We start from the raw sequence: 57,671 nt of genomic DNA on the forward strand, positions 1-57,671 counted from the left end.
GTACGCGTGACCGTCGCCGCCTGTGACGTGGCCGACCGCGAGGCGCTGGCCGCGCTGCTCGCCGAGCACCCGGTGAACGCCGTCGTCCACACGGCCGGCACCGCCGAGGCGGGCATGCTCGCCGAGACGAGCCTCGGTGACTTCACGACGACGGTCGCCGCGAAGGCCCTCGGGGCCGCGCACCTCCATGAACTGCTCGGCGATCAGGAGTTGGACGCCTTCGTCCTGTTCTCTTCCATCTCCGGTGTGTGGGGAGGCGGCGGGCAGGCGGCGTACTCGGCTGCGAACGCCTTCCTCGACGGTCTGGCGCAGCACCGGCGGGCCCGGGGCCTCGCCGCGACCGCGATCGCCTGGGGCCCGTGGGCCGGGGGCGGCATGGTCGCCGACGCCGGGGACGAGGAGCGGCTGCGGCAGCGCGGCCTGACCGCGCTGCGGCCGGACCGGGCGATCTCCGCGCTGCAGGGTGCGCTGAGCGGCGGGGACGGCACGGTCACCGTGGTGGACGTGGACTGGGAGCGGTTCGCCGTCCCGTTCACCGTCAGCAGGCCGAGTGCGCTGCTGAGCGACCTGCCCGAGGTCAGGGACGCCCTCGCGAAGCAGCCCGCCGAGCAGGCCGCGGAGCCGTCCGCGCTGAAGGAGAAGCTGTCCACGCTGTCCGAGGACGAACGGCGACGCCTGCTCGTGGACACGGTGTGCGCGCACGCGGCGGCCGTACTCGGCCACAGCGGTGCCGTGGCGGTGGAACCGGACCTGGCGTTCCGGGACCTCGGCTTCGACTCCCTGACCGCAGTGGAGCTCCGCAACCTGCTCACCGCCGACACCGGCCTGACCCTGCCGGCCACGCTGGTCTTCGACCATCCGACGCCCGAGGCGATCGCCCGTCACCTGGCGAGCGAACTCGCCGGCGAGACGGGCCCGGACGAGGTGTCGGTCTTCAGCCAGCTCGACCGGCTGGAGTCGGTGATCTCGACGGCCGTCTCCGCCGAGGAACCGGTCCCCTCAGGGGTGCGCAGGCGGCTGCAGGAACTGCTGTCGCTGGTGAACTCCGCCGGCGAGCAGACCGCGGAATCGGCCCGTGCGCAGCGGCGACTCCGGGACGCGACGATCGACGACATCTTCGATCTGATCGATCAAGATCTAGAAATTTCCTAGTTCTTGGCGCCCTAACTTTGACGACAGCCGAGGACGGATGAGGCGGATGAGCAGCAACGAAGACAGGCTTCTCGAGTATCTCAAGCGCGTCACCGGAGACCTTCGCCAGGTCCGGGAGCGCCTTCGCGAGGTCGAGGAGAAGGACCAGGAACCCATCGCGATCGTCGGCATGGCGTGCCGGTATCCGGGCGGGGTGCGTTCGCCGGAGGACCTGTGGCGGCTGGTGGTCTCCGGCGGTGACGCGGTCGGTGACTTCCCGGCGGACCGGGGCTGGGACGTGGAGGGCATCTACGATCCCGACCCGGATGCGTCCGGCAAGACGTACACGCGCCGTGGTGGGTTCCTGTACGAGGTGGGGGAGTTCGACCCGGGGTTCTTCGGGATCAGTCCGCGTGAGGCCGTGGCGATGGATCCGCAGCAGCGCCTGCTGCTGGAGACCACGTGGGAGACGTTCGAGCGGGCCGGTATCGACGCGGAGTCGGTGCGCGGCAGCCGCACCGGAGTCTTCGTCGGCTCCGGCTACCAGGACTACGTCAACCTCCTGGTCGGGGTGGGCGGCGAGTCCGACGGACACCTCGGGACCGGTAACTCCGCGAGCGTCATGTCCGGCCGCATCGCCTACACCTTCGGCCTGGAGGGCCCGGCGGTCACGGTCGACACGGCGTGCTCGTCGTCGCTGGTGGCGCTGCACTGGGCGGCCCAGGCCCTGCGCAACGGCGAGTGCTCCATGGCGCTGGCCGGCGGCGTTCAGGTGATGACCACGCCCACCCCGTTCGTGGAGTTCAGCCGACAGCGCGGGCTGGCGCCCGACGGACGGTGCAAGGCGTTCGGCGCCGGCGCGGACGGCACCGGCTGGGCCGAGGGCATCGGCATGCTCCTGGTGGAACGGCTCTCCGACGCCCGCCGCCACGGGCACCGGGTGCTGGCCCTCGTGCGGGGCAGCGCGGTGAACCAGGACGGCGCGTCCAACGGCCTCACCGCGCCGAACGGTCCGGCGCAGCAGCGGGTCATCCGCCAGGCCCTGGCCTCGGCCGGGCTGTCTCCCGCCCAGATCGACGTCGTGGAGGCCCACGGCACGGGGACGAGGCTGGGTGATCCGATCGAGGCGCAGGCGCTGCTCGCCACGTACGGGCGGGAACGGCGCGAAGGGCAGCCGCTGTGGCTCGGCTCCCTGAAGTCCAACATCGGCCACACGCAGGCGGCCGCGGGTGTCGGCGGCATCATCAAGATGGTCATGGCCATGCGCCACGGCGTCCTCCCGCGGACCCTGCACGCGGACGAGCCGACACCGCACGTGGACTGGTCGGCCGGCGACGTCCGCCTGCTGACCGAGGCCGTGGACTGGCCGGAGACCGGTCACCCGCGCCGGGCCGCCGTGTCGTCCTTCGGCGTCAGCGGAACCAACGCCCACACCATCGTCGAACAGGCCCCGCCGGCCCAGGACGAGGAACCCGCAGGGGCTCCCGCCGACGGCCCCCTCGCGTGGGTGCTCTCCGCCAGGAGCGACACGGCGCTGCGGGCCCAGGCCGCCCGGCTGCTGCCCCTCGCACGGGGCGGGGCCCGGCCGCACGACGTCGGGCTGTCGCTGGCCACGACCCGCGCGGCCATGCGTCACCGGGCCGCGGTCGTGGGGGAGACCCGTGCGGAACTCCTCCTCGGACTGGAGGACCTGGCCGCCGGCACTCCTTCGTCCGGTGTGCTGCTCGGGCACCCGACCGGTGGCAGGACCGGCTTCCTCTTCTCCGGGCAGGGCTCGCAGCGCATCGGCATGGGGCGCGAACTGTACGCGGCGTTCCCCGTCTTCGCCGCGGCCTACGACGAGGTGTGCGCGCGTCTGGACGCCCCGGTCGACGTCGACGCCGAGACCCTGCACCGGACCGGGTGCACCCAGCCTGCGCTCTTCGCGGTCGAGGTGGCCCTGTTCCGCCTCCTCGAATCCTTAGGCGTGCGGCCCGACTTCGTCGTGGGCCACTCCGTGGGCGAGATCGCCGCCGCGCACGTGGCCGGTGCGCTGTCCCTCGCCGACGCGGCGAAGCTGGTGTCCGCCCGCGCCGCGCTGATGCAGGGGCTGCCCGCCGGCGGCGCGATGGTCGCCGTGCAGGCCACCGAGGAGGAAGTCCTGCCCCTGCTCACCGACCGGGTGAGCGTCGCCGCGGTCAACGGTCCCTCGTCGGTGGTGGTCTCCGGTGACGAGACGGCGGTCCTGGCGATCGCCGCGGCCTTCGCCGGGCAGGGCCGCAAGACGTCCCGCCTGAAGGTCAGCCACGCGTTCCACTCGCCGCTGATGGATCCGATGCTGGAGCGGTTCGCCGAGGTCGTCCGCGGCCTCGCCTTCGAGAAGCCGCAGTTGCCCGTCGTCTCCAACCTCACGGGCCGGCTCGTCGAGGCCTACACCCCCGAGTACTGGGTCCGGCACGTCCGTGAGGCCGTCCGCTTCGCCGACGGCGTCCGGACCCTGCACGACCTGGGCGTGCGGACCTTCGTGGAGATCGGCCCGGGCGGTGTCCTGAGCGGCATGGCGCAGGACTGCCTGGACGAGGCCGTCACCGTGCCCGTCCTGCGCGCCGACCGCCCCGAACGGCAGGCCCTCGTGACGGCCCTGGCCCACCTGCACACGCACGGCGTGCCGGTGGACTGGAGCGTCTTCTTCGCCGGAGCGCGCACGACCGACCTGCCGACCTACGCCTTCCAGCACGAGCGGTACTGGGTGGACGCGCCGGAGACCGCCCCCGCGGTGGACCCGGTGGACGCGGAGTTCTGGGAGACCGTGGAGCGCGAGGACCTGCAGGCCCTCGCCGAGACCCTGGACATCGGGGCGGAGGACGCGTTCAGCGACGTACTGCCGAGGCTGTCGTCGTGGCGGCGGCAGCGCAAGGAGCAGTCCGCCGTCGACCATTGGTGCTACCGCGAGTCGTGGAAGCGCCTGGGCGATCCGGCTCCGGCCGGCAGCGGCGGCACCTGGCTGTTGGCCGTGCCGGAGGAGGAGAACGACCGGATCGCCGCGGTCCGCACCGCCCTCACCGCTCGCGGGGCCACTCTCAAGACGCTGGTCGTCGGCTCGGCGAGCGACCGCGCCGGACTGGCCGGGGACCTGGCCGGGACGGGGCCGGTCGACGGCGTGCTGTCCCTGCCGGTCACCGACGACCCCGTGCTGTCCACCCTGCTGCTCGTCCAGGCCCTGGGCGACGCCGGCGTCGACGCCCCGCTGTGGTGCCTCACCTCGGGCGCTGTGGCCGTGAGCGGCTCCGACGCCGTACGCGACGCCCGGCACGCCCAGGTCTGGGGCCTCGGCCGCACCGTCGCCCTGGAGCTGCCCCGGCGCTGGGGCGGCCTGATCGACCTGCCGGAGACCGTCGACGACCAGGTCGCCGCACACCTGGCCGACGTGCTGGGACAGGCACTGAGCGGCCGGTGGGAGGAGGACCAGCTCGCCGTCCGCGCCTCGGGCGTCTTCGCCCGGCGGCTCGGCCACGCACCGGCACGGGCCGCCACCCGCCGCTGGCAGCCCCGCGGCACCGTCCTCGTCACCGGTGGCACGGGCGCGCTGGGCGGCCATGTCGCCCGCTGGCTGGCGCGCGGCGGCGCCGAACACCTCGTCCTCACCAGCCGCCGGGGCGCTGACGCCCCGGGCGCCGCCGCCCTGCGGGACGAACTGGAGGACCTCGGCGCCCGCGTCACGCTCGCCGCCTGCGACGTGGCCGACCGCGACGCCGTGGCGGCCCTGCTCGCCGAGCACACCTTCACCGCCGTCGTGCACGCCGCCGGGGTCCCCGACGCCGGCATGGTGGACGCCACCACCCCGGCCGCCTTCGCCGCCGCGCTCGCCGCCAAGGCCGGCGGCGCGGCGCACCTGGACGAACTGCTCGGCGACCAGGAGCTCGACGCCTTCGTCCTCTTCTCCTCCATCTCCGGCGTCTGGGGGAGCGGAGGCCAGGCCGCCTACGCCGCCGGCAACGCCTTCCTCGACGCTGTGGCCCGGCGGCGCCGCGACCGCGGCCTCACCGCGACCGCCGTCTCCTGGGGCCCCTGGGCCGACGGCGGCATGGTCGAGGACGGTGACGACGAGGAGCGGCTGCGCCGCCGCGGCCTGCACGCGATGACCCCCGCATCGGCGATCACCTCCCTGCAGCGCGCGCTCGACCGCGACGAGACCCTGCTGACCGTGGCCGACGTGGACTGGACCCGCTTCATCGTGCCGTTCACCCTCGGCCGGCCCAGCCCGCTGCTCGGCGACCTCCCCGAGGTGCGCGCTGCGCTCGCTCAGGACGCCCCCGACGCGGGCCGCGGCTCCGGGGCGCTCGCCGAGAGCCTGGCCGGGCTGTCGCACGAAGACCGGGCACGCACCCTCGTGGACCTGGTGCGCACGCACGCCGCCGCCGTCCTCGGCCACCGCACGGCGGGCGCCGTCGAGGCCGACCGGCCCTTCCGGGACCTCGGCTTCGACTCCCTGACCGCGGTGGAACTGCGCAACCGGATCAACGAGGCCACGGGCCTCGCCCTGCCCACGACGCTGGTCTTCGACCACCCCACGGCCACCGGCCTCGCCGCCCACCTGCTCGCCGAACTCACCGGCGGCCAGGACGCGGTGGCCACGGCCGCGGCGGCCGCCGCGGTGCTGGACGAGCTGGACGAGCCGATCGCCATCATCGCGATGGCCTGCCGCTACCCCGGCGGCGTGCGCTCGCCCGAGGACCTGTGGGAGCTGGTCGCCTCCGGCCGCGACGCGATCTCCCGCTTCCCCGGCAACCGCGGCTGGGACGTCGAGGCGCTCTACCACCCCGACCCCGACCACCCCGGCACCACGTACACCACCCAGGGCGGATTCCTGCACGACGCCGACGAGTTCGACCCCGCGGTCTTCGGCATCAGCCCACGCGAGGCCGTCGCCATGGACCCGCAGCAGCGCCTGCTGCTGGAGACCACCTGGGAGGCCTTCGAGCGCGCCGGGATCGCCCCCGACGCGATGCGCTCCACGGCCACGGGCGTCTTCGTCGGCTCCGGCTACCAGGACTACACCGGCCGCCCGCTCAAGGTGCCCGACGGCGTCGAGGGCTACATCCCCAGCGGCAACGCGGCCAGCGTGATCTCCGGCCGGCTCTCCTACACCTTCGGCCTGCAGGGGCCGTCGGTCACCGTGGACACCGCGTGCTCGTCCTCGCTGACCGCCCTCCACCTCGCCGTACAGGCGCTGCGGGGCGGCGAGTGCTCCATGGCCCTGGCCGGCGGCGTGATGGTGATGGCCGGACCGTCCGCGTTCACGATGTCGAGCCGGCAGCGCGCGCTGTCCGCCGACGGCCGCTGCAAGGCGTTCTCCTCGTCCGCCGACGGCACCGGCTTCGCCGAGGGCGTGGGCCTGGTCCTGGTCGAGCGGCTGTCCGACGCCCGCCGCAACGGGCACGAGGTCCTGGCTGTCGTACGGGGCAGCGCGGTCAACCAGGACGGCGCCTCCAACGGCCTGACCGCGCCCAGCGGCAAGGCCCAGCAGCAGGTCATCCGGCAGGCGCTGGCCAACGCCCGGCTCGCCCCGGAGGAGGTGGACGCCGTGGAGGCCCACGGCACCGGAACCCGGCTCGGCGACCCGATCGAGGCACAGGCGCTGCTGGCCACCTACGGCCGGGAGCGGCCCGAAGGGCAGCCACTGTGGCTGGGCTCGCTGAAGTCCAACATCGGCCACACGCAGGCGGCCGCGGGCGTCGGCGGCGTCATCAAGATGGTGATGGCCATCCGCAACGGCATCCTGCCGCAGACGCTGCACGTCGACGAGCCGACCGCGGACGTCGACTGGGCCGCCGGGAACGTGCGCCTGCTCACCGAGCAGACCGCCTGGCCCGCCCAGGACAGGCCACGGCGTGCGGCCGTCTCCTCGTTCGGGATGAGCGGCACCAACGTGCACACCATCATCGAGCAGGCCCCGCGAACCGCGCCCGCCGCCGAGGGCGAGCAGACGCCCGCGGCGCAGGACGCGGCCGCCGCCCCGCCCCTGGAGACCGCCGCCGCGCCCCTGGACGTGTTCCCGTGGGCGCTGTCCGCGAAGACCGCCCGGTCCCTGCGCGAGCAGGCCGGCCGGCTGCTGCACCACCTCGACCGCACCGAAGGGCTCTCCCTGCCCGATGTCGGCCGCGCCCTCGTCACCACGCGGACGCAGCTGGAACAGCGCGCCGTGGTCGTCGGCCGTGACCGGCACGAGCTGCGGGCCGGGCTCGCGGCGCTCGCCGACGGCAGACCCGCGGACACCGTGGTCCAGGGCACCGCGGCGGCCTCCGGCAAGGTCGCCTTCGTCTTCCCCGGTCACGGCTCGCAGTGGACGGAGATGGCCCGCGAACTGCTGGACACCTCCCCGGTCTTCGCCGAGCAGGCGAAGGCCTGCGCCGAGGCGTTCGCCCCCTACGTCGGCTGGCCGCTGCTCGACGTCCTGCGCGCCGAGCCGGGCGCGCCGGGCATGACCGAGGTGGAGGTCGCCCAACCCGCGCTGTTCACGGTGATGGTGTCCCTGGCCGCCCTGTGGCGGTCCTACGGTGTGACGCCCGCCGCCGTCGTCGGCCACTCGCAGGGCGAGGTCGCCGCCGCGTACGTCGCGGGCGCGCTGACGCTGGACGACGCGGCCCGGGTCGTGGCGCTGCGCAGCCGTTCGCTGACCAGGCTCATCGGCAAGGGCGCGATGCTCGCGGTCGCCATGCCCGCCGACCTGGCCCGGGCGAGGCTGGAGAAGTACGGGGACCGGCTGTCCGTCGCCGCCGTGAACGGGCCCGCCGCCCTGACCGTCTCCGGAGAGCCCGACGCGGTCGACGAACTCCTGGCGGAACTCGAAGCCGAGGGCGTGCGGGTGCGCAAGGTCCGCGGCGCCACCGGCGCCGGGCACTCCGCCCAGGTGGAGAGCCTGCGCCCCGAACTGCTCGAGCTGCTCGCCCCGGTCGCGCCGGGCCCGGCGGACATCCCCTTCCACTCCACGGTGACCGGCACCGTGCTGGACACCACCGCCCTGGACGCCGAGTACTGGTACCGCAACGCCCGGCACACGGTGGAGTTCGAGCGGACCGTACGGACGCTGCTGGCGGACGGGCACGGGGTGTTCGTCGAGTGCAGCCCGCACCCGCTGCTGGCCGACGCGGTGCAGGAGATCGCGGAGGAGGCCGGTGCCGGCGCCGTGACCGGCGGCTCGCTGCGCAGGGGACAGGGCGGCATGGACCGCTTCCTGCGCTCCGTGTCCGAACTGCACGTGAGCGGCGTACGCGTGGACCTGACGGTCCCCTTCGCCGGGCGTCCGGTACGGCGCGTGGACCTGCCGACGTACGCGTTCCAGCGGCGGCGGTACTGGCTGGAGAGCGCCGACCCGGTGCCTGCGGGCGCCGATCCGGTCGAGGCCGGGTTCTGGGAGCTGGTGGAGAACTCCGACCTGTCCGGGCTCGCCGAGGAACTCGGGGCGGACGACGCCGCCCTCGTCGGCCCGGCGCTGCCGGTGCTGTCCGCGTGGCGTCGGCGCGGCCGCGAGAGGTCCACGGTGGACGGCTGGCGCTACCGCGTCTCCTTCCGGCGGCTGACCGACGACCCGAACCCCGGCCTGGACGGCCTGTGGCTCGCCGTCCTCCCCGCCGGGCTGGCGGACGGACAGTGGCCGCCCTGCGTCGTCGGCGTGCTCGGCGCCCACGGTGCCAAGGTGCGCGTGGTGGAACTCCCCGTGGGCTGCGACCGCGCGCAGGCCGCGCGCCTGCTCGCCGAGGAACTCGGCGGCGAACAGCCCGCCGGTGTCCTCTCCCTGCTCGGTCTCGCCCCCGGCAGCCACCCGGCCCACCCGACGTTGTCCGCGAGTCTCGCCACGACCGTCACCCTGCTGCAGGCGCTGGGGGACGTGGACGTGCAGGCACCGCTGTGGTGTGCGACCCGCGGAGCCGTGTCCACCGGGTCCGGCGACCCGCTGCGCGACGCCGGTCAGGCACAGCTGTGGGGCCTGGGCATCGTCGCCGCACTGGAACTGCCCCGGCGCTGGGGCGGTCTGGTCGACCTGCCCGAGAAGCTGGACGAACACGCGCTGCGCCGCCTGGCCGGAGTGCTGGCCCAGCACGACGAGGACCAACTCGCCGTACGTGCCGACGGCGTGTACGGCCGGCGCATGGTCCGGGCACGGCCCGCCGACGGGAAGCCCGCCACACCGTGGCGGCCTCGCGGCACCGTCCTGGTCACCGGCGGAACCGGCGGCGTGGGCCGGCACCTCGCCCGTTGGCTGGCCCGCGCGGGCGCGCAGCACCTGGTGCTCACCAGCAGGAGCGGGCCCGACGCCCCCGGCGCGCGGGAACTGCACGCGGAGCTGACCGCCCTGGGCGCCGAAGTGACCGTCGCCGCCTGCGACATCGCCGACCGCGACGCGCTCGCCCGACTGCTCGCCGGCATCGAGTCCCGGCACCCGCTCACCGCGGTGCTGCACGCCGCCGGCACGGCACGGTCGTCCCTGCTGGCCGACGCCGGTCTCGACGAGTTCGCCGAAGCCGCGGCCGCCAAGGTGACCGGCGCCGTCCACCTCGACGAACTGCTCGACGGCCGTGAGCTGGACGCGTTCGTCCTCTTCGCCTCGGGTGCCGGCGTCTGGGGCAGCGGCGGGCAGGCCTCGTACGCCTGTGCCAACGCCTTCCTCGACGCCCTGGCACTGCGGCGGCGGGCCCGCGGCCTGACCGCGACCTCCCTCGCCTGGGGCGGCTGGGCGGGCGGCGGCATGGTCGACGACGCGGTCCAGGAGCGCGGCGAGAAGCGGGGTCTCGGCTTCATGGCCCCCGAGCTCGCGATCCGCGCCCTGCACCAGGCCGTCGACCACGACGAGGCGACCCTCACCGTCGCCCCGATCGACTGGGAGAAGTTCCTGCCCGCCTTCACCGTGGGACGGCCCAGCCCGCTGCTGGCCGACCTGCCCGACGTACAGCGCCTCCTGGAGGCCGAGCGGGCCGAGCAGGCCGCCGGCGAGGAGAGCGGCGCCGGAGCTGCGCTGGCCATCGAGCTCGCCCAACTCGCCCCGGCCGAGCGGGAGGAACGGCTGCTGGAGCACATCCGCTCCCAGAGCGCCGTGGTCCTCGGACACGCGTCGGCCGAGGAGGTGCTGCCCACCGCGCACTTCCTGGAGCTCGGCTTCGACTCGCTCACCGCGATCGACCTGCGCCGGCGCCTGTCGGCGGCGACCGGTCTGCGCCTGCCCGCCGGACTGGCCTTCGACCATCCCACGCCCGCCAGGCTCGCCAAGTACCTGCTGACGCGCCTTCAGGACGCCGGCCGCGGCACGCCGGAGGAGCGGCCCGCCGACATGCTGGTGCAGCTCTACCGGCACGCGAGTGAGAACGGGACCGCCGCCGAGGCAATGGGGATGCTGATGGAGGCCGCCCGCTTCCGGCCGTCGTTCGAGCGGCCCGAGGACCTGGCCCGGCGGCCCGCCCCCGTGCGGTTGTCGCAAGGCGACCGCCCCTACGCGCTGATGTGCTTCTCGCCGTACGTCGTACCGGCCGGGGCGCACCAGTACGCGCGGTTCGCCGCACCCTTCCGCGACCGGCTGGACCTGTGGGCGCTGGTCAACCCCGGTTACGAGAAGGACGAGCCGGTCCCGTCGGAACCGGACGCCGTGCTCCGGCTGCACGCGCGGACCGTACGGGAGTGCGCCGGCGGAAAGCCGGTCGTCCTGCTCGGCTACTCCTCGGGCGGCTGGATCGCCCACGGCGTGGCGGCACACCTGGAGGCCATGGGGGAGCAGCCGGCGGCCGTGGTGATGGTCGACAGCTTCAGCCGGCAGGTCCCCTTCGACCACCAGGTGCTCAACGCGATGGCCCAGGCGCAGTCGCAGCGCCTGGACTTCATGAGGTCCGGCGGTGAGCAGCTGACCGCGATGGGCCGCTACATGCGCCTGTTCGACGACTGGGCCGCGCCGGAGATCGCCGCGCCGACCCTGCTCGTACGGGCGAGTGAGCCCATGCTGTCCGGCGCCGCGGACGGCGACGGGCGCGGGGCACCGCCCGAGCACGTGGACACGATCGTCGAAGTGGCCGGAAACCACTACTCGATGCTGGAGGACCACGCCGGCACCACCGCCGCGGCCGTGGACTCCTGGCTGGCGGACGTCGTCACCGACCCAGCCGGCACCCCCACACCCGAGGACGCGGCCACCCCGTGACGGGCACCACCGCACCCGAGGACACGACCACCGCGTGACCCGCCCCGCGGCCCCGAGCACGCGAGCACCGCGTGACCGGGCCCACCGCACCCCGGTGCGGGACCACGGCCCGACCGGCCCTGCCGCATCCGAGAACGCGACGACCGCACGACCGGCCCGCGACCACCGCGAGCACCCCGGACACGGACAGAACAGAAGTGGGAGACACCCATCATGACGAAGGCTCTCTACGAGATCGGCGAGACCCCGCCGCTCGGCGAGGTACCGGCGCGGATGTACGCCTCGGTGATCCGCCAGGACCGCTTCGGCGAGCCGAAGCAGGCGTTCCGCACCGAGGTCGTCGACACGCCCCCGGTGGGCCGGGGGCAGGTGCTGGTCTACGTGATGGCCGCCGGCATCAACTACAACAACGTGTGGTCCTCGCTGGGCAAGCCGGTCGACGTCATCGGGATGCGGCAGCGCCAGGGCCAGCCGGAGGACTTCCACATCGGAGGCTCGGAAGCCTCCGGCGTGGTGTGGGCCGTCGGTGAAGGCGTCCGCAACGTCAAGGTGGGTGACCACGTGCTGCTCACCAGCGGCCAGTGGGACGAGACCGCCGAGGACATCCGGCTGGGCAGGGACCCGCTGGTCTCGGAGAGCATCAAGGCCTGGGGGTACGAGACCAACTACGGCTCCTTCGCGCAGTTCTGCCGCGTCGACGAGTACCAGTGCCACCCCAAGCCCGCCCATCTGTCGTGGGAGGAGTCGGCGGCCTTCCTGCTCACCGGGCCCACCGCCTACCGGCAGCTGTTCGGCTGGCAGGGCAACACGGTCCGCCCCGGCGACCCCGTGCTGATCTGGGGCGGCGCGGGCGGCCTCGGCTCGATGGCCATCCAGCTCGTCAGGCTGGCCGGCGGCATCCCGATCGCCGTGGTCTCCAGCGAGGACCGCTCCGCGTACTGCCGCCGCCTCGGGGCGGCGGGCACCGTCAACCGCCACGACTTCGACCACTGGGGCCGGCTGCCCGATGTCGGGGACGCCGAGGCGTCGGCGCGGTTCCTGCGCGGCGCTCGCGGGGTCGGCAAGAAGATCTGGGAGATCCTCGGCGAGCGCAGGTCCCCGCGGATCGTGCTGGAGCACAGCGGCCAGGACACCCTGCCGACCTCCATGTACCTGTGCGACAACGCCGGCATGGTGGTGATCTGCGGGGGCACCTCCGGCTACAACGGAGACGTCGACCTGCGCCACCTGTGGATGCGCTCCAAGCGCCTCCAGGGCTCGCACTACGCCGACGCCCGCCAGTGCCGCGAGGTCATCGACCTCGTCGGCGCAGGCATGCTCGACCCCTGCCTGTCCGCCTGCGACGGCTTCCAGGACATCGGGCGCATGCACCAGATGATGCACGACAACGTGCACCCCTCCGGGAACATGGCCGTCCTCGTGAACGCGCCCCGGCGCGGCGAGACCTCGCTCGAACTCGCCGCCGCCTGACCGTCCCCGGCATACGAACCCCCCACCCACCAGCACAAGGAGAGTCATGCCCGAGCCCACCGCCGCCGCGCCCGCCGTCCCCAAGGCCCGCAGCTGCCCGTTCCTGCCGCCGGACGGCATCGCCGGCATCCGGGCGGCCGCCCCGGTGACCCGTGCCACCTTCACCAGCGGCCACGAGGCGTGGCTGGTGACCGGCTACGAGGAGGTGCGCGCCCTGCTGCGCGACCCCTCGTTCAGCGTCCAGGTACCCCACGCACTGCACACCCAGGACGGCGTCGTCACCCAGAAGCCCGGCCGCGGCAGCCTGCTGTGGCAGGACGAGCCGGAGCACACCGCGGACCGCAAGCTGCTCGCCAAGGAGTTCACCGTCCGGCGCATGCAGGCGCTCCGGCCGAACATTCAGCGCATCGTCGACGAGCACCTCGACGCCATCGAGGCGCAAGGCGGCCCGGTCGACCTGGTGAAGACCTTCGCCAACCCGGTGCCGTCCATGGTGATCTCCGACCTGTTCGGCGTCCCCGTCGAGCGGCGTGCGGAGTTCCAGGAGATCGCCGAGGCGATGATGCGGGTCGACCAGGACGCCGCCGCCACCGAGGCCGCCGGCATGCGCCTGGGCGGGCTGCTCTACCAGCTCGTCCAGGAGCGCCGGGCCGCCCCCGGGGACGACCTGATCTCGGCGCTGATCACCACCGAGGATCCCGACGGCGTCGTCGACGACATGTTCCTCATGAACGCGGCCGGCACCCTGCTGATCGCGGCGCACGACACCACCGCCTGCATGATCGGCCTCGGTGCGGCGCTGCTCCTGGACCGCCCCGACCAGCTGGCCCTGCTGCGCGAGGACCCGTCGCTGGTCGGCAACGCGGTCGAGGAACTGCTGCGCTACCTCACCATCGGCCAGTTCGGCGGCGAGCGCGTCGCCACCCGGGACGTGGAGCTCGGTGGTGTGCGCATCGCCGGGGGCGAGCAGGTCGTCGCGCACGTCCTCGCAGCCGACTTCGACCCCGCCTTCGTGGAGGAGCCGGAGCGCTTCGACATCACCCGCCGCCCCGCCCCGCACCTGGCCTTCGGCTTCGGCGCACACCAGTGCATCGGCCAGCAACTCGCCCGGATCGAGCTGCAGATCGTCTTCGAGACCCTGTTCCGCCGCTTCCCGACCCTGCGCCTGGCCAAGCCCGTGTCGGAGCTCCGCTTCCGCGACGACATGGTCTTCTACGGCGTCCACGAGCTGCCCGTCACCTGGTGACCTCCGCACCACGGCCCACTCCCGCAAGGAGATCGGCGCCCGGGGCGGCCAACATTGCTGCACGCGCACGGAGTTGCGCTGCCCCGGGCGCGTGGCTGCCAGGCACCGAGACTCCGTGTGCCGGTCCTCGGACCACCGCGACTCTCCCGCGGCCGCGACCCTCGGGCCGACCGGCCCCCGCCGCCCGCCGCCGGGGCGCCCCGCCGACGCACTGAGACCTCTTCCCCCAGCCGTCCACGTATCGACGCACGTCCGCACTGCCCCTTGTTCGAAAGGCACCACATGACCGAGACCGACATCCGCCTCACCGGAACGCCGGCCCCGTCCTTCCCCCGGGACAGGACCTGCCCGTACCAGCCGCCGAAGGCCTACACGGAATGGCGCGGCGAGAGCCCGCTGACGCGGGTCACGCTGTTCGACGGCCGGCCGGCGTGGCTGATCACCGGGCATGCCGAGGGACGGGCGCTGCTCGTCGATCCCCGGCTGTCCTCCGACTGGGGTCATCCGGTCTTCCCGGTCGTCGTCCGGCGCACGGAGGACCGCGGCGGGCTCGCGTTCCCGCTGATCGGCGTCGACGACCCCCTGCACGCCCGGCAGCGGCGCATGCTGATCCCCAGCTTCGGCGTCAAGCGCATGAACGCCATCCGCCCCAGGCTGCAGAGCCTGGTCGACCGGCTCCTGGACGACATGCTGGCGAAGGGGCCGGTCGCGGACCTGGTGTCGGCCTTCGCCCTGCCCGTGCCCTCCGTGGCGATCTGCGAGCTCCTCGGCGTTCCGTACGGCGACCACGACTTCTTCGAGGAGTGCTCCCGCAACTTCGTGGGCGCCGCGACGTCGGCGGAGGCCGACGCGGCCTTCGCCGAGCTGTACACGTATCTGCACGGCCTGGTCGCCAGGAAGCAGGCCGAACCCGGCGACGGTCTGCTGGACGAGCTGATCGCACGCCAGTTGGAGGAGGGCGACCTGGACCACGACGAGGTGGTCATGATCGCGTTCGTCCTGCTGGTGGCCGGCCACGAGACCACCGTCAACGCGATCGCCCTCGGAGCCCTCACGCTCATCCAGCACCCCGAGCAGATCGACGTGCTGCTGCGCGACCCTGCCGCGATCCCGGGAGTGGTCGAGGAGCTGCTGCGGTTCACCTCCGTCTCCGACTACCTGGTCAGGATGGCCAAGGAAGACATCGATGTCGGCGGCGAGACCATCAAGGCCGGTGACGCGGTGCTGGTCTCCATCACGCTGATGAACCGCGACGCCAAGGCGTACGAGAACCCTGACGTGTTCGACGCCCGGCGCAACGCGCGGCACCACGTCGGCTTCGGGCACGGCATCCACCAGTGCCTGGGGCAGAACCTCGCACGCGCCGAGCTCGAGATCGCCCTCGGTACCCTCTTCGCCCGCATCCCGGGCCTCCGGCTGGCCGTACCCCTGGACGAGGTGCCCATCAAGGCCGGTCACGACGCCCAGGGCCCGATCGAGCTCCCCGTCACCTGGTGAGGATCCGGGCGGAGGGAACGGAAGGAAGGGAGGCGGGTCACGCCATGCGCATCACCATCGACCGTGACCGGTGCATCGGCTCCGGCCAGTGCGTCATGACCGCACCCGGCGTCTTCACGCAGGACGACGACGCGCTGGTCGCCCTGGTTCCGGGACACGAGGACGGGGCGGGGGACCCGCGCGTGCACGACGTCCCCACGGCCTGTCCGGTACAGGCGGTCGCGATCTCCGAGGACTGACCGGCATCGGCCGTGAGGCACGGGGTCCGACGGGGCGGAGCGTGGGTCCACCGCGTTCATCGGCCGGAGCCGGGCCCGTCCCGGCCCGCGAGCGCCTCGTCGGCACCGACGCCCAGCAGTTCGTGGAGCAGCGGGGTGGCGGGCAGCGCCGGGTTGAGGTACACGCGTTCACGACGTTGCTCGACAGCGGCCAGCAGCATCCGGAAGGTGGCCTTCGCCTCCTCGGTCCGTCCGATGTGACGCTGGGCCTGGCCCAGCAGGCCCAGATGGAGCGGGTGGCGCAGGTACGTCCTGGACCGGCCCAGTTCGGCCAGTGAGGTGTGCATGAGGGCGAGGCCGTCGTCGTGATCTCCCGCGTGGGCCAGGCCCCACCCCTTGACGACGCCCAGCATCGCCTTCCAGTAGAGAAGTCCGTGTTCGCCCGCGACGCGGACGCCCTCGTCGCTCGAGGCGAGTGCGGTGCCGGTGTCACCCTCCCAAGCGGCCACGACCCCGTCCACGTACAGCGCGAAGGAACGGTCGGACGGCCTGCTTTCGTACTCGGTGAGGCTCAGCAGCTCACGTCGGCGCACGTCGGCGGTCTGCCGGTGACCGAGGAGCCAGTGGGTGAAGGTGTCGTAGGAGCGGCAGGAGACGCGTGGATCGTGCTGGAAGGTACGCGCCAGCGCGTGGCCCTCGTTGGCGAAACGATCCGCCATGCCGACACCGCGCTCCAGTTCGGCCAGCGCCTGAGGCAGCATTCCGCGCACGTGCAGCACGATGCCTTCGCCGTACGCCGCACCGAGCGCCGCCACGGGCTCCCGGGTCTGCCGGGAGATGTCCCGCAGCAGGCCGGAGAACTGCCGCGAGGCGTCGTAGCGGCCGCTGACCAGGTTCGCCGCGCACAGCGCCCAGAGCACCGACGGGTCCTCGGGGGCGTGCGTGGCCGTGTTGAGGGCGCGGCCGCGCGTCAGCGCCGTCTCGGCCTCGGGGTGGCCGTAGCCGCGTGTGGTGGCGAGTACCTGGCCGAGTTGGATGTGCAGCTTCTGTTCCAGCCTCACCGTGGCGGCATCGTCCGGCGGCAGGAAGCCGACCAGGTGCACTGCGCGGCGCAGCCAGATCTCCACCTGCTCGTACGCCATGGACTGCTCGGCATGTTCCGCGGCGAGCAGCAGCCGGGGCAGCACCTCGGCGGCGGGCAGCGCACTCTTGGCGTGCCAGCTGTGATGTGCCACCCGCTCGATCTCCTCGTCCCCCACCTGCCCGCGCCTGCGTGCCCGCAGCGCCTCGGCGACCCTGGCGTGCAGGCGGTGGCGGTCCTCACGGGGGAGCTCGTCGACGAGCGTCTCCTGGACCAGGGCGTGGGCGAAGTGCAGCCGCCCCGGATGGTGCGGGTCCTCTCCGAGCAGGCCGGCGCGGATGGCCGACTCGAGACCCGCGATGACCGGTTCGTCGTGCGTAGCGGTGCGGTTCAAGAGGTCGGTGTCCACCTCGGCACCGATGACGGCGCACAATCGAAGCACCCGCAGGACCGGCTCGGGCAGGGCGGTGAACCGCTGGTGCAGCGCCTCGCGCACACCGGTGGGAATGTGAGCCAGGAGCGCGTCGACCGCGCCCGGGCGACGGAGCTTGCGCGCATCGCCCACGAGGGAGAGAAGCTGCATCACGAAGTACGGATTGCCCTCGCTGCGCCGGTGCAGCACCTCGATGACCTCCGGGGCCACACCGGCGCCCGCATGTGCCTCGACGAGGGCGCCGACGGCTTGCCGGGAGAGCCCGCAGAGCCGCAGCGTCTCGGTCCTGGGACCGCGGAGCACGTCGGAGACCATGCGGCGCAGCGTGGCGTCCGACTCGGCCTCGAACGCCCGGGCCGTGAGCACGATGCCGATCGGACGGCCCTGGCAGCGGGTGCTCAGCAGCCGGAGCAGGTCGAGGGAGGCGGTGTCCGCCCACTGCAGATCTTCCAGGAGCAGTACGAGCGGGTGTTGCCCGGCGAGGGCGAGCAGCACCTCGCAGACCGCGTCGTGCGCGAGGAAGCGGGCCTGACACCAGTCGGAGGCCCATCCCGGGCCTCCGGTCCGCGCCGCCGACCGCTCGGGCATCAGCGGGGCGAGCAGGGCGCCGTACGGTTCCGTCGCCTCGCGAAAGGCATCCGGCCGGGTGGCGGACAGCCGCCGCAGGATCTGGGTCCACAACCAGTAAGGGGGGACGCCTTCGCCGGGGAAGCAGTGGCTCCAGACCACCTCCAGCCCCGAGCCGTTCTCCTGCGCGTCCATGCTCTCCAGACGGGCCGCAAGCTCCAGCAGCAGGCGGGTCTTTCCGACGCCTGGGGGGCCGAGGACGCCGGCCACATGGCCGTGGCCCACGACCGCGCTCGCGGCGGCGGTCGTCAGGCGGTCGAGCTCCTGGCTGCGGCCGGTGAACGGCGAAGGGGCAGCCGCCCACCCCGACTCGGACTCCGGGGACCCGCCGGCACCCGGGGAGGCTGCCGGCTCGTGCTCCGGCCGCGGAGCAGGCCGCCACCGGGCCGTCCCGGCCTGCGTGCCGGCGGTGTCCGCCAGCCAGCCCGGCGGCCCCTCGGTGCGCGCCTGCGGGCGCGCGTCGGCCCCCGTGATCGGGCGTTCGAGAGTCGCGCCGGAGTCATCCGCCCGGTCGACGCCGTCGGTTGCCGCCGCCCGGCCGTGCCCCGGGGGCGTGACGGCTGTCCCACCTCCTTGGAAGCCCTCGAAGCCCTCGAAGCCCTCGAAGCCCCCGAAGCCCTCGAAGCCCTCGAAGCCTGCGGACTCCGGTACTCCGCCGTCACTGATCCCGTTCCTCACGAGCTGGACGTGTGACGCTCCGGTGGACTCACGCGGTGCGGGGGACGGCTGCGGCGAAGGGGCGCTCGCTCCCGGCTCCTGGCGCAGAATCGCGTTTCTGACCCGGCGTAGTTCGGCAGCGGTGTCCACACCGAACTCCTCGACCAGATGGCTGCGCGTCCGCTCGTACACCTCGAGCGCCTCGGCCTGCCGCCCGAGCCGGGACAGTGCCGTCATCAGGTGGCCGACCAGCCGCTCCCGGGTGGGATGACGGCGTGCTTCCCCGTCCAGATCGGCGGCGACCTCTTCGGCCGCGCCGAGAGCCAGCCGCGCCTCCGCGCAGGACTCCACGGCGGTGAGCCGGATCTGTTCGAGCCGGGTGCACTCGTCGCTGAGCGGCGGATGGCTGTCGAACTCCGCGTAGGGCGAGCCGTGCCACAGGCCCAGGGCCTCGGTGAGCCGGGCCTGCGCGGTGTGCGGATCGCGCTGCTCCAGCAGCCGCCGCCCGTCGGTGACCAGACGCTCGAAGCGGCAGGCGTCGACCTGGTCGGGATCGAGGTCGAGGACGTAACCGGGCGTCCGATGACGCAGCACCGAAAGTTGGCCCGTTCCCGCCACTGCGTGCAGGGCCCGGCGCAGATGGGAGACATGGCTCTGGAGCGTCGCCACGGCGTGACGGGGCGCTTCGTCACCCCACAGTTCCTCGACGAGCAGTTCGGTGGGCACCACGCGGCCCAGGCGGATGAGCAGCAGGGCGAGCAGGGTTCGCCGGCGCGGCGGCCCGAGCGGCAGATCTCGCCCGTCGTGCCGCGCCGACATGGGCCCCAGAACGCTCAATAAGAGCTCACGGCCGGTTCCCGTGGGTAACACGTTTGCGGTCGGAGGTGTGGGCATGGCGATCCCCATCGTTCTCGCGGATACGGCTGGCTGACGGACGGTTTCGAGCCAACTGGGTCGCACGCCGTCTTCCTGTGGATCTTGACACAGAGAAAGCGCCTTCCAGGCTGCGGGTCCATCGATTGGCAAGAAAGCGGCAGGTGTTCGGCAAGGATTTCGACAAGGGGTCCGGAAAACGATGGTGGGAGACGACAAGCGGCCGCCAGCAGCTCGACCAGGACCCCGCAAGGGTGGTGACGCAGGATGGCGGCGTCTGGAGATACTGCTGGTCCAGGGCCGATGGCGCCCCTGTCGGCGGCCTTCGCGGCCGTTCACCAGCCTCCGAATTGATTTCGCGCTCAAGTTTTCTGACAGGAGCCTTCTCTTGCTGAGTCCAGCACCTGCAGCTCCGGGCCTGTGCATGGCGAGCCTCGATAAAACCCTGACCATACAGCAGGCGAACCAGGAGTTCTTCCGGCAGTTCAGCGGCTCGTCCGAGGACATCTGCGGTCGCAATTTCCGTGACGTGGTTCACCCGAGCGTGCAGCAGCCGCTGGTGCGCCAATTCTCCAATTTGTTGGAAGGGAAGCACCAGCGCTTCGTCACGCCCGTCATTGCCGTGGGCCCTGGCGAGGAGTCCGCCTTCACCGTTCCCCTCACCGCGGTCGCGGTGCGCGGTGGCCTGCCCGACACGACGGCGATCCTGGTCATGATGCCCACGGCCGGGGACGCCGAGGGGACACGTGTGGTGCCCAAACGCAAGAAGATCCTCTCCGCGATGGACGCGCGCATCCTCGAAGGCATCGCCGCCGGCGTATCGACCATCCCCCTGGCGGGGAGCCTCTACCTCAGCCGACAGGGCGTCGAGTACCACGTGACCTGCCTGCTGCGGAAGCTGAAGGTGCCCAACCGCGCAGCGCTCGTCTCCCGCGCCTACTCCATGGGCGTGCTCAAGGTCGGCACCTGGCCGCCCGAGGTCGTGGACGACTTCGTGAAGTGAGCGGGCATGGAGCCCCGCGCCGGTGGCCGTGGCCGCGTTCACCCCGGCCGAACGCAGGACGGCGGCCGGACTCGCCGCTCATCGAGTGCCCGGCAAGCGTACGGCGCAACGGCTCGCATGACTGCGCGCGCCGCGGAGAAGCGCCTCGCCGGCACCGACACCGGCACCGGCCGAGGACTCCGCGGCGCCGGAGGGCCCGAACCGGCCGCGTCCCGCCTTACGCCGCCCGGCCCGGCGGACGCCTGAAGGCGCGTCAGCGGGCCGTACCGTGACGTCCTCTTTTCCGCGGACGGGGCGACCCCCGGGCCGGCTTCGGCGGGCCGGCCCGCCCGATCCGGATGTCCACGACGGCGTTTCTCGCGGTCTCCACCTGGTTCGTTCCGCCCGGGCCGTGCCCCTACGGCCGGCCTTCCCCTTTCATCCTTCCTCTCCCCGAAGTTCAGGAGACACAGCGTGATTGCACACCAGCCCCTGTCGCGCCGCCGCATGCTCGGCCTGGCGGCCTTGGGCGCCGCCGCACTCGCGGGGCAGACCACCATCACCGCCGCCCCCCGGGCGGCCGCTGCCACCGCAACCAGTGGTTCCGGCGGTACGTTCGTCCCCGCTGTGGTGGTCGGCACCGGTTACGGCGCGGCCGTCTCCGCCCTGCGCCTCGGCGAGGCAGGGGTCACCACCCTGATGCTGGAGATGGGCCAGTTGTGGAACCAGCCCGGCCCGGACGGCAACGTGTTCAGCGGGATGCTCAAGCCCGACAAACGCTCCAGCTGGTTCAAGACCCGCACCGAGGCCCCGCTCGGCTCCTTCCTGTGGCTCGACCTCGCCAACCGGGACATCGAGCCCTACGCGGGTGTACTGGACCGGGTCAACTTCGACCAGATGTCCGTCTACGTGGGACGCGGGGTCGGCGGCGGTTCGCTCGTCAACGGCGGCATGGCGGTCACGCCCCGGCGCTCGTACTTCGAGGAGGTGCTGCCCCAGGTCGGCGCCGACGAGATGTACACCAAGTACTTCCCGCGCGCGAACTCCACCCTGCGGGTCAACACCGTCGACCCGAGCTGGTTCGAGCAGACCGACTGGTACAAGTTCGCGCGTGTCTCGCGCGAGCAGGCCTCGAAGGCGGGTCTGAGCACCACCTTCGTGCCCAACGTCTACGACTGGGACTACATGCGCCGTGAGGCGGACGGTGCGGTGCCCAGGTCCGCGCTGGCCGCCGAGGTCATCTACGGAAACAATCACGGCAAGGTCTCACTCGACAAGAGTTACCTGGCGGCCGCCCTGGGCACCGGCAACGTCACCATCGAGACCTTGCACCAGGTCAAGGCGATCCGTCAGCAGAACGACGGCACGTACCTGCTGACCGTCGAGCAGAGGGACCCCGACGGCAAGCTGCTCGCGACCAAGGAGGTCTCCTGCCGCCACCTCTTCCTCGGCGCCGGCAGTCTCGGCTCGACCGAACTGCTGCTGCGCGCCCGGGAGACCGGCGCTCTTCCCCACCTCAGCTCCGAGGTCGGTGCGGGCTGGGGCCCCAACGGCAACATCATGACCGCGCGCGCCAACCACATGTGGAACCCGACGGGCAGCAAACAGTCGTCGATCCCCGCCCTCGGCATCGACGACTGGGACAATCCGGACGCCTCCGTCTTCGCCGAGATCGCCCCCATGCCGGCGGGGGTCGAGACCTGGGTCAGTCTTTACCTGGCCATCACCAAGAACCCGGAGCGCGGCACCTTCGTCTACGACGCCGCCAAGGACCGGGCGGACCTGCGCTGGACGCGGGAGCAGAACGCGCCCGCGGTCGCGGCGGCGAAGTCGCTGTTCGACCGCATCAACAAGGCCAACGGCACCATCTACCGGTACGACCTCTTCGGCAAGCAGATCAAGGCCTTCGCCGACGACTTCTGCTACCACCCGCTCGGCGGCTGCGTCCTCGGCAAGGCCACCGACAACTACGGACGTGTCGCCGGATACCGGAACCTCTACGTGACCGACGGCTCGCTCATCCCCGGCAGCATCGGCGTCAACCCGTTCGTGACCATCACGGCGCTGGCCGAACGGAACGTCGAGCGCATCATCAAGGAGGACGTCACAGGTTCCTGACGAGCTGTCGGCGGGGCCCGCTCGCGCCGCCCCGCCTCCTCCCTGCGAACGCCCCGCCACGGTGGGCGGTCCAGCCGAAACCGAGAAGGAACGATTCCGTGTACTCCCCGCTCACCAAGGACAACGGCCTGTGGATCCGCAGGTTCCACCCGCGCCCCGACAGCCGCGTCCGGCTGGTCTGCCTGCCTCACGCGGGCGGCTCCGCCAGCTTCTACTTCCCCGTGTCCCGGTCCATGCCCGGCACCGTCGACGTGTTGTGCGTGCAGTACCCCGGCCGCCAGGACCGCCGCAGCGAACCGCTCCTGGACTCCGTACCGGCGCTCGCCGACAAGGTCTACGAGGCCCTCCTGCCCTGGACCGACCGGCCCCTCGCCCTGTTCGGTCACAGCATGGGCGCCTCCCTCGCCTACGAGATCGCCCGACGGCTGGAGCGGGAGCGGGACATCGTGCCCGCCGCCCTCGTCGTCTCCGGCCGCCGTGCTCCCTCCGCGCACCGCGACGAGACCGTCCACCTGCGCGACGACGACGGCCTCGTCGCCGAGATGCGCGGCCTCAGCGGCACCAACCCCCAACTGCTGGGCGACGAGGAAGTCCTGCGCATGATCCTCCCGGCCATCCGGGCGGACTACCGCGCCGCCGAGACCTACACCTGGGAACCGGGGCCACCGCTGCGCTGCCCCGTGACCTGCCTCGTCGGCGACGAGGACCCGAAGGTCACCGTGGAGGAGGCCACCGCCTGGTCCGGGCACACCGACGGCCCCTTCACCCTGAAGGTCTTCCCCGGCGGTCACTTCTTCCTGGCCCAGCACCAGACGGAGATCGTCCGTCTCATGGCCTCCCGGCTGAAGGCGTCCGACCAGCCAGGCGGACCGGCCCGCTCCGTCGCACCGTGAGACCTCGCACGGCGCGGCGATCCGGCACCCGTGCACTGCCCCAGACCTGCGAGGCTCCTTCGAGCCCCGCGCCGCCGGAGCCGTAGGACCGGCTCCTGGTCACAACGCGGTGGTGGGGCTCGACGTCCCGCAACCACGGCACCGGCGCCCTGGTCGTCTCTGTCGCAACCCACAGCCTGACCAGACGATCCGCTAGATTGACGAACAGTGGGACAGGGGACGACTTGGGGGCGGGAGCGATGAATCGGTGGCCTCGGATGCTCCGCCTCTTGCGTACTCCTGCCGCGCGGATCTGCATCTCCGTGCTGATAGGTGCTGTGGCCGGGCTGGTTGTCTTCGGGGTCACCCGGCTGTCCGGACGGAATCTGTTCGTTGTCACCGGCGCCTTCGCCGGCGCGGTCAGTGTGCTGGCCTTTCAGGTGTACGGGCGTGCTGCCAGACTGACCGAGGTACGTGTGTCGGTGCCTCAGCTCAGCGAGTTGACCTTCGTGGTGAACAACGAGGCGAAACAGGTGGCTTGGCGGCTGTTCGTCGAGACCGTCACTCGGGTGTCGACCCAGCCGCTCGCCGATGACGAGGGGCTGCTGCGGGAAGCCCTGACCTCGCTGTACGGCCTGTTCGGCACCGTCCGGGAGGCATTGAAGTCCACGCGTCCCTCGGTCCAGGCCAGGGGCGAGCAGACGGTGGAGTATCTCGCCATCACCATGCTCAACCGTGAGCTGAGACCGTTCCTGTCCACCTGGCACCCCCGGCTGAAGGCATTCGAAGAAGACAGTCCCGACCGGCCCGAATCGGAGTGGCCGCAGAGTGCGGACTGCCGGGCGGAGCTCCGCGTCGTACAGGCCGATCTGCGGGGCTACGCCCTCGGTTTCGCACGGCTGGCAGGCGTCAAGAACGCCATGGTGTTGGTGGGCGGTGCTCCGCGGGGAGAATGACCCACAGGGGTGGGAGCGTCCGCAGCAGATCGGCGCCATGACCGCCGTACCCCGGCCATCCCCCGGAGCGTGGCAGGACCGGGACCACTCGTGTCACATCAATTCCCGCCAGCGGGCGGTGACTTTGGCGAAAGCCTCCCCATATTGCGCGATCACTGTCGAGCAGTCGCCGGAGAACGTCGGCAGGCTCATGAGCTGCGGGTAGACCTCATCCGCTGTCGGGCACTCCCACAAGGGCGGCTCCGATGCGGCAAGGGTTTCCGCCCACGGCAGCGCCAGGTCGCGGCCGATGCTCCTGGTCATTCGGAAGAGGGGAAGGCCGTGCAGAGGCGGAGAACCCGGCTTCTTGACCTGTACGCCCTCTGCACGCAACGCGGTCATGAACCGTGCGAGCGGAAGGCCGCCGAGTTCGTGCGCCGCGTAGCGGGGCTTGTATCCGTACCAGCCGCCTCGGGTCATGCCGGAGGCAGTGCGCGGTGGATGGACTCCCGGGACCGGGGCGAGGACCCCGCTGAGTGCCTCGAGATTCACTCGGCGGCGCTCATTTCGGTCGTCGAGGCGCTTCAGTTGCTCCAGAGCGATCGCGGCCGCGAGCGGATGCATCCGGTACTTGTGTCCGAAGCCCGTGTCCACGAATCGCCGCAGGGAGTCGTCGAGCACCTCGTCCTTGGCACGCCGCCCGAAGTGCCCGAGCATGAGGGCCCGTTCGTAGACCTCCCGTGACCGGGTGATGAGGATTCCCCCTTCTCCGGCAGCGAGCGCCTTGTGCCCTTCGAGGCTGAAGCAACCGACTGTGCCGAAGGTGCCGACCTTCCGCCCGTCCACGGTCGCCCCGTGGGCATGCGAACAGTCCTCGACCAAGGGGAGCCGGTGACGTGTGGACAGGGCCACCAGCGATGCCATGTCCGCCGGGTGCCCCCACATGTGCGTCACCACGATGGCTCGGGTACGCGGGCTGATGCGGGAGCGCACGGCGTCCGGGTCCACCGTGAGGCTGACCGGATCCAAGTCGGCGAAGACCGGTGTGGCGCCCACTTGGAGCAGAGGTGTCACGGTCGCGAGGAACGTGTACGTGGGCACGATGACCTCGTCGCCCGGGCCGAGGCCGAGCCCGAAATACGCTGCGTGCAGTGACGAAGTGCCCGAGTTGTGCGACAGCGCGAACGGTGGCATTCCATCCGTGGAGTGATAGGAGGCGAATGCGTCCTCGAAGTCGGCGACTATTCCGGAGCGGTCGTAGATCGACAAGACCCGGCTCTCCAAGAGACGGGTGACCGACGAGATCTCTTCGGGGCCTACATACGGCCAGTCCTGCTGCCAACGGGCCGTCACAGCCGGCGACCCGCCGTGCAGAGCCAACGAATCACCTGTCACGCTTCACCCCTTGACGTCCAAGTCCTTGATGAACTGGGCCCATGCCGAGAGTGCGGTGTTCTGACGGAGGTTGTCATCCCAGAACGGCGGGATGTCAAAAACCGCCCGTTCCGTTCGCAGCCGGATCCCAGGCGTCGCGGTGACCTCCCCGATCACGTGGAGTTCGGCGCCGTGCGCTGCGAACTCCGCCTGCGCCTGTGCCACGTGTCCTGGGCGCACCGTGAAGGCGTGCCGCATGGGCGAGTCGTAGCCGGGGTCGAGGGCGAGAAGAAACGGGTACGCGCCGAGCTGCTTGAGATCCGGGTCGACCCTGCCGAGGAGGGCACTGTTGCGCCGGACCGCCAAAGACACGGGCAGCTTGTCCGCGCTGATGGTGCAGCCCGCGTCGTTACGCGTCCCCACCGTGTACAGGAACTCCACCAGACCGTCGCTGAGATCCATGCCGGAGGTGAACTGGCCCCGCTCTGCCACCGCCGTGACCGCGGATGCGGCTCCGACCGGCATCGACTTGTAGGTTCGGAACTTCCGCTTGTCCTTGTCGTCGATCAAGTCCGTCAGGTCGTGCCGCCGCAGGAGGTATTCGAGCCAGCCGAGGCCCAGTTCACCGGTCACGACGATCCGGTCGCCGACTCGTGCACCCGACCTGCGGACGATCCCGTGCCTGGGGACCGTGCCCCAAGCACACCCGACGGTTGCCAGGTCTCCGTTGTGGAAGTTGCCACCTTCGTAGACCGCCCCCATATGTCGCAGCACGTCGTTGATGCCGTGACCAATGGCCTCGACATGCGCGGTGTCCGTCTCGGGAGGCGCGGCGAGGGCCAAAGAGAATCCCCGGCACCTGCCGCCCATGGCGATCACGTCGTTGCAGGTCGTTCCGGCGATCCAGCGACCGTAGAAGCGATAAGGATCCAAGGAAGTGTCGGCGTGGTGGATGAAGTACGGCTGGTCCAGCGAGTACACCAGGTAGGGCGCGTCAGGATACCCGGTGATGTCGACCAGGTCGATGACCACGGCATCCTCGAATTTCTCGGCCTTCGCCGTACTGGCCAAAGGCCCGAGGATCCGCTGGATGAAGTTCTTCTCTTGCAGTTCCGCGATATTCACCTGAAGTGTTCCATTTCTTTCTCCTCGCGATAGAGCTTCTCTAGCGTCTCAACAGTCGCGACGTGCCGTTCGAGTGACGCGACCGACTCCTTCCCGTTCATGAATTCTTTGAGAGATCGAGTGTCGTAGCCCTTGCCGAGGTGATGCACTGTCTCCGTGGCCTCGCCTCTGGCTGCGGTCACTTCCACGATCGACACGCCATGGCTGCCCCGCCTTCTCCGCAGACGGAGCCGTCCCTGCGTCCCCGTAACGCACAACTCCTCCCGTGGATTCGTCGCGTCGAGGCCGACATCCAGGTGGAGGGCGACATGCTCGGTCACGCATCGGATGAGTGCCTGGCTCTCGACCGCGTAGGACTCGTAGCGAAAACGGACGGCGGACGGTACAAGGTCGGCGAAATTGCTGTCCAGTAGCCATTGGAGCGTGTTGATCGTGTGGTAGCCCAGGTCCAGCAGCACGCCGCCGCCGGCCAGTAAGGGGCGGTTGCGCCAGCTGCTTCGAAAGGCAGGAGCCGGCGCGACCCAGTCCCGGTACTCGATGGCCAGGAGCCGGCCCAGCCGTCCCGACCTGATGACGTCTCGGGCTGCCAGGAGGTCCGGACGGTGCACTCGCTGCTCCGACGTCGCAAGCCGGCCCGCGCTGAGGCTCCGCAGCAGCACGGCCTCATCGGCTCGGCAGGCCAGCGGCTTCTCCAGGAAGGTCGGCAAGCCTTCCTCCAAGCACATTTTGGCCTGCTGGAAATGTAAGCCGCTCGGTGAGCATATGATCACAATGTCCGGGAGCGTGCGCCGCAAAAAGGAAACCGTCAACTGTCCGGAGGAAACCACAACCGCACCCGGACCGAGGTGCTGCGGCACTCTCTCGCGGCTACTGCTGTCGGGGTCGACCACGCCCACGAGGAGGGCTCCGCATTCCTGGAGAACCGGAAGGATCGCGGTGTGGAATCTGCGGCCGCAGCCGACCACGGCCACCCGCGGGGTGGAGGGGACACTCATGGACACCGGTTTCCTTTGATCTGACCACCATGGCGTACAGCCGTCAGGCAGGGGCGTACCACGCGGCGGACAGGACGTCCTCATGGCCCATTCCTCAGTGACGAGAGGCGCTTGGCGAACGTGAGCCACTGCGAGGGCCTGTCCTGGTATCGACGCGGCACGAATTTTTCGTCCGTATAATATGGCACCCGGCGTTGCGCCCCGTCCTGCTGTCGCATCAGAACTCCCCGGTCATCCCCCTGCTCACGGGTTACTACCGAACCGATACGAATTACTGTCCCATTACCGTGTACGTCTCGTTCCACCTGTGCGGCGACCTCGGCGAAGTCCTCATGCTCACAGGTGAAGACAGTCTCCCAGTCATGACCCGCGTTGAACAAGAAAAGCGCCGGTGGCACGTTGAGTATCTCGGCCAATATGGCCGCCTCGGCCGATATGGCCGCGTTGATCGCGGATTCTTCGAGGACGAACCCCACGCCGCTCTCCCGGCCCATGATCTCCAAGCAGGCCAGCACACCGTCGCTGGTGTCAATGGCGGCTTTCAGTTTCCCCGTCCTCGTCGCGCTGCTCATCACCTTGTCCGGGAGGTAGAGCAGGTCGTACTTGGCCTCGCTCCGGATGACCGCGCGCAGGCCCGGGAAGTCGCGCACGATGCCGGCCCGGTCCATCCGGAAGTACTCCACGAGTTCCTGTGCCCATCGGGTTCCGATGCGCCGGTAGCCGCCGCTCGGGTCCGAGGCCAGCGTGATGCCCAGCGCATGCCCCCGTCGCGCCGCGTTCCGGGTGAGCATCTTCGATGTGTCCACGCACCCAATGCCCACACAACCGACGGACTGCTCCGGGCGCTCCTTGACGTCACCGCCGATGACGGCCACCCCATAGCGTGTGGCTTCCTGTACGACCGCCTCCACCAGACGACGGACGTACCCAACGGTCGCGGAGCGCTTCAGGAAGAGGTTGAGCATGACACCGACGGGGGTGGCGCCCATCGACAACACGTCGGACAGCGACTGGACCACGCTGAAGCGGCCCACGTACTCCGGTGACCGGCCTGTCTCGGCGAGGGAGCCGGGGGCCGAGTCCGTCGTGTACACCAGGCCGTAGCCGTCCGGCATTCCCTCGCAAGAGATGACGGCCGCATCGTCACCGATGCCGACCGCCAGGGTGAAACGGCTGTCGATGCCCGAGCCGTGGGCCGCGACGTAGTCCCGGATCCACTTGTGCAGGTGGTACTCGCCGACCGCGATCAGAGGTGTTTCATCCGGTACAGCGGAGAATGGTTTGCGGCTCTTGTGCTCCAGTTCGAATCGAAGCTCCATTCCTTCGTTGTCCAGCTGGATCTCACGGTAGATCCGGTCGGCCTGTTCCAGATGAGTCCGATACAGCCGCCGGTTCTCGTCGCCGGGCTGGTGAGCGGAGCCGAAGTAGCCCCTGGCCAGGGCGGCGTGTGCGCGGGCGAGGGCCGGCCGCAGCCCACGTCGGTTGAAGATCTGTCGCCCGAGTTCGTAGCTCGAAAGAGCCTGGTCCATGTGTCCGAGGAGTTCGTACAAGCCCCCCAGCGACAGATGGGAGAGACCTGTGGTGTAACTGTGGCCATGGTCCTTGCGAATCCTCAGCGCCTTGCGGAGGTATTCCTCGGCCCGCAGCAGATCCTCGCGGCGGCTGGGAACATGACGGGTCCATGCACGCCCCAGCCAGTCGTAGATCGCTGCCAGCCGGATCGGGTTTTCGAATTCAGACAGCGCCTCGAGAGCGCCTCTGGCACGTTCCGTCGGAGAGTCGGCGTGAGACTGCTGACCGTCCCGCTCGTCGATGGTTGCGTCCACGTAGGTGAGGATCGCCGACAAGTAACGCACGGCACCCCGACCGCCCTGGTGGGAGGCGAGTAGTCGCTCGGCATCGCGCAGACAGGCGCGTGCCCGCGCGTGGTCCATGCGCGCCACGTGGAGCTGGGCCAGTTCCCGCAGGCAGTCGGCAAGGACCAAGTGACCGTTGCCGTCATCGTCCCTGGAGTCCGCGAGGTATTCGGTCAGCCCTATGGTGCGCTGAATCACCAGCTCGGCGGAGTCGAAGTCGCCGCGCTCCCGGAGCACGTTGCCGAGGACCCGCCCGGCCTGAACGTATCCGGGCAGGTCACCGGCGCTCTGGAGGCGCAGTTGCAGTTCCTTGATGTCCTGCTCGATGCTCGTCGACCTGCGGTCGCCCAACTCGTATTGGAGCGACGCCAGTTCCAGCCGCAGATGCAGCCGCAGGCACTCGGTCCGGGGTTGGGTCTCCTGCGGTGTAGCCAGCAGCTCGTCGTGGATCATCTCAACGGCCCTGCGCCACTCACCGCGAAATCTCAGGGCCAGAACATGGTGATGGACCGCCGTAAGGCGCAGCGGATCACCAGCGCTCAGTTCTCGCACCGCGATGTCGTACGCCTCTGCTGCCAGCGCCGCGACGTCCGGCGCGCAGCAGAACCGTTCGACGAAGACACTGACAGGGGTTCCTTCGTTGGCTCGGACGGCGTCGTCGATCAAGTGCTCCACGCGGGCGGACGGGGCAATGTCACCTCCGTGGTACGTCCGCTCCGCAGGCACGTCCGACAGGAGACTGCTGACCGGAAAGGATGGCGCATCGACCTCCGGGACGGGCGTGTCGTCCGCGATCGCGAGGTAGACGACGCGGTCGGAAGAGGCCTCGACCAGTTCGCGCCTGACGAGGCTGTAGGGCTCTGCCGCTGAGCGCGTCCACAGCAGGACACGGGGCAGGGCGTCGCCGGACGCGTCGGCGAGTTGCGCCTTCCGTCGCCAGTGCGGCATGGCTCTGAGGAGCTGTTCGGCGAGCGACCGGTCCTCGATGTCATACAGGAGAACAGCATGTCCATCGGGCAGAGCCGCGCCGGCCGGTGCAGCGGTGCGCGAGGCCTGCAACTGTTCGTCCTCGCGCAGCAGCAGTCTCACGGTCAGGCGCAGTGTCTCCTTCCAGTGGTCCTCATCGCCGCGCCAGCCGTCCACCTCCACACGGCGGTAGGCCGAGTAGGGCTTGGCACGCGTGCTGCGAGACGGGAGACCGGTGAACACGGCGACCACCTTCTTGCCGAAGGCCTCAGCGAGATCCAGTTCCCGCTGGGCCGCCCGGCTGCCGGCGAAGGCATCGGTGATCAGGGCCACCAATACGTCGCACTCTTGGACAGCCTTCGTCATCTCCACACGGGGAGAACTCGCCCCGAAGTCGTCCTCCATGGTGACGGCCATGCCTGTGCGACGGAGTTCTTCCGCGAACCACGTGGCCCGGCCCTTCGCTGCGTGCTCGAAACTGAGGAACACTCTGAGGCGCATCCTCGCCCCCTCCGCAAGGCACAGAGCCTCGTCAGTCGCAGTCACCGTTGATGCGAGCGTGCATATGCATGTCATGCCAACCGTCGCTGTGAAGAACCTTGCTGCGCTGCGTTCCTTCGAAGCGAAAGCCGGCCTTCTGGGCCACCCGGCAGGACGCTTCGTTCGCCGTGGAATGCGCAAGGGCCAGGCGGTGCAGGCCGATGTCCTCGAAGGCCCATCGGGTCAGCTCGCGCAATGCCGCGGTGGCGATGCCTCTGCCCCGGGCCTCTGGCAACACCCAGTACGTCACTTCGGCCTCTCCCGTACGCAGGTTCGCGGTCCGTAGACCTACCCGGCCGATCAGCTCCGCGTCATGGCGCCTGGTGACGGCCCAGTTCGCCCCAGTCTCCGAACGCCAGATCCGCTGGCGTGTCGCGATCCATTCACGAGCCTCGTGTACGGTCTCGACCGAGAAGATGTGCCAGTGTCGGATCGCGGGATCCCTGAACGCCTTCACCACGTCGGCCGCGTCGGACTCCCCCCATGGCCTGATCGTCAAATCGCCTGCATGCAACACCGGTTGAGGCAGACCCGCCAGCGTCCCGGGCGCAACGGCTCGAGGTACCAAAGAGACCATGTGCTCATCGTGACAGGCACAGGGAAGCGACACGAGCGAACGCCCGAAACACACCGTCGGCCCAGATCAGACTCTGGTCGGTGACTACGGCGACACCCTCGCGGTGACGCAGAGCGGACCGCTCGATGAGCGTGACGACCACGGCCCCGCCGCCGGCCCGGCCAGGTGCGCGCCGTGCCGCCGGCAAGCACCCGGCACTCGGCAGCGGGGTCGGCCCCGTCCCTCGAACAGGTGCGTACGATACGGAACCGCAGGTGACGACGCCTTCATGCTGTCAGACCGCGTCTGAGATCTACGGCCGCGTGGGGACCGGTCAGGTAGCTTGATCGACATGGAGCAGGGGCGCGTAGTCGAAGCATTTCGTCTCGAGGCCGGAGCTCTCGCTCGGGCGATGACCGCACTCTCCCAGGCTCAGTGGCGTCTGCCGACACGGTGTGTGCCGTGGACGGTGAGCGAGTTGCCGGCACACGTCCGCGTGGTGATCGCCTGGTTGCCCGACATGTCGGTCGCACCGGCGTCGAACCGTGCCGAAGTGTCGGCAGTGCAGTACTACCGACCTGACGACCGCTTCGCTCCGGACACGAACCCGGCCCGTGTCGCGCCGGCCCAGGATCATGCGGCCCAGCACATCAACGGGCCCGCGCTCGTCGCGGATTTCGAGACCACCTGGCGGGAGGCGGATCGCCTGTGCCGGGTCGAGCCGACCGGGCGCGTGGTCCGCACCCGGCAGGGGGACCCGATGTTCCTGTCGCAGTTCCTGCTGACGTGAGTGGGCGAAGGTGCCGTACACGGCCTGGACTTGGCCGACGCCCTGGGTTCGGGGTGCGGTGGTCTTCGCCGCCACCGTTGCCGTGCTCTCCGCATGTTCCAGTGACCCCATCCGGTACTACGGGCACTCCCCATCGGACCGGTGGATCAGCTGCCCGGGCGTGTGCGGGCGGCCCGCGCGGTCCCGCTGCCACCGGGCCATCTCCGGCGCATCCAGGACCGAGTCGGGTGCGCCTGGAGGTGGAGGCGGGCCGGCCGACGATGTGCCGGGAGCAGGTGTCCGCCACGCAGGCGACGTAGACCCTGAAGGCCAAGACCTGCTTTGCGGTGGAAGAGGCCGAATCCATCGCTCGCGCGGCCGGGAGCGCCGACCTTCTCGCCTTCACCCTCGCCATCAAGACCCTGGTCCTGCTCCTCATCCGCCCCTTCGGCGACGGTGCCGCCCTGGCGACCGCGGAGGAAGCCGTGGCCATGGTGAGTGGGAAGAGAGGGTGGTGGGCCGCCCTGGCCTGGTGCATGCTGGGCCATGCGGCACGGGTGGGCGGCGATCCGCACCGCGCTCGTGCGGCCATCATCACGGCCGGCGGCGGTCCGGAACTGCCCCACCTTCAGCCCTCCATCCGCCCGGCCCAACTGGGCAGCCTCGTCAACTCCGCCCTCGCGAGCGGTGACCTCGACGAGGCAGGCCGCTGGGCGGCACAGACCGCACGTGAGGCGGACCGTCTCGGGATCGGCGGCCAGCGTGCCGCCGCGCTCTGTGCCCAGGCGGCGCTGGCCGAACACCGGGCTGACCTCGAACTGGCCGTACGACTCTTCGAGGCCGCCACCGAGGAGTACGCCCGTCACGGCTTGCTTCTGGGAGGCATATTCCCTCCTGCGTACCGCTTCCCTGGTGCAGTGCCGGGGTGAACACGCGCGGGCGGCCGCGATGTGGGAGCGCGGCCGCCAGATCGCCGCCGACGGCCAGGCTCGTCTGCTGCTGGACCTGGCCGATCTGATCCCTCCCCAGGACCCGGCACAGGAGCAGGCCGTTCCGGCCGAGCTGGCGGAGCTCGCACCACGGGACTTCGAGGTGGCGGGGTTGGTGGCGGATGGCCTGAGCGACCAGGCCATCGCGACCAGGCTCTACCTCAGCCGCCGAACCGTCGAGACCCCTCTGTCCACCGTCTACCGCAAGGCCGGCCTGCCGGCGCGGGCGGCCCTGGCCGGCTTCATGGCCCTCAGCGGACGGGCCGCCGGCGCATGACCCACCACGGAGGCGCCGCAGTCGGACGACAGGCGGGCCGGCGCAGTCCCGCCCCACCGGCCGGCTGCCGCCGTCTCACACTGCGAGGACGGCTCCGCCCGCTGGCATGACCCGGGCCATGCTGGACTGCACAACCTCTCGTGAGGTCTCCCACGGCCTGTCGGCACGGGCGGGCGGCCGGCTGTGATGCATCGAGCCGCACCACGTAGCGACCGACCGGGCCTGGTGCAGGCATGTCGCGAGAGCATGCCGGAAGCCGCCGCAGTGGGGCCTGGGCGGAGCTTGTACACACCGATGCGCTGATGCTGCGCGGACCACGCCACGACGAGTGCACGAGGCGCGCTGTCCGCGCAGCCGAGGCCGTCTCACGGCGCGCATGCGCGGGCCGACCCGCACCCGGGCCCCCGGATGAGCGCGCTGAACCTTCCCGTGCCCCTGTCTCACCGGGCTGCGGCGGGCCACTGGGGTGATACACGGTGGCAAAGGCACGCCGTAGCGGCGCGGGTCCGGGGAACCGGCCACGAGTCCTCGTTCAATCGCGCCAGAGAACCGAATCGCCGCGCAGCAGTGGGTTTCCGGGAGCGGACCTGCGAGCCATGCCCGCTGCGTTCGAGGGAGATTGCCATGAGCGGTACGACGACCTTGCCGACACCGTCCGGTCCCTACCTGGACGCAGGGCTGCTGCCCGCCGACTTCTACGCCCACGAGGAACTGTTGTCGCAGAAGGAACGGGGGAAGATCGCATCCCTGCGTGGCTTCCTGCGCACCCAGGCCGCCCCGCTCGTCGACGACTACTGGGCCCGGGCCGAGTTCCCCTTCCAGCTGGTGGAGGGCTTAGGGAAGCTGGGCTTGATGGCATGGGCCGACCCCGACTCCCCGGAATCCAGGCCGAGCAACCTCTTCTCGGGCTTCACCGCGCTGGAGCTCGCACACTTCGACGCGTCCTTGGCGACGTTCTTCGGCGTGCACACAGGTCTGGCCATGGGCACCATCCTCGCCTGCGGCTCCGACGAACAGAAGCGGCGCTGGCTGCCGGCGATGAGCCGCTTCGAGAAGATCGGCGCCTTCGGGCTGACCGAGCCGCACGGCGGATCCGACGTGGCGGGCGGCCTGCGGACGACCGCCCGACGTGACGGCGACGGATGGGTCCTCGACGGAGCCAAGCGATGGATCGGCAACGCGACGTTCGCCGACCTGGTCGTCATCTGGGCCCGCGATGTCGAGACGCAGCATGTGCTGGGATTCGTCGTGGAGAAGGACACCCCCGGGTTCACCGCGACGAAGATCGAGAACAAGATGGCGCTGCGGATCGTGCAGAACGCCGACATCGTGCTCGACGGTTGCCGCGCTCCGGAGGCCAACCGGCTGCAGCACGCGAACTCCTTCAAGGACACCGCCAAGATCCTCCGTCAGACGCGCAGCGGCGTGGCGTGGCAGGCGGTGGGAGTGATGTTCGGCGCCTACGAGATCGCCCTCAGTTACGCGAAGGAGCGCGAGCAGTTCGGTCGCCCCATCGGAGGCTTCCAGCTCGTGCAGGACCTGCTGGTGAAGATGCTCGGCAACGCCACGGCCTGCTGCGGAATGGTGACGCGACTGGCCCAGTTGCAGGACGCCGGGGTATACCGGGACGAGCAGTCCGCGCTGGCGAAGGCCCACTGCACCGTACGGATGCGCGAGAACGTCGGGTGGGCGCGGGAGCTGATGGCCGGCAACGGGATCGTCCTCGACTACAAGATCGGCCGCTTCGTCGCCGACGCGGAGGCCATCTACTCGTACGAAGGCACACGGGAGATCCAGACTCTCATCGTCGGACGTGCCGTGACCGGCGGCCTGAGCGCCTTCGTGAGGTGACGACCATGAGCACCGAATCCGTCTTCACCGGCTTGAAGGTCCTCGACGCGTCGAGCTTCATCGCGGGACCGGCCGCGGCCACCGTGCTGTCCGACTTCGGAGCGGACGTCATCAAGATCGAGCCCCCCGGGAAGGGGGACCCCCAGCGTCGGCTCAGCTCCGTGCCGCCCAGCCCCCGGGCCGAGGCCAACTACAGCTGGCACCTCGCCAACCGCAACAAGCGCGGCATGGTGCTCGACCTGAAGTCTCCGGCGGCCACCGAGGTCCTCAAGCGGCTCGTCCAGTGGGCCGACGTGGTGATCACCAATTTCCCGCACGGCACGCGCGGGAAACTGCACCTCGGCTACGAGGAGGTCTCGGGCTGGAACCCGAGCGTCGTCTACGCCGACATCACGGGCTTCGGGGATGCCGGCCCCGACGCCGGACTGCCGGGCTTCGACCTGACCGCCGCCTGGTCACGCAGCGGGCTGCTGGCCTCCACCCGGGACGCGGGAGCGCCGCCGACGGTGCCGGTCTGGGGCAGCGGCGACTACATGTCGGCGATCGCGATCTACGCCGCGATCGTGACCGCCCTGTACCGCCGCGAGCGGACAGGACAAGGGGTCAGTGTCGGAACGTCGCTGCTCGCCACAGGAGTATGGGCGACGGGAACACTCGTGGCCGGCGCGCTCGCCGGCGGCACGCCGTTCGAGCTGCACGACCGGAAGGCACCGGCGAACCCGCTGATCAATCCCTACCGGACCGCGGACGACGAGTGGTTCATGCTGGTCGCCTCACCCCCGCACTGGCCGGGACTCACGCGGGCCATCGGGCATCCCGAGCTCCTCGAGGATCCCCGTTTCGCCGGCATCGAGGGCTTCGTCGAAAACGCCGCCGCGCTGACGGAACTGCTCGACACCGAGTTCCGCTCACGGCCGTTCGCCCACTGGAAGGACGCCCTGACCCGGGAACGCATCACCTACAGCCTCATCCAGACACCGGAGGAGGCCGCACGCGACCCGCAGTTGCGCGCGAACGGCATCGTCGTGCCGCTGGCAGGGGTCAGCGGGCTGGAGTACACCATCAACAGCCCGGTCAACGTGCGAGGCGTCGAGAAAGTCCCGGCGAAGCGGGCCCCGGACCTGGGTGAGCACAACGACGCAATCCTCGCCGAGCTGGGATTCGGCCCTGCCGACATCGCCGAACTGCGCACCCAGGGAGCGATTCCCGGCCCGACGCCACCGCGGGCGCCGCGATGAGCAGGGCGCCCGAAGCGCCCGCCACCGGCCCCGTGACACGCAAGGGGACATGACACAGCGGCAGGAAAAATTGGCTCAGCCGACTCGCGACCGAGGCCGACCTGGCCCGGCTCGCATCCGCACCGAAGCCCTCCCGTGGATCACCCTCGCACCTGGGGGCCTGGAGGAGACCGGTCAGCAGCTCAGCCGCCACCCGCAAGTCCGCTTCGCTTTCATCTTCTGCAACCGTCGCTCGGAGATGGTCAGCGCCAGGTGACGACCATCTTGCCAAGGGCTTCTCCGGCCTCCATGACCCGGTGGGCTTCAACGATCTCGTCGAACCGGAAGACCCGGGTGGGACGGGCCCGGAGGGCACCGGCTGCGACTTTGGCGTAGATCTCGTCCAACGGCACGTCGGTGAGGGGGAATGCGGGGGTGCCCAGGACGAAGGCGCTGCCGAAGAAGCTGAGCCGGACCCCGCTGGGGAGATCGGTGATCGGGTCGAAGTCCCGCACCGGGTCGAAGCCGCCCAGGAAGCCTAGCTGGCACACCCGGCCACGGGGTCGGACCACGGCCAGCGAGTCGCGCAGGACGCTGTTGCCGACAACGTCGAACACCGCGTCGACGCCGACCCGTTCCCTGAGCTGGGCGGCCAGCGCGCCGTCGTCAATGAGCACCTCGGCGGCCCCGAGCTCCTTCAACAGCGGTACGTGCGCCGGGTTGCGGGTCGTGGCGAACACGGTCGCGCCGTGGTCGACCGCGAGGTTGACGGCGGCCTGGCCGAGCGAGGACGTCGCCCCCCGCACCACGATCGTCTCGCCCGGCCCCAGGTCCAGATTGCCGAACAGGCCGCTCCACGCCGTCGCGTACACCTCGGGAACCGCGGCCAGGTCGGCCCAGTCCAGCGACGAGCGGACGGCCACCACGTTGCTCGCGGGCACGGTCACCAGTTCCGCGTAGCTGCCGTTGCGGGTGCGGCCCATGCCGCCGAGGATCGCCACCACCCGGGTCCCGACGGGAAGTTCGCCGGTCGGGTCGGCCTCGACCACCCCGGCGCACTCGATGCCGGGGACAGCCGCCACCTCTCCCCAGGCTCCGCCACGCATGTATGCCTCGGCGTGGTTGAGGCCGAACGCCTTGACCCGGATCAGCACTTCGCCGTCGGTGGGCACCGGGTCGGGCAGTTCGGTGAGGGTGAGCACCTCAGGGCCGCCATGGGCGGTAATGACGATGGCCTTCATGCCGTGACTCCGTTCTTGAGCGTGTATTCAAATATCGGGGCGAAAAAGAGGGCCACCCGTGCGGTGGCCCGTGTGGCCGGCCGTCAGCCGAGAGCGGCGAAGGCGTTGTCGACGATCGCCCGCAGGAGCGCTTCGTCGGGATTCGCCTTTCCGACCACCATCAGCCCCTGGCATGTCGCGACGAGCAGCTTGGCGCTGCCGGTGCAGTCCAGCGAGGCGCGCACCTGGCCCCTGCGAATCGCATTCTCCAGCGCGTGGGTCATGCACCGTTCGAGCCGGGCCAAATGGCCGCGTACGACGGCCGCCGCCTCGTCGTCCTCGGCGGCCTTCTCGATCGCCGTGTTGACGAGCAGACAGCCTTGCCGGCCCTCGGGGCTGAGCAGGTCGCGCACCAGCCCGTCGAAGTAGCCGCGGATCTCGGCCACCGAGGCCCCCGAAGCCTCCAACTCGCCCAGCTTCTCGGGGACGACCAGCTTGGAGTAGCGCTCCAGCGACTTCAGGAACAGCGCGCGCTTGCCTCCGGGGAAGGCGCTGTACAGGCTGCCGGGTTTCACCCCGGTCGCCTTCACCAGATCCTCGATGGACGTCGCCCGGTACCCGCGCTCCCAGAACCGCAGCATGGCCACGTTCAGGACCGTGTCGGGCTCGAACTCTCGAGGTCTGGGCATGGGGCAAACGTATATGAGCATCCATTCAAGAACAACCCCTGCGATTCGGGCCGAGGGCGGATTGCGGCCCGCGATGCGGGACCGTCGCCAGTGGCGCCGGCGTTCGTCTGGGTATCGCGCCGTTCTCGTCGGGGTGATCAGTGGTCAGAAGCCCATGTACACGCATTCGGTCGCGGCCTCGCCTTGGCAGAGCTCAAGGGCTGTGAAACGCTCGATATACGGCATATCCACCTGCCATGTTCGTTCCTCGTCTGCACGTCGATCCCGACCGAACAAGCGGGGCTCTCTGTCGTTCGTCCGGACCCAGGCTGCCGTTCGAGAGTGAGGAACAGCCATGAGGACGACCGAGCACGGTCACGACCACGACCGCCACAGTGACCCCACCTTGTACCGCACTCCGGCGGATGCCGTCGCCGCCCCTCCGGAGAAGCTCGCCTATGTCGTCGGTTTCGACCCGACCGCGCAGCGCGCGGACGCGCTGTTCACCGTCGGCACCGACCCCGAATCCCCTGCCTACGGCCGTGTGACCTCCCGGACCGAACTGCCCGGCCCGGGAAACGAACTGCACCACTTCGGCTGGAACGCCTGCTCGAGCGCGCTGGCGCACACCGGTCATCATCACCCTGCGCGGCGCTACCTCATCGTCCCGGGACTGCGCTCCTCCCGGCTGCACGTCTTCGACACCGGTCCCGATCCCGCCCACCCCCGCCTGGTCAAGGTGGTCGAGCCGGAAGAGCTGGCCACCAAGGCGGGATATTCGCGTCCGCACACACTCCACTGTGGTCCCGACGGAGTGTTCCTCTCCTGCCTGGGCGGCGCGAATGGGGCGGACGGGCCCGGCGGCGTCGCGCTGCTGGACCACGAGAGCTTCGACGTGCTGCGCGCCTGGGAGAGTGACCGCGGACCGCAGTGGCTGGCCTACGACATCTGGTGGCATCTGCGTCAGAACATCGCTGTGACCAGCGAGTGGGGGACCCCGACGATGTTCGAGGACGGCCTTGTACCCGAGTTGCTGCTGGGGCGCCGGTACGGCCACTCGCTGCACTTCTGGGAGCTGGACTCCGGACGGCACGTGCAGTCCGTCGATCTGGGGGACGAGAACCAGATGGTGCTGGAATTGCGTCCCGCCCACGACCCCGAGGCAACGTGGGGGTTCGCGAGCACCGTGGTCAACGTGGAGGACCTCTCGGCCTCCGTGTGGTTGTGGAACCGGGAGGGCGAGGACCACGTGGTCCGCAAGGTGATCACCATCCCGGCCGAGCCCGCTCCGGCGGAGGAGCTGCCCCCGGCGCTGCAGCCGTTCGGTGCCGTGCCCCCCTTCATCAGCGACATCGGCCTCTCGGTGGACGACCAGTGGCTGTACGTGTCGGCGTGGGGGACCGGTGACCTGATCCAGTACGACGTGAGCGACCCGTGCCGTCCGCGGCAGACCGCGTCCGTGCGTCTCGGCGGCGTCGTCGGCCCACGGCCGCATCCCGCCGAGCCGGACGTTCCGCTCACCGGCGGAGCGCAGATGGTCGAGCTCAGCCGCGACGGTCGGCGCGCGTATGTGACGAACTCCTTGTACTCCGCCTGGGACGCGCAGCTCTACCCAGCGGGCATCGATCCGTGGATGGTCAAACTCGACGCCGACACCTCGCGCGGAGGACTCTCGGTCGACAGCCGCTTCTTCCCGCACGGTGCGGACTTCCTCGGCTTGCGCGTGCACCAGACACGCCTGCAGGGCGGCGACGCATCCTCGGATTCGTACTGCTACCGCCGCTGACCGAACCGGTTCGCCCCGGCACCGCACCCGTAAGCCCGCCGCCCTCCCAGGGAGGGGACATGCTCTCCGTGTCCTGCGCAGCAGGGTCCCATGCAGGAGGCGCGCACACCGCTGACGGGACCGAGTGGCAGCCACCCTCGACCGAAACACTGGTGGCCGCGGTCCTGGTGGCCCTGGCCACCGTGGTGGGCGCCTGGCTGGCGCGCTGCGGGTCGGGACGGTCGGCACTCCTCCTGGCCGCTGTCTCAGGCATCCTGCTGATCATCGCGGGCCTCGATCTGCTGCCGGACGCGTGGTACGAGGCCCATGAGACCGGCGTGCCGCAGGGGCGGTGCCGCTCCGGAACCCCGCCGAGGGACTGCCCGGATGAGTAGCCGGAGGAGCTTGTGCGTGGAATACCTCGCCATACCCCCGCCCTCTCCCGCGAGCAACATGAGGCCGATCGGGTGACGATGGAAAGAGACGGATGTGACGACGCTGCTCCGAGAAGGAGGCAGGTGCCATGACAGCTCCTTCACATTCCTCCGGCCCCGTTCCCCCACACGGCACTGAGCCGCAAGAGGGCCCCCTGACCGAAGGCATGGCAGCACTGGCGAACCTGGGTTGGCAGTTCCTGCTCACCATGGGCCTCGCCACCATCGCCCTGGGCGTCGTCGCGCTGGTCTGGCCCGGTGCGACGCTTCGCGTCGTCGGCGTGCTCTTCGGCGTCTACCTGCTGGCCACCGGTGTCTTCCAACTCGCCGCCGCCTTCGGCACCCACGTCCCCCGGCGTCTTCGCGTTCTGCACTTCATCACCGGTGCGGCCTCCATCCTGCTGGGACTGATCTGCTTCAAGGGCACTCTGGAGTCGATCTTCCTGCTCGCCCTGTGGATCGGCTTCAGCTGGCTCATGCGGGGCACCCTGGAGACGGTCGCCGCGGCCTCCGATCAGGCCATGCCCGCCCGCGGCTGGCACGTGGCCTTCGGTATCATCGGCACCATGGCCGGCATCGTGATGATCATCATGCCGTTCGTATCCATCGCGACACTCACACTGGTGGTGGGCGTCATGGCCATAGTCCTGGGCCTGACCGAGGTGGTCCGCGCCATCAGGACACGCGTCGAGCTCGGCCATCTCGCTCCCGGCACGGCCACTCAGCGGCGCCCTCTGTTCCACGCACGTGCGCACCCCCAGCACTGATCGGCCGGCGGGGGCCTTCTCGGGTATCGGCTCATCAGGGCCGTACTCACGTACCGCCCGAGTCGGAGGAGTGGAGAAGTCGTCCACGATGTGACCACCACGGCGGCGGTGCTCGGCGAGCATGCGTCTGTAGGGTCTGCCTTGCGAGGGCGGATCACCGACTGCGTCGGCCGTAGAAGCCCGACCGGCCGGAAGATGCCGAGTCGCACGGCGGACGGATGCGGGATTCCGGCGGATCAGGCAGACGGGATCCGAGGAACGGGCGAGTGGGGAGACACGGTCGTGCCCGTCGGGTGCGGACCCTTCAGCGGCGGACGGCGGAGAGCTTGCCGGTGCGGCAGGCGGGTGACGGTGCTGAACCGTGCTGCGCGGCGGCGCAGATGCCGGTGGCCGGGCGCGGGTCCGGGGCGACCCCGTGGACCCGTAGTCCGGTAGAAGATCCGTTTGCCGAGCTCGACGAGGAGCAGGTAGACGACGACCATGGTGGCTACCGCGGCGAAGAAGGCGGTCGGTAGGGGCTGGAAGCCGAGGACGTGGGCCAGGGGAGTGGCCGGCAGGGCGGCGCCGAGCGCGACGACTCCCAGCGCGGTCAGCGTCAGAGGCAGGCTGGGGCGACTGCGCCAGAACGGAATGCGGCGGGTGCGGATGGCGAAGATCACCAGGGTCTGCGTGGCGAGGGACTCCACGAACCAGCCGGTGTGGAACTGGGCGGCGTCGGCGTGGAAGACGCCCAGCATCACGGCGAACGTGACGAAGTCGAACAGCGAACTGATCGGCCCGAAACAGATCATGAAGCGCCGGATGAAGGCAATGTCCCAGTGCGCGGGCCGCCGCACCTGCTCCTCGTCGACCTCGTCGGTGGGGATGGCGAGCTGACTGGTGTCGTACAACAGGTTGTTGAGCAGGATCTGGGACGGCAGCATCGGCAGGAAGGGCAAGAACAGCGAGGCGCCGGCCGCACTGAACATGTTGCCGAAATTGCTGGACGTGCCCATCAGGACGTACTTGATCGTGTTGGCGAAGATGCGTCGCCCCTCGGCGACCCCGTCCGCCAAAACCCCGAGGTCCTTCTCCAGCAGGATCACGTCGGCCGCGTCCTTGGCCACGTCGGTGGCCGAATCCACCGAGATGCCCACGTCGGCGGCGTGCAGCGCGAGCGCGTCGTTGACGCCGTCGCCGAGGAAGGCGACGTCCCCACCGGTCTTCCGCTGGATCCGCACGATGCGAGCCTTGTGCTCGGGGCTGACCCGGGCGAATACGGTGGTGTCGCGTATGGCTTCGGTGAGCCGCTCGTCGTCCATGGCGTCCAGGTCGGTCCCGGTCAGCACGGCGGCGTCGGTCAGCCCCAGGTCCTGACAGACCTTGGCGGCAACCGTGGGGTTGTCCCCGGTGACGATCTTCGTCGTGATGCCGAGCGCGTCCAGCTGCCCCAGAGCCTCGGCCGCGTCGGGTTTGGGCGGGTCACGGAAGACCAGCAGGCCGGCCAGGCGGAGGCCCCGCTCGTCGGCGGCACTGAGTGCGGTGGCCGGGTGGGCGGGCCGAGTCGCCACCGCGACCACCCGGTTCCCGGCGGCGAACTCCGCGTCCAGCGCCTCGCGGAGCGGCTCGGGGACCTCCGCGCAGCGTTCCAGTACCGTCTCCGGAGCGCCCTTCGTGATGAGCAGGGTGTCACCGGCGGGATGGGTGACGGTGACGGAGACCATCCGCCGCTCATGGTCGAAGGGCAGGACGCCGGCCCGCTTCCAGCCGCTGAGCACCGGGCGCTGGGCCGCGGCGGCCGGTGAGTCCCACAGGGCGTCGTCGAGCGGGTTTCCGCCCACGGGCCGGCCCCGGTCGTCCACGTCCGTCTCGGTGCACAGCAGGCCGAGGCGCAGCACCTCCTGCGTCGACGTACCGGTGACGGGTACGGCCCGCATGAAGTCGATGCGGCCCTGGGTGAGGGTTCCGGTCTTGTCGGTGAACAGCACATCGACGTCGCCGAGATCCTCGATGCACACCAGCCGTTTGACCAGTACCTTGCGCCGGCTCATGCGCCGGGAGCCGGCGGCGAGGCTCGTGGAGACGACCGCGGGCAGCAGTTGCGGGGTGATGCCGACCGCGATGGCAAGGGAGAACAGCAGGGCGTCGATCAGCGGCTTGTGCAGAGCGACGTTGATGATGAAGATCGACGTGGTCAGTGCCCCTGCGACGTAGACCAGGAGCATGGAGAAGCGGCGCAGACCCACCTGGAACTCGGTCTCCAGCTGGTGTCCGCTCAGGCCGGCGGCGATCTTCCCGAACTCGGCTTCGGCACCGGTGGCGACCACGACACCGCGGCCGCTTCCAGCGTGTACTACCGTGCCCATCAGGGCGCAGCCGGACAGGTCCGCCAGCGCCGTGCCGGCCGGCACGGCAGCGGTGTCCTTCGCGACCGGCAACGACTCGCCAGTCAGCACCGACTCGCTGCACTCGAGCCCGGCTGCCTGAAGCAGCCGTAGGTCCGCGGGCACGATGTCGCCGAGCCGCAGCTCGACCACATCACCCGGCACCAGGGTGGTGACCTCCACCTCCTGTGGTCGCCCGTCGCGCAGTACTACCGCGCGGTGCCGGATCTTCGCGTGCAGCGACTGGGCAGTCTTCTCCGCCCGGAACTCGTTGACGAAACCCAGGCCGACGGAGAGCGCGACGATCACCGCGATGATCATGGCGTCGCTGCGCTCCCCGACGAAGTACGACACGACGGCCGCGGCCAGCAGCAGGCCGAGCAGGGGGGACCGCAGCTGATGCCACAGCACCAGCCACGCCCGAGCGCGGTGGGAGTGGACGGCGTTCGGGCCCCAGCGCTTCAGCCGTCTTGCCGCCTCCTGCGACGACAGGCCGGCTTCCGGCACCTGGAGATCACGGAGCACCTGCGCGGTGGGCAGGGCGGCCGCCGAGACGGCACGCCCCGCGGCCACCGGCCTCGTCCCGACAGTGGTCACCATCAGCGCCCACCGCCCGGGCGTGTGCCCTCCCGTACAGGGAAACACGCATGGCGTGAACGTTTGACAGTGGTGGGACGGGAGAAGGGGTCCGCGCCCGGATCATCTGGCAGTAGCCTCACCATCCCACCCTCCACCCGTCACCGGTCACACCCCCATGGGCCGTCGGGCCCTGTCTCCGGGACCTGCTGCCCACCATTTAGCGCGCTCCGCTCAGTCGGTGTGACGGCCATGAGACCGTCCGACGAGTGAGGCCGCCCGCTGGACGACGGCCCATCCCGGCGGCCGCCATCCGGTGGGCGCGACGCCCGGCCGATGGCGGGGAACCCATACCCGAAGCGTCCGGGGACTGATCCGGCACCGCACGGGAGTGCGCAGGGTGACGGCTTCGCCGTCCAGCCCGACGGGGACGACCGGGGGGTCGGCGTGGATGACGACGTCGTCGGGTGTCGCCAGACGGGTCACTCCGTGCATCTGCCCGCTTCGCAGCCTGGCGGCTGTTTCGGCGGGGGTCTCCGCCCTGGCGGCCAGTACTCCCAGGAGTCCGGAGTCGAGCTGCGCACGCCTGTCGAGCCCGGCCGGGTCGTCGATCTGGTAGGGGTTGTTGCTCACCAGTACGGCGTCCGGCCGGTCCACGGTGAGCAGCCCTGTGCGTACCACCAGCTCCGGACCCTGGTGGCGGGCCAGGAATTCCGGGAGGATCCGTACCATCGTGCCGATCTTGTCCTCCCGGTAGGCGGGGTCCTGCACCAGGGCGGCGTACGCTCCGAACGACACGTTGTTGACGAATGCCCGCTCGCCTGCGTACCCGAGATCCACGCGCAGCTCGACGCCGTCCCTGAGGGCCTCCAGCGCGGCCGAAGGGTCCTCACGGTTCAGGCCGAGATCCATCGCGAAGTGGTTGCGGGTGCCCGCCGGAATGACCATGAACGGCAGGCCGCTTTCCGCGGCCACCTCGGCGACGAGTGCCTGCGTGCCGTCTCCACCGGCCACCCCGAGCAGATCCGCACCGTCGTCCACGGCGCGTCGCGCGACAGTCGCCAGGTCCTGGGGCAGGGAATGATCGATCAGGAAAACCTGAGCTCCGAACGCACGGGCGCGTTCCGCGATCCGGAACCGGCTCGCCTTCCCTCCCCCTGAATGCGGGTTCACGATCAGATAGGGCCGTCGCGCGCCGGTCGCCGGCCGCGACGCGTTCTCAGTCACGGCATGTACCGGCAAGCCGCATGCATCAGCCCGGCGCACATCACAGGTGACAGCAGGGCTGCCGCGAACACACCCGCAGCTGGCGGCGTCGTCCCCCACCGGGCCGACGCTCCGGCGATCCCACGTGTGGCCACCGCCACCATGACACTTCCTTCGACAGTTGCCGCCTACGGCACCAGCTTGCAGCGGGGCCTGAGCATCCGCACCTGGGACGTAGGTGGTCGACCCGCCACCGGGTCCCCGCAACGCGTCCACCGCCGCCGGACCCCCGCCTGGTTCATCCGCAGGGCTACGCCCACCGTGACAGGCGCTCTCACCATTTTTGTCCTGGCCTATCTGATGGTGTTGGAGGGCCCCAGGGCCATAGATCGGTCGCTGGCGCTCGTGGACGAGGCGCCCGCGGCCCGCATACGCCGCGTGGGTGCCTCGTGCGCCCGTACTGTCAACGGCTACCTGACCGGAAACTTGCTGATCAGCGTCATCTGCGGGCTCCTGATCTACGTGGTGCTGCTGGTTTCCGGAGTGCCGTTCGCCGGTCTGCCGGCCCTCTGCGTCGCCGTGACCGACCTCATTCCCTTGGTGGGGGCCACCATAGGGGCTGTCGTCGCCTCCGCAGCCCGTTCGTGCATTCCTTGCCGGCCGGCATCGGAGCCATCGTCTTCTTCATCGTCTATGAGCAGGCCGAAAACCACCTCCTGCAACCGGTCATCCTGTCTCGAACGGTCAAACTCAACCCCCTCACCGTGCTGCTGGCCACCCTGATCGCCGCCGAAATCGCCGGGATACGGTCGGCGGCTGGCGCTGCCCATGCGGGCAGAAAACAGCCCCGCGGACCCGACCGGTCCGACGCACGCGAATGACCGCAGTACGGAATCCGGCCGCCATGAGGCAGCGCTTAGTTGACCCAGGTCCGAGCGCTGCTACGTGACCTCCAACCAGCTACCGAAACCTGCTGAAGGGCGAGGAGGACGACAACGCCGAGCACCGCAGGGTCCGTGCCCGTGTGGACGGTCGCCCACGGCGTTTGCGGTGCGGCACCGCCTGGCGGCGCCCGCTCGCCGTCACCACCACGCGCCGCAGCGCCCCAGCCATCTGCTGATCACTCAACCTGACCCGCCATGGCGTGGCGGGTGCGCAGGGATCTCACCTGTGGGCAGAATGCCCTGGTGCAGCCTCTGCCGGTTCCCTGCCCCGCGCACCTCGTCCCGGATGGCACCGGCACCGACGCCTTCCACGACGTCTACCGCAACGCCATGGCGCACAACGCCGTGTTCGTCGCCATCGAATCCGAAAAGCGCCAGCGGTGGACCGTGAAGGCGGACACCCTCACCGCCGGCTCCGGCCACATGGTCGCCGATACCGTCAACGAAGCCGTCCGGGACGCGATCACCCGCCTGGTCCACAGCCACGAGGTCGACCTGGACGCCTACACAGGGCCGGTCTACTTCATGATGCACGGCGTGCGCAGCGAAGAACGCGCCCGTGAACTCGCGGCCGCACTCCACGCCGCCCTCTACGGCAACCTGGAACCCCTGGACCGCGCCGTCCCTCCCGCACCCTGACGCGCGCAACTCCCACGGCCCGCACCTGTGTGCACGTGGCGCGCGGGCACGGGGCGGCTGCGCCCCTGGACAGCAGGCGACGCGGGGCCCGACCGGCCGGGTGAGGGAACCGGCCGGTCGGGCGTTTCGCGGCAGGCCCGTATGGGGCGGGCCAGGGACGGCGCTCAGCGCAGCCGGTTCAGTGCCGCCTGGAAGGCGGCGGCGTGCCGGGCCTCGTCCGCGGCGGTGTTGCGGAAGTAGGCGGCGGCAGCCGTGTCACCGACGGCGGTCGCCTGCTTGGCGAACCCCGGGTAGAGGGTGGTCGCCTCGGAACGCTCCCCGGTGATGGCCTTGTTCAGGTTCTCCTTCGTGGTGCCCACCCGTCCGGCCAGGACCGCCTCGCCGGCGAAGTGCTCGTGCAGCTCGACGGCGGCCGTCCCCTCCCACAGGCGGGCCAGCGCGGAGTTCCCGGACTGCTTGGCGTGCGCTGCGAAGAGCATGTACTTGGAGTGGGCCAGGGCTTCTCCGTGCATCGCGGTGTCCAGGTTGGTCTTCGTGCGGGCGGCGCTCACCTGCGGCAGCCCGGTGGGTACCGCGACGGTCTTGGCGGCGCTTGGCGCCGGTACCGTGCCGTGGCCCGAGGTCACGGCCGCGAGCGCCGTGCGGAAGGCGTCGCGGTGGCGGCCCTCGTCGGCGGCGATCTCCGTGAACAGCTCGGCGGCCTTCGCATCTCCGTCCTGCCGAGCCTGCGCCGCGAAGCCGCGGTACATGACCTGGTGCTCGTACGTCTCCCCGTTGATGGCCTGGCGCAGGTTGGCCGCGTTCGTGCCGACCACACCGGCCAGCGTGGCCGCCTCGTGCAGGTGCTCGCTCAGCTCGGTCTGCGCCGTGGTCCTGAAGAGCCGGCCATCGGCCGGGTGGGCCGCGCCGTCGGCTTGGGCGGCGAAGAGGCTGTAGGAGGCGTAGGCGAACGCCTCGCCCTTCATGGCGGTGGTGAGGTCCGTGAGCGTCTGCGCTCGAAGAGCCCGGGCGGCTTGAAACTGCGGGTGGGGGCCGGCCGGGGCGGTGAGGGCCAGGGCGGGGACCGCCTGCGATGCCGCGGTCAGCGCGCAGAGATTCACCAGGAACGAGAGATTCACCAGGAACGTACGTATCGAGTGGCGGAACACGACTTCCTCCTCCGGGGCCTCTTGGGTGACAGCGCCCCTTCCTCATAGGACCCGTTCGGGTGCACGCACACCGTGTCTGCTGAGCCTTCCGGGTGATGACCGAGCGTGATCAGGAATGGGGTGAGTTACCGCGGCAGCGGTGGTACCGGGGGCCTGGGAGCACGTCCACGGACGCGTACGGCACCGCCTGTCTCGAAGGTGCCGGGAGGGCCATCGGTTCCGCTGCGCTGCGCGGCACGGCGGCGGACGATGGACGAAGCCGGGCAGGCGGCCGCAAAGCCGGCCTGGCGAGGAGGCGCGGCATGGCGAAACCGGTCGTAGTGGGAGTCGACGGCTCACCGTCCAGCCTGGACGCGGTCGAGACGGCGGCACACGAGGCGGCGCTGAGCGGGGTCGGCCTGCGGTTGGTGCATGCCTTCGGGTGGCCGTCGATCCATCCACCGCCTGGTGGGCCGCCTTGGAGTCCTGCCAGGGCGGGGGTGCGCGAGCTGGTGGACGGCGCGCTGGCCGATGCCGAACAACGGGCACGTGAGGTCGGGCCTCGTGTGGACATCACACGAGAGGTCACCGTCGGCGAGCCGCTGATGGTGCTGGAGATCGAGTCCCGCACCGCCTCGCTCGTCGTGGTGGGCAGTCGCGGGCTGGGCGGGTTCGGCAGCCTGCTCCTCGGTTCCACTGCCGTGCATCTGGCCGCGTATGGCCACTGCCCGGTGCTGGTGGTACGAGGCAGGCCGAACCCGACCGGTCCCGTGCTGCTGGCGGTCGACGGCTCCCCGGCGGGCGAACGCGCCGTCGAATTCGCCTTCGCCGAAGCGTCGATGCGCGGTGCGGACCTGTTGGCCCTGCACGTGTGGAACACCTGGAGCGAACGGGCCTACGAGGGGCCGGGCGACCCGCTGAACATGGTGGTCGACATCGACCGGCTCCGCGAGGAAGAGCAGCGGCTGCTGGACGAGACCCTGTCTCCGTGGCAGACGCGCTACCCCCAGGTCGCTGTGGAGCGACGCCTGGTGCGCTCCCGGATCCGCCCGGCCCTGATCGAAGCCAGTAACGAGGCGCGGCTGGTCGTGGTCGGTGCGCGCGGACGCGGTGGCTTCACCGGTCTGCTGCTCGGCTCGGTCAGCCAGGCCCTGCTACACCACGCGCACTGCTCCGTCGCGGTGGTCCGAGGCAAGGAGTGACCGCCGCCACCCGTGCGTCGGGCCTTCGACGTCAGCACCGGTCAGGAGAGCCGACCGCTGGCGACGGCGGCTGCGGAGTGGGTGGAGTCGACGGCTATGCCCAAAGTGGTGAACGGCACGGGTGGCACGTCGTGTGCGAAGGGTTTCCACACAGCTTCGAACGGCGGAGCCGAATGGGGCGTTGGGGCCTCCGGCCCTACATCTGGGAACTGTGGCCCAGCGCGGCTGAGGTCTCACTGATTCATCCTGGTATCAGCGGAGCAGTCAGCCGAGGGAAGTGATCGGCATGATGTGGTACGACGGCGGATGGGGCTGGGGCGGCTGGATCGTCATGACGGTGTTCATGGTGCTGTTCTGGGCCGTCCTGATCGTTGGCCTCGTCGTACTCGTGCGCTACCTCGTCGGTGCCCGTCATCATCAGCAGCCGGGCTCGCCTCCACCGCCTGGCGAGGGCGGGTGGCAGGACCGGCGGGCCGAGAACCTGCTCGCGGAGCGGTTCGCACGCGGGGAGATCGACGAGGACGAGTACAAACGTCGGCTCGCGTTGCTTCGGGAGCACCGATGAACCCCTGTCGCCGCCGAGGGGTCTGGGCGGCGATCGCCATCGCCGCGGCGGCCCTGGTACTGGGTGTCGCCACGACAAGTCTGATGGCCGCGTCCGGCGCCTTTCACAGGGCGGGACCGGTGTCCTGGCGAGCGCAGGGCGCCCGATGCGCCGCGCCGGCCGCGACAGGCAGTGCGGTCGACGTGACCGTGTGGGACACGGGACGTATGATGCGGGGCCCGAACTGGCCCGCGCCGAACAACGGCCACCCAGGTTGGTACGGCATGAGCATGATGCGCCTGGTAGCCCACCCCACGACCGTTTTGGCCGGAAAGGTCACAGTGCGGGTAATCAATGCGGGAACCCTCACACACGAGGCGATCGTGTTGCCGCTGCCGGCGGGCCAGGCCGCAGGAGAACGTGCCATCGGCTCCGACGGCCGGGTATCGGAAGCCGGCAGCCTCGGCGAGGCGTCCCACACCTGTGGCAGTGGCGCTGGAGACGGTATCGCCTCCGGTGCGGCGGCCTGGACCACGGTCACGCTGCGGCCGGGTCGCTACGAGCTGCTGTGCAATCTCCCGGGTCACTACGCGGCGGGGATGTACACGGAACTGGACGTCACTCGGTGAGTGGCTCATACCAGCGGTAGGGGCCTGCCGCGGGAAGCCGCTGTCCGGGTCCGGCCGACAGCAGGGCGATGCGGGCCTGGAACGGCGGCCAAAGTGGCGGCTGCCCGGCGACACCTTGCTGGTGCCAGCCGGGTCGTCGTGCGCTCCGCCGCGTCGCTCTCCCCGGGGTGCGCAACCACCGCCTTCGGGCGGGGGCGGGCCAAGCGGAAGTACGGCTTGCCGGTTGTGCACACCGTCCTCAATCCGGTGGCCGGAGCACTCGGCGTGCCGGTGCGCACCTTGACTCTCTGGCAGGTGGCCAGCGGCCGGGCGTCAGGAGCAGCGCAGCAGGATCATGAACCCGTAGTCCATGTGGAGCTGCTGGTGGCAGTGGAACAGGGACAGTCCCGGCTGGTCGGCGGTGAAGTCGAAGGCGAGGGTCTGGTAGCCGCCGAGCATGACGACGTCCTTGTGCAGGCCGTGGGTGGGGGCGCCGGCGATATCGGTGACCTCGAAGGTGTGGCGGTGCAGGTGGACGGGGTGGATGTCGTCGGAGGCGTTGCGCAGCCGGAGCCGGTACCGCTTGCCGCGCTCGACGTCCAGCACCGGCTTGTTGGTGTCCAGGGAGAAGGGGACGCCGTTGAGGGGCCAGATGTTGAATCCCTTCTCGGCGGCGTTGCGCTTCTCCACCAACAGGTCGATCGTGCGGTGGGGTCGATTGTTCGTGGAGCCGGCGCCGGCGAAGGTGCGGTAGTCCCAGGTGAATGAGGGTGGCGCGACCCATCGCGGAGTGCCGCTGCGGCCGGCGTACTCCACGACGGTGCCCATGCCGGCGTTCCGGTCGTCGTCCGACGTGTCTCCGAGGACCCAGACACCCGAGTGGTTCATCTCCACGAGGGCCGAGACGCGTTCGGCGGTGCCGATCCACAGCACCGGGACGTGCGCCCGGCGCGGTACCGGATTGCCGTCGAGCGCGACGACCTCGAAGGTGTGGCCGGGCAGGGCGAGGCTGCGGATCTCGGTGGCGCTGGCGTTGAGGACGTGGAACAGCACACGCTGCCCGGTCCTGACCCTGATCGGCAGGCCGTGGCCGAGTTTGCGGCCGTTGACGCTGAAGGCGCGGTAGCCGACCTCGTAGCCGCGTGGCATGCCCCGGGCCAGTGAGTCGGCCATGGCCTTCTCGCCCTTGCGCTTCAGTTCCCGTACCGGGGAGCCGGCCAGGAAGGACAGGGGCACGTCCCCGCCGTGGCTGAGGGCGGGCTCGAACTCCTTCAGCGTCAGGAAGACTTCCTGGTCGTAGGCGCCGGGGTCGGCCTTCGGGTCGATGTGGACAGGGCCCGCCTGACCGGAGTACGTCCCGCGGGTCAGGTCACCGAGGGCTGCCCCGTGGGAGTGGTAGAAGCGGAAGCCGGCCGGTCCGGGGGTGAACGCCAGGCGCCGCGTCCCGTGCGCGGGGATGTACGGGGTGCCCTCCTCGGCGGCCCCGTCGACATCGGCGGGCACCCGCTGGCCGTGCCAGTGCAGCAGTTCGGGGGTGCCGGTGTCGTTGTGCACGTCGACCACGACCGGGCGGCCTTCGGTGAACCGCAGCAGCGGCCCGGGGAACCGGCCGTTGTACGTCGTGGTCGTCACGATCGTGCCCGGCGCGAGCTCGACGCGTCCGGTGGCGATCCGCAGCGTGTAGTCGGCCTTCGACCGGGGAACGGCCGCGCCCACCGCTGCCCGGGAGTCGCAGCCGGTCACCCCACCGGAACCGGCTGAGGCCAGCAGTGCGGCGCCCCCCAGCCCGAGGGCCTCGCGACGAGAGATGGCCACGGCTGCGCTCCCTTCTCCGCGTTCCGACCCGACTGATTCGGACCGGCCAGACGTTCCCTTCTGCAGCGTGGCCGTGCCCGTGGGGCCGAGGCTCCCGCTGCCACTGGCTTCTGGCCGCCGCAGTGCTGCGCATGAATGTCGCTCGGTGCGGACGGTCAGAGGTGATCTGCCGCGAAGTCGGCTACCTGGACGCCGAGTTGTCGGCCCGCGTCGTTGTCGATCGAAGTGTGCTGGCCGGCCCAGGTCCGGCTGAGCCACGCTTCGGTGGCCGCCTCCTGGAAGCCGGCATAGCTTCGGGTGGTGCCTTTCGATGTCACTGCGAGATGATGCCGCGCGCCGTAGAACCCGGTGAGTGTCGTTGCCGCCGCTTGGCTGAGGGCGGCGTGAGCGCTGGGATACGACGGGTCCGGGGCGGTCGTCAACAGGGGGGTCCAGTGGGGATCGCCGAGGATGTGCGGATTGTAGTGGGTGCCGCCGAGCCGGATGGCGGTGACGGGCCGCCATACGCGATAGGCGTACTTGGCGTCGTACAGGGCGATGGTGGTGTCGGCGAGGGACAGGTCCAGGCGGGCGAAGACCTTCACCGCCTTCTCCAGGTTCGCGTTCGTGGAGGTGACCAGGTTCTGGGCGATCTGGTTCCAGACGTTCCAGACGGGCGCCGCCGCCCAGAACTTCGCGGCTGCCGTCTGATCGGCGGTGCGGGTGGTACTGGTCTTGCTCCCCAGACTCTTGACCTCGTTCAGGGCGGTGGCATAGGCGACGCTGTTCACGGCCGGCGGTGCCGCCGGGCGGAACCGGTCTCCGCCGGCCAGCACGAACGGTTTGACCGAGCCCCAGCCGGTGAACACGGGTGCCGGGAAGTCGGGAGGGGTGCGCCGGTAGTCACCGGCCTTGTCGCCGGAGCGGAACAGCGGCGGCTTCGTTGATGACCCGTCGTTCGACCGAAGGCTGATCAGTCGGCGGGCGACCGCGGCTCCGATCGTCGTGCCCGCCTGTTTGTCCGGATCATCCGGAATCGCGGACAACTGGCTGCTCAGCCGCCGGTCCACGCCGGTGCGTTCGGCCGGATACAGGGCGACCAGCACATCATGGGCTGCCTGGTCCGCTGCGGCATCGGCACGAGCACCTCGCGGTGCCTTCACCGAGACCCTGTAGGCGGGGCCGGCCCGGGTGATCGATACCACCGCGTCGTACTCGGCGGCCTGAAGGAGCGCGAAGCTGCGGGTGGGCTGGACGTCGGCCGGCTGCGCCTTCGGATCACTGAGGATGCTGATGAGCTCGCGGTTCCACTCCACGACCGACGTGCCCGGCCCCGTGGCGGTGGTGGGCAGGGCCGGCGAGTGAGCGGCGCCGACCCCGAAAGTGGGGCTGGTGAGTCCGGCTGCCAGTGCAATTCCGGCCAGTATGACGAGTGTCTTCTGCTTTCCGCCCATGCCCTGCGGCTCCTTGTCGTCGGCGGCGGGTCGTGGCGACCGGCGCCGTACACGTCACCCATCCGGGTCACGGCCGACCACATGGCCGGCGAACATCACGGATCGAACGGTGAGTGCGCAGCCCATGTCACGAAGAAACACTCCGTACATCGGCTCCGGAGCGGGACGGGGATTGCGAAGCCGGTTCTCGTCCGGCTGATACCTGGGCTGGGCCGGTCGTTGCAGAAACACCGGCTCACGAGGCGGCACACATCACCCACGCCGATGTTTCGGAGGGCTGACCGGGCGCTCAAGGTCGATCGCCAGCTACAGCCTGCCGGGAGCCGGTCCACGCCGCAACTCAGGCATCACGGTCACAGATCCGGGTCGTATTCGCCGGTAGCGCACGCGGAGCTGCAGTGATACCGGCCGGGGACGGGAAGCGGAAAGCCGGCAGGCGCATGCACGCCGCTGTCACCGTCAGCAGGAGCAGCAGCACGCCCGGCCGGCTCGTGACCGTCTCCGGGAACGACGAAGACAACTCCGACCGGGACTTCGGGAACCGAGGATCACGACGCGTGCGACCTGCTGTTCATCCCCGACAGGTATGGTCTCGCGGTCCCGGATGTCGACAGATGGTGGTGGAGAGTGAGCCAGGCGTCGCAGGGCGGTGGGGCCGCTGTGCTGGAGCGGAGGCTGGGCGTTTTCGACGCCGTCGTCATCGGGCTCGGCTCGATGATCGGTGCGGGGGTCTTCGCCGCCCTGGCCCCGGCCGCGCGGGCGGCGGGCTCCGGGCTGCTCGTGGGGCTGGCCGTCGCCGCCTTGGTGGCGTACTGCAACGCCACCTCCTCGGCCCGGCTGGCGGCACGCTATCCGCAGTCCGGTGGGACGTACGTGTACGGCCGTGAGCGGCTGGGCGAGTTCTGGGGCTACCTCGCCGGATGGGGCTTCGTGGTCGGCAAGACCGCCTCGTGCGCGGCGATGGCACTCACCGTGGGGTCGTACGTGTGGCCGGCCCACGCGCACGCCGTCGCCGTGGCTGCGGTGGTGGCGCTGACCGCCGTCAACTACGTGGGTGTACAGAAGGCCGCGTGGCTGACGCGGGCGATCGTCGCCGTGGTCCTGGCCGTGCTGGCAGCCGTGGTGGCGACCTGCCTGACCTCCACCGACGCTCAGGTCGTGCGGCTGGACATCGGGTCGGACGCCTCCGTCACCGGGGTGTTGCAGGCGGCCGGCCTGCTGTTCTTCGCCTTTGCCGGGTACGCGCGGATCGCGACCCTGGGCGAAGAGGTGAAGGACCCGGCCCGCACCATCCCCCGGGCCATTCCACTGGCCCTGGGGATCACGCTGATCATGTACGCGGCGGTCGCCGCGTCCGTGCTGGCCGTCCTCGGCCCGGTCGGGCTGGCACGGGAGAGCGCGCCGCTGGCCGAGGCAGTACGGCAGGCCGGGGTGCCGGGGCCGGTCCCGGTGGTTCGGGTCGGGGCGGCGGTGGCGGCACTTGGGTCATTGCTGGCGCTGATCCTGGGCGTCTCGCGGACCACGCTGGCCATGGCCCGGGACCGTCACCTGCCTCCTGCTCTGTCCGCCGTGCATCCACGGTTCAAGGTGCCCTATCGAGCGGAGTTGCTGGTGGGCGCCGTGGTGGTGATCCTGGCCGCCACCACGGACGTGCGCGGCGCGATCGGCTTCTCGTCCTTCGGCGTACTCGCCTACTACGCCGTGGCGAACGCCTCCGCCTGGACCCTGACCCAGGAGGAGAACCGGCCGCCGCGCACCATCCCCACGGTCGGGCTGGCCGGCTGCCTGGTCCTGGCCTTCACCCTGCCCGCGACGTCGGTGGCGTGGGGAGCGGCGGTGCTCGCCCTCGGAGCGGCGGCCTACGGCGTACGTCGGCGCCTCACGGCACGACAGGCGTCGTGACGCCCGGCTCATGAACGTTGTGCGAGGAGTCCCGCCCTTCGCTGACCCAACGGTCCGGCGTGTCTCGCTCCCGTGGCCGTCGGATCAGCGGGGTACAGAGAGCCGGGAGGCGTGCCGGGTGATGCGCCCGGCGGCGAACTCCGTCCCTGCCACGAACCGCATCATCGGGCCGAACACCGGGGCCGCGAGCGAACCGGTGAAATACAGGCCCGACACCGACGACTCGAGCGATGCGGACAGTTGGGGTGCCTTCGAGCCGCGGACGCAGGTCAGGGTGGCGCGCACCGCGGGCGACAGGAACGGGCGGATCGGCGCCTGGCCGGTTGACGGTGAGCAGCATCGTGCCCGGTTCGTCTGCGGTGCCGACGGATGCGTAAGCGTCGGCGCCGAGCCGGGCCGCAACGGCGAGTTGGGCCCAGGTCTCGGCGTTGGAGAGCAGCGTCGGCCGACGACGCACCCCGCCCGCCGCGCCGCCGGCCGCGCGGGCCTTCAGAGGTGCCGGTATCACCGGCAGACCGTTGACGCCACGGATCAGGGCCCCGGATTCGCCGGAGGCGAAGCGTTCGGGCAGGGATACGGTCCGGGCCGGGCAGGGAAGTTCGCGCTCGGCGAGGGCGGCCGGGACCGATATCTCACCGGGGCTGCCCGCAGCGACACCGATCACGATCTCCTCGGCACCGAACGCGTCCGCGGCCGGGCGGGCGCCGTCCAGCACCCGTTTCGCCGCCATGTACCGCCGGCTGCTCGGGGCGGGCGGGACCCGCTGGAGCCTGGGGCGCACGACGCCGATGGTGGTGGCCGCCAACGCCGTGGCGGGTGCGTTGCCCGGAGGGGCGGCATTCTCGGCCGCCTGGGTTTTCCGGCAGCTGCGCCGCAGGGGCGTGGAGCAGGTACTCGCGGCCGCCGTGCTGGTGGTGGCCGGCGCGCCGGCGGTACTGGGCCCGGCCGTCCTGCTCGTCGCCGGCGTGGTCGCGGCGGGACCGGCGGGGCTGCGGACCGTTCTGCTTCCCGCGGCCGGTGCGCTGCTGGTCCTGGGGGTCGCCTCGGCGGGTCGTAGGAGCATCCCGCTTCTCGGGCTTCCGTCACGCGGTGGGGCGAGTTTGGGCGAGTGCCGGGACGCGCTCCCACCGCGTCCAGCAGGGCCAGGAGGCACTCGCCCGGCCGGTCGCACAGGCCCGCGGTCTGCAACCCGGCCTGCGGCCGTGGCTTCGACCGTCCGCGTTCGCGCTGCTGAACTGGGTCTTCGACGTCGCTGGTCCGGCTGCCAGCCTGTGGGCGCTCGGCATCGGCGTGCCCTGGCACAGCCTGCTGCTCGCCTGCGTCCTCACCCAGATCCCCGGCAGCCTGCGCCTGGCCCCGGGCAGCCTCGGCATCGTGGAGACGAGCCTGTCCGCACTGCTCGTGCCGTACGGTCTCCGGCCCCGGCCCGGCCCGGCGATCGCCGCGACGCTCTTGTACCGCGCCGTCAGCTATTGGGCCCTGCAACCCGTCGGCTGGGCGTGCTGGTCAGTCATCACCCTGCATACCGGTGCGTCGGGCTTCCCGCCACGCCACTCGGAACGACGCGGCAGTCCCAGTCCGTAGCCACCGGAGAACGACGTGAGGGGAGACCCGAAGGGTGGCCGGGCCGGCGACCGCCGC

Annotated in this window: 39 protein-coding genes and 2 pseudogenes; 27 read left to right on the forward strand and 14 right to left on the reverse strand. The window is 70.6% G+C overall.

From position 1 onward, the window contains the following. The 6 genes from ABZ919_RS36175 to ABZ919_RS36200 form a co-directional block, all read left to right on the forward strand. On the forward strand, positions 1 to 1,152 hold a 1,152-nt coding region (locus tag ABZ919_RS36175), incomplete at its 5' end, for a KR domain-containing protein (protein WP_361256737.1). Positions 1,153 to 1,198: 46 nt separating this feature from the next. Further along, on the forward strand, positions 1,199 to 11,293 hold the full coding sequence (locus ABZ919_RS36180; protein ID WP_361256740.1) for a type I polyketide synthase: 10,095 nt from the start codon (positions 1,199 to 1,201) through the stop codon (positions 11,291 to 11,293). 213 nt (positions 11,294 to 11,506) lie between these two features. After that, positions 11,507 to 12,763 carry a crotonyl-CoA carboxylase/reductase gene (gene ccrA / locus ABZ919_RS36185; RefSeq protein ID WP_361256743.1) on the forward strand — a complete coding sequence of 419 codons (1,257 nt, stop codon included), beginning with the start codon at positions 11,507 to 11,509 and terminating at the stop codon, positions 12,761 to 12,763. Positions 12,764 to 12,809: 46 nt separating this feature from the next. Then, on the forward strand, positions 12,810 to 14,009 hold the full coding sequence (locus ABZ919_RS36190) for a cytochrome P450 (RefSeq protein WP_361256746.1): 1,200 nt from the start codon (positions 12,810 to 12,812) through the stop codon (positions 14,007 to 14,009). Positions 14,010 to 14,291: 282 nt separating this feature from the next. Further along, a complete protein-coding gene (locus ABZ919_RS36195) occupies positions 14,292 to 15,506 on the forward strand; it encodes a cytochrome P450 (protein WP_361256749.1) in 1,215 nt (404 codons plus the stop codon). A 44-nt stretch (positions 15,507 to 15,550) separates the two neighbouring features. After that, on the forward strand, positions 15,551 to 15,745 hold the full coding sequence (locus ABZ919_RS36200; protein WP_361256752.1) for a ferredoxin: 195 nt from the start codon (positions 15,551 to 15,553) through the stop codon (positions 15,743 to 15,745). Between the two features lie 56 nt (positions 15,746 to 15,801). Here the strand turns inward: ABZ919_RS36200 and ABZ919_RS36205 are convergent, their stop codons facing one another. Further along, the gene (locus ABZ919_RS36205; protein ID WP_361256754.1) at positions 15,802 to 19,341 is read right to left on the reverse strand and encodes a BTAD domain-containing putative transcriptional regulator; all 3,540 of its coding nucleotides are present in this window, start codon (positions 19,339 to 19,341) and stop codon (positions 15,802 to 15,804) included. A 478-nt stretch (positions 19,342 to 19,819) separates the two neighbouring features. Between ABZ919_RS36205 and ABZ919_RS36210 the strand changes: the two genes are divergently transcribed. From ABZ919_RS36210 to ABZ919_RS36225, 4 genes are all read left to right on the forward strand, one after another. Beyond that, positions 19,820 to 20,398, forward strand: coding sequence for a LuxR C-terminal-related transcriptional regulator (locus ABZ919_RS36210; RefSeq protein ID WP_361256757.1), 579 nt, complete (start codon positions 19,820 to 19,822; stop codon positions 20,396 to 20,398). Positions 20,399 to 20,884: 486 nt separating this feature from the next. After that, a complete protein-coding gene (locus ABZ919_RS36215) occupies positions 20,885 to 22,495 on the forward strand; it encodes a GMC oxidoreductase (RefSeq protein ID WP_361256902.1) in 1,611 nt (536 codons plus the stop codon). Positions 22,496 to 22,593: 98 nt separating this feature from the next. Beyond that, the gene (locus tag ABZ919_RS36220; RefSeq protein WP_361256760.1) at positions 22,594 to 23,388 is read left to right on the forward strand and encodes an alpha/beta fold hydrolase; all 795 of its coding nucleotides are present in this window, start codon (positions 22,594 to 22,596) and stop codon (positions 23,386 to 23,388) included. A 269-nt stretch (positions 23,389 to 23,657) separates the two neighbouring features. Continuing rightward, the gene (locus ABZ919_RS36225; protein WP_361256762.1) at positions 23,658 to 24,323 is read left to right on the forward strand and encodes a hypothetical protein; all 666 of its coding nucleotides are present in this window, start codon (positions 23,658 to 23,660) and stop codon (positions 24,321 to 24,323) included. 93 nt (positions 24,324 to 24,416) lie between these two features. Here the strand turns inward: ABZ919_RS36225 and ABZ919_RS36230 are convergent, their stop codons facing one another. The 5 genes from ABZ919_RS36230 to ABZ919_RS36250 form a co-directional block, all read right to left on the reverse strand. Then, the gene (locus ABZ919_RS36230; protein ID WP_361256764.1) at positions 24,417 to 25,697 is read right to left on the reverse strand and encodes a DegT/DnrJ/EryC1/StrS family aminotransferase; all 1,281 of its coding nucleotides are present in this window, start codon (positions 25,695 to 25,697) and stop codon (positions 24,417 to 24,419) included. Between the two features lie 3 nt (positions 25,698 to 25,700). Further along, positions 25,701 to 26,801 carry an AIR synthase related protein gene (locus ABZ919_RS36235; protein WP_361256767.1) on the reverse strand — a complete coding sequence of 367 codons (1,101 nt, stop codon included), beginning with the start codon at positions 26,799 to 26,801 and terminating at the stop codon, positions 25,701 to 25,703. Next, positions 26,798 to 27,796 carry a Gfo/Idh/MocA family oxidoreductase gene (locus tag ABZ919_RS36240; protein ID WP_361256770.1) on the reverse strand — a complete coding sequence of 333 codons (999 nt, stop codon included), beginning with the start codon at positions 27,794 to 27,796 and terminating at the stop codon, positions 26,798 to 26,800. The genes ABZ919_RS36235 and ABZ919_RS36240 overlap by 4 nt, the downstream gene beginning before the upstream one ends. An 80-nt stretch (positions 27,797 to 27,876) precedes the next feature. Next, positions 27,877 to 31,107, reverse strand: coding sequence for an AIR synthase related protein (locus ABZ919_RS36245; RefSeq protein WP_361256773.1), 3,231 nt, complete (start codon positions 31,105 to 31,107; stop codon positions 27,877 to 27,879). 43 nt (positions 31,108 to 31,150) lie between these two features. Further along, positions 31,151 to 31,735 (reverse strand): GNAT family N-acetyltransferase, encoded by a 585-nt coding sequence (locus tag ABZ919_RS36250; protein ID WP_361256776.1) that lies wholly within the window; start codon positions 31,733 to 31,735, stop codon positions 31,151 to 31,153. A 331-nt stretch (positions 31,736 to 32,066) separates the two neighbouring features. On the opposite strand from ABZ919_RS36250, the gene ABZ919_RS36255 reads away from it, so the two are divergent. The 5 genes from ABZ919_RS36255 to ABZ919_RS36275 all read left to right on the forward strand — a co-directional run bounded on the left by ABZ919_RS36255 (position 32,067) and on the right by ABZ919_RS36275 (position 36,838). Then, positions 32,067 to 32,504 (forward strand): maleylpyruvate isomerase N-terminal domain-containing protein, encoded by a 438-nt coding sequence (locus ABZ919_RS36255; protein ID WP_361256905.1) that lies wholly within the window; start codon positions 32,067 to 32,069, stop codon positions 32,502 to 32,504. 326 nt (positions 32,505 to 32,830) lie between these two features. Next, on the forward strand, positions 32,831 to 33,412 hold the full coding sequence (locus ABZ919_RS36260; protein WP_361256779.1) for a hypothetical protein: 582 nt from the start codon (positions 32,831 to 32,833) through the stop codon (positions 33,410 to 33,412). After that, on the forward strand, positions 33,396 to 33,749 hold the full coding sequence (locus ABZ919_RS36265; RefSeq protein ID WP_361256782.1) for a helix-turn-helix transcriptional regulator: 354 nt from the start codon (positions 33,396 to 33,398) through the stop codon (positions 33,747 to 33,749). Before ABZ919_RS36260 ends, ABZ919_RS36265 begins: the two co-directional genes overlap by 17 nt. 624 nt (positions 33,750 to 34,373) lie before the next feature. Continuing rightward, positions 34,374 to 35,600, forward strand: a complete 1,227-nt coding sequence (locus ABZ919_RS36270) for an acyl-CoA dehydrogenase family protein (RefSeq protein WP_361256785.1) — start codon at positions 34,374 to 34,376, stop codon at positions 35,598 to 35,600. Positions 35,601 to 35,605: 5 nt separating this feature from the next. Beyond that, complete coding sequence (locus ABZ919_RS36275; protein ID WP_361256788.1) at positions 35,606 to 36,838, forward strand: CoA transferase; 1,233 nt, start codon at positions 35,606 to 35,608, stop codon at positions 36,836 to 36,838. 242 nt (positions 36,839 to 37,080) lie between these two features. Here ABZ919_RS36275 and ABZ919_RS36280 read toward each other — a convergent pair whose 3' ends face one another. Together ABZ919_RS36280 and ABZ919_RS36285 are read right to left on the reverse strand one after the other, a co-directional pair. Then, entirely contained in the window at positions 37,081 to 38,058 is a 978-nt protein-coding gene (locus ABZ919_RS36280) for a zinc-binding dehydrogenase (protein WP_361256791.1), read from the reverse strand. An 83-nt stretch (positions 38,059 to 38,141) separates the two neighbouring features. Continuing rightward, the gene (locus ABZ919_RS36285) at positions 38,142 to 38,726 is read right to left on the reverse strand and encodes a helix-turn-helix domain-containing protein (RefSeq protein WP_361256794.1); all 585 of its coding nucleotides are present in this window, start codon (positions 38,724 to 38,726) and stop codon (positions 38,142 to 38,144) included. A gap of 334 nt (positions 38,727 to 39,060) precedes the next feature. On the opposite strand from ABZ919_RS36285, the gene ABZ919_RS36290 reads away from it, so the two are divergent. The 3 genes from ABZ919_RS36290 to ABZ919_RS36300 all read left to right on the forward strand — a co-directional run bounded on the left by ABZ919_RS36290 (position 39,061) and on the right by ABZ919_RS36300 (position 41,671). Further along, entirely contained in the window at positions 39,061 to 40,491 is a 1,431-nt protein-coding gene (locus ABZ919_RS36290; RefSeq protein ID WP_361256797.1) for a selenium-binding protein SBP56-related protein, read from the forward strand. 59 nt (positions 40,492 to 40,550) lie between these two features. Then, positions 40,551 to 40,865 carry a hypothetical protein gene (locus tag ABZ919_RS36295; protein WP_361256800.1) on the forward strand — a complete coding sequence of 105 codons (315 nt, stop codon included), beginning with the start codon at positions 40,551 to 40,553 and terminating at the stop codon, positions 40,863 to 40,865. A 128-nt stretch (positions 40,866 to 40,993) separates the two neighbouring features. Further along, entirely contained in the window at positions 40,994 to 41,671 is a 678-nt protein-coding gene (locus ABZ919_RS36300; RefSeq protein WP_361256803.1) for an HdeD family acid-resistance protein, read from the forward strand. A gap of 236 nt (positions 41,672 to 41,907) precedes the next feature. Here the strand turns inward: ABZ919_RS36300 and mgtA are convergent, their stop codons facing one another. Next, the gene (gene mgtA / locus ABZ919_RS36305; protein WP_361256806.1) at positions 41,908 to 44,634 is read right to left on the reverse strand and encodes a magnesium-translocating P-type ATPase; all 2,727 of its coding nucleotides are present in this window, start codon (positions 44,632 to 44,634) and stop codon (positions 41,908 to 41,910) included. A gap of 210 nt (positions 44,635 to 44,844) precedes the next feature. Further along, positions 44,845 to 45,837, reverse strand: coding sequence for a diacylglycerol kinase family protein (locus ABZ919_RS36310; protein ID WP_361256809.1), 993 nt, complete (start codon positions 45,835 to 45,837; stop codon positions 44,845 to 44,847). A gap of 141 nt (positions 45,838 to 45,978) precedes the next feature. Between ABZ919_RS36310 and ABZ919_RS36315 the strand changes: the two are divergent. The 3 genes and pseudogenes from ABZ919_RS36315 to ABZ919_RS36325 all read left to right on the forward strand — a co-directional run. Next, a pseudogene (locus ABZ919_RS36315) lies at positions 45,979 to 46,437 on the forward strand (AI-2E family transporter); the annotation flags it as partial. Positions 46,438 to 46,469: 32 nt separating this feature from the next. Beyond that, the gene (locus tag ABZ919_RS36320; protein WP_361256911.1) at positions 46,470 to 46,697 is read left to right on the forward strand and encodes an AI-2E family transporter; all 228 of its coding nucleotides are present in this window, start codon (positions 46,470 to 46,472) and stop codon (positions 46,695 to 46,697) included. A 306-nt stretch (positions 46,698 to 47,003) separates the two neighbouring features. Next, positions 47,004 to 47,399 (forward strand): hypothetical protein, encoded by a 396-nt coding sequence (locus tag ABZ919_RS36325; protein WP_361256812.1) that lies wholly within the window; start codon positions 47,004 to 47,006, stop codon positions 47,397 to 47,399. Between the two features lie 164 nt (positions 47,400 to 47,563). Here ABZ919_RS36325 and ABZ919_RS36330 read toward each other — a convergent pair whose 3' ends face one another. Beyond that, complete coding sequence (locus tag ABZ919_RS36330) at positions 47,564 to 48,547, reverse strand: ferritin family protein (RefSeq protein WP_361256815.1); 984 nt, start codon at positions 48,545 to 48,547, stop codon at positions 47,564 to 47,566. Positions 48,548 to 48,849: 302 nt separating this feature from the next. Here ABZ919_RS36330 and ABZ919_RS36335 point away from each other — a divergent pair, with 302 nt between their 5' ends. The 4 genes and pseudogenes from ABZ919_RS36335 to ABZ919_RS36350 form a co-directional block, all read left to right on the forward strand. Further along, positions 48,850 to 49,728 carry a universal stress protein gene (locus ABZ919_RS36335; protein WP_361256818.1) on the forward strand — a complete coding sequence of 293 codons (879 nt, stop codon included), beginning with the start codon at positions 48,850 to 48,852 and terminating at the stop codon, positions 49,726 to 49,728. A 286-nt stretch (positions 49,729 to 50,014) separates the two neighbouring features. Next, positions 50,015 to 50,293, forward strand: coding sequence for a hypothetical protein (locus ABZ919_RS36340; protein WP_361256821.1), 279 nt, complete (start codon positions 50,015 to 50,017; stop codon positions 50,291 to 50,293). 263 nt (positions 50,294 to 50,556) lie between these two features. Continuing rightward, on the forward strand, positions 50,557 to 50,901 hold the full coding sequence (locus ABZ919_RS36345) for a sulfocyanin-like copper-binding protein (protein ID WP_361256824.1): 345 nt from the start codon (positions 50,557 to 50,559) through the stop codon (positions 50,899 to 50,901). Positions 50,902 to 51,117: 216 nt separating this feature from the next. After that, a pseudogene (locus tag ABZ919_RS36350) lies at positions 51,118 to 51,201 on the forward strand (DedA family protein); the annotation flags it as partial. Positions 51,202 to 51,213: 12 nt separating this feature from the next. On the opposite strand, the gene ABZ919_RS36355 reads toward ABZ919_RS36350, so the two are convergent. Further along, positions 51,214 to 52,695, reverse strand: coding sequence for a multicopper oxidase domain-containing protein (locus ABZ919_RS36355; RefSeq protein WP_361256827.1), 1,482 nt, complete (start codon positions 52,693 to 52,695; stop codon positions 51,214 to 51,216). A gap of 155 nt (positions 52,696 to 52,850) precedes the next feature. Then, positions 52,851 to 54,128 (reverse strand): vanadium-dependent haloperoxidase, encoded by a 1,278-nt coding sequence (locus tag ABZ919_RS36360; protein ID WP_361256829.1) that lies wholly within the window; start codon positions 54,126 to 54,128, stop codon positions 52,851 to 52,853. Positions 54,129 to 54,755: 627 nt separating this feature from the next. Here ABZ919_RS36360 and ABZ919_RS36365 point away from each other — a divergent pair. Beyond that, entirely contained in the window at positions 54,756 to 56,030 is a 1,275-nt protein-coding gene (locus tag ABZ919_RS36365; RefSeq protein WP_361256832.1) for an APC family permease, read from the forward strand. A gap of 84 nt (positions 56,031 to 56,114) precedes the next feature. Here the strand turns inward: ABZ919_RS36365 and ABZ919_RS36370 are convergent, their stop codons facing one another. Then, positions 56,115 to 56,315, reverse strand: a complete 201-nt coding sequence (locus tag ABZ919_RS36370) for a hypothetical protein (RefSeq protein WP_361256835.1) — start codon at positions 56,313 to 56,315, stop codon at positions 56,115 to 56,117. 804 nt (positions 56,316 to 57,119) lie between these two features. On the opposite strand from ABZ919_RS36370, the gene ABZ919_RS36375 reads away from it, so the two are divergent. Further along, positions 57,120 to 57,614, forward strand: coding sequence for a YbhN family protein (locus ABZ919_RS36375; RefSeq protein ID WP_361256838.1), 495 nt, complete (start codon positions 57,120 to 57,122; stop codon positions 57,612 to 57,614). The last annotated feature ends 57 nt before the right edge of the window (positions 57,615 to 57,671 follow it).

This window comes from Streptomyces sp. NPDC046759, from assembly GCF_040645475.1.
Lineage (GTDB): Bacteria > Actinomycetota > Actinomycetes > Streptomycetales > Streptomycetaceae > Streptomyces.

What these genes read in the sequence shown, in the direction of transcription:
- ABZ919_RS36300 (WP_361256803.1), top strand. Translation starts at nt 40,994, where the DNA reads ATGACAGCTCCTTCACATTCCTCCGGCCCCGTTCCCCCACACGGCACT.
- ABZ919_RS36180 (WP_361256740.1), top strand. Translation starts at nt 1,199, where the DNA reads ATGAGCAGCAACGAAGACAGGCTTCTCGAGTATCTCAAGCGCGTCACC.
- ABZ919_RS36335 (WP_361256818.1), top strand. Translation starts at nt 48,850, where the DNA reads ATGGCGAAACCGGTCGTAGTGGGAGTCGACGGCTCACCGTCCAGCCTG.
- ABZ919_RS36270 (WP_361256785.1), top strand. Translation starts at nt 34,374, where the DNA reads ATGAGCGGTACGACGACCTTGCCGACACCGTCCGGTCCCTACCTGGAC.
- ABZ919_RS36295 (WP_361256800.1), top strand. Translation starts at nt 40,551, where the DNA reads ATGCTCTCCGTGTCCTGCGCAGCAGGGTCCCATGCAGGAGGCGCGCAC.
- ABZ919_RS36285 (WP_361256794.1), bottom strand. Translation starts at nt 38,726, where the DNA reads ATGCCCAGACCTCGAGAGTTCGAGCCCGACACGGTCCTGAACGTGGCC.
- ABZ919_RS36240 (WP_361256770.1), bottom strand. Translation starts at nt 27,796, where the DNA reads ATGAGTGTCCCCTCCACCCCGCGGGTGGCCGTGGTCGGCTGCGGCCGC.
- ABZ919_RS36195 (WP_361256749.1), top strand. Translation starts at nt 14,292, where the DNA reads ATGACCGAGACCGACATCCGCCTCACCGGAACGCCGGCCCCGTCCTTC.
- ABZ919_RS36210 (WP_361256757.1), top strand. Translation starts at nt 19,820, where the DNA reads ATGGCGAGCCTCGATAAAACCCTGACCATACAGCAGGCGAACCAGGAG.
- ABZ919_RS36280 (WP_361256791.1), bottom strand. Translation starts at nt 38,058, where the DNA reads ATGAAGGCCATCGTCATTACCGCCCATGGCGGCCCTGAGGTGCTCACC.
- ABZ919_RS36290 (WP_361256797.1), top strand. Translation starts at nt 39,061, where the DNA reads ATGAGGACGACCGAGCACGGTCACGACCACGACCGCCACAGTGACCCC.
- ABZ919_RS36340 (WP_361256821.1), top strand. Translation starts at nt 50,015, where the DNA reads ATGATGTGGTACGACGGCGGATGGGGCTGGGGCGGCTGGATCGTCATG.
- ABZ919_RS36255 (WP_361256905.1), top strand. Translation starts at nt 32,067, where the DNA reads ATGGAGCAGGGGCGCGTAGTCGAAGCATTTCGTCTCGAGGCCGGAGCT.
- ABZ919_RS36275 (WP_361256788.1), top strand. Translation starts at nt 35,606, where the DNA reads ATGAGCACCGAATCCGTCTTCACCGGCTTGAAGGTCCTCGACGCGTCG.
- ccrA (WP_361256743.1), top strand. Translation starts at nt 11,507, where the DNA reads ATGACGAAGGCTCTCTACGAGATCGGCGAGACCCCGCCGCTCGGCGAG.
- ABZ919_RS36345 (WP_361256824.1), top strand. Translation starts at nt 50,557, where the DNA reads ATGAGCATGATGCGCCTGGTAGCCCACCCCACGACCGTTTTGGCCGGA.
- ABZ919_RS36215 (WP_361256902.1), top strand. Translation starts at nt 20,885, where the DNA reads ATGCTCGGCCTGGCGGCCTTGGGCGCCGCCGCACTCGCGGGGCAGACC.
- ABZ919_RS36250 (WP_361256776.1), bottom strand. Translation starts at nt 31,735, where the DNA reads ATGGTCTCTTTGGTACCTCGAGCCGTTGCGCCCGGGACGCTGGCGGGT.
- ABZ919_RS36190 (WP_361256746.1), top strand. Translation starts at nt 12,810, where the DNA reads ATGCCCGAGCCCACCGCCGCCGCGCCCGCCGTCCCCAAGGCCCGCAGC.
- ABZ919_RS36200 (WP_361256752.1), top strand. Translation starts at nt 15,551, where the DNA reads ATGCGCATCACCATCGACCGTGACCGGTGCATCGGCTCCGGCCAGTGC.
- ABZ919_RS36360 (WP_361256829.1), bottom strand. Translation starts at nt 54,128, where the DNA reads ATGGGCGGAAAGCAGAAGACACTCGTCATACTGGCCGGAATTGCACTG.
- ABZ919_RS36205 (WP_361256754.1), bottom strand. Translation starts at nt 19,341, where the DNA reads ATGTCGGCGCGGCACGACGGGCGAGATCTGCCGCTCGGGCCGCCGCGC.
- mgtA (WP_361256806.1), bottom strand. Translation starts at nt 44,634, where the DNA reads ATGGTGACCACTGTCGGGACGAGGCCGGTGGCCGCGGGGCGTGCCGTC.